Annotated in this window: 46 protein-coding genes and 1 riboswitch (2 of these 47 only partly in view); of the genes, 39 read left to right on the top strand and 7 right to left on the bottom strand. The window is 45.9% G+C overall.

The genetic code is table 11. The features are described from left to right. From MHI27_RS29080 to MHI27_RS29005, 16 genes are all read left to right on the top strand, one after another. Positions 1 to 935 carry the 3' portion of a Ger(x)C family spore germination protein gene (locus tag MHI27_RS29080; protein ID WP_076285622.1) on the top strand. 163 nt of this gene lie to the left of the window's left edge, so the window shows 935 of its 1,098 coding nt (coding positions 164–1,098); its start codon lies off the left edge, out of view; the stop codon is at positions 933 to 935. Positions 936 to 1,026: 91 nt separating this feature from the next. Beyond that, a complete protein-coding gene (locus MHI27_RS29075; RefSeq protein WP_042131422.1) occupies positions 1,027 to 1,422 on the top strand; it encodes a Fur family transcriptional regulator in 396 nt (131 codons plus the stop codon). A 227-nt stretch (positions 1,423 to 1,649) separates the two neighbouring features. Continuing rightward, positions 1,650 to 3,644, top strand: coding sequence for a methyl-accepting chemotaxis protein (locus MHI27_RS29070; protein ID WP_405175205.1), 1,995 nt, complete (start codon positions 1,650 to 1,652; stop codon positions 3,642 to 3,644). A gap of 121 nt (positions 3,645 to 3,765) precedes the next feature. Continuing rightward, positions 3,766 to 4,578 (top strand): uroporphyrinogen-III synthase, encoded by an 813-nt coding sequence (locus tag MHI27_RS29065; protein WP_405175204.1) that lies wholly within the window; start codon positions 3,766 to 3,768, stop codon positions 4,576 to 4,578. Positions 4,579 to 4,784: 206 nt separating this feature from the next. Continuing rightward, positions 4,785 to 5,423 carry a ThuA domain-containing protein gene (locus tag MHI27_RS29060; protein WP_042192549.1) on the top strand — a complete coding sequence of 213 codons (639 nt, stop codon included), beginning with the start codon at positions 4,785 to 4,787 and terminating at the stop codon, positions 5,421 to 5,423. Between the two features lie 95 nt (positions 5,424 to 5,518). After that, positions 5,519 to 5,866, top strand: coding sequence for a phasin family protein (locus MHI27_RS29055; RefSeq protein WP_042131416.1), 348 nt, complete (start codon positions 5,519 to 5,521; stop codon positions 5,864 to 5,866). Then, positions 5,867 to 7,534 carry an AarF/ABC1/UbiB kinase family protein gene (locus MHI27_RS29050; protein ID WP_339799226.1) on the top strand — a complete coding sequence of 556 codons (1,668 nt, stop codon included), beginning with the start codon at positions 5,867 to 5,869 and terminating at the stop codon, positions 7,532 to 7,534. It abuts the gene before it with no gap. A 394-nt stretch (positions 7,535 to 7,928) separates the two neighbouring features. Then, on the top strand, positions 7,929 to 9,734 hold the full coding sequence (locus MHI27_RS29045) for a DEAD/DEAH box helicase (RefSeq protein ID WP_405175203.1): 1,806 nt from the start codon (positions 7,929 to 7,931) through the stop codon (positions 9,732 to 9,734). A 201-nt stretch (positions 9,735 to 9,935) separates the two neighbouring features. After that, positions 9,936 to 10,799 (top strand): D-alanyl-D-alanine carboxypeptidase family protein, encoded by an 864-nt coding sequence (locus MHI27_RS29040; protein WP_405175202.1) that lies wholly within the window; start codon positions 9,936 to 9,938, stop codon positions 10,797 to 10,799. A gap of 245 nt (positions 10,800 to 11,044) precedes the next feature. Next, on the top strand, positions 11,045 to 11,521 hold the full coding sequence (locus MHI27_RS29035; protein WP_042192540.1) for a glutathione peroxidase: 477 nt from the start codon (positions 11,045 to 11,047) through the stop codon (positions 11,519 to 11,521). Between the two features lie 250 nt (positions 11,522 to 11,771). Then, a complete protein-coding gene (locus tag MHI27_RS29030; protein WP_405175201.1) occupies positions 11,772 to 13,406 on the top strand; it encodes a formate--tetrahydrofolate ligase in 1,635 nt (544 codons plus the stop codon). Positions 13,407 to 13,743: 337 nt separating this feature from the next. Beyond that, positions 13,744 to 15,108 (top strand): FAD-dependent oxidoreductase, encoded by a 1,365-nt coding sequence (locus tag MHI27_RS29025; RefSeq protein ID WP_405175200.1) that lies wholly within the window; start codon positions 13,744 to 13,746, stop codon positions 15,106 to 15,108. A gap of 275 nt (positions 15,109 to 15,383) precedes the next feature. Continuing rightward, the gene (locus tag MHI27_RS29020; RefSeq protein WP_042192534.1) at positions 15,384 to 16,211 is read left to right on the top strand and encodes a formate/nitrite transporter family protein; all 828 of its coding nucleotides are present in this window, start codon (positions 15,384 to 15,386) and stop codon (positions 16,209 to 16,211) included. 433 nt (positions 16,212 to 16,644) lie between these two features. Then, complete coding sequence (locus tag MHI27_RS29015) at positions 16,645 to 17,865, top strand: MFS transporter (RefSeq protein ID WP_076118992.1); 1,221 nt, start codon at positions 16,645 to 16,647, stop codon at positions 17,863 to 17,865. Between the two features lie 77 nt (positions 17,866 to 17,942). Further along, positions 17,943 to 18,473: a GNAT family N-acetyltransferase gene (locus MHI27_RS29010; RefSeq protein ID WP_405175199.1), complete on the top strand. Its 531-nt coding sequence runs from the start codon at positions 17,943 to 17,945 to the stop codon at positions 18,471 to 18,473. Then, positions 18,454 to 19,098, top strand: a complete 645-nt coding sequence (locus MHI27_RS29005; protein ID WP_405175198.1) for an MOSC domain-containing protein — start codon at positions 18,454 to 18,456, stop codon at positions 19,096 to 19,098. The genes MHI27_RS29010 and MHI27_RS29005 overlap by 20 nt, the downstream gene beginning before the upstream one ends. Before the next feature lie 93 nt (positions 19,099 to 19,191). On the opposite strand, the gene MHI27_RS29000 is transcribed toward MHI27_RS29005, so the two are convergent. Then, complete coding sequence (locus tag MHI27_RS29000; RefSeq protein WP_076285633.1) at positions 19,192 to 19,740, bottom strand: GNAT family N-acetyltransferase; 549 nt, start codon at positions 19,738 to 19,740, stop codon at positions 19,192 to 19,194. Between the two features lie 230 nt (positions 19,741 to 19,970). Between MHI27_RS29000 and MHI27_RS28995 the strand changes: the two genes are divergently transcribed. Next, positions 19,971 to 21,677, top strand: coding sequence for a glutamine--tRNA ligase/YqeY domain fusion protein (locus MHI27_RS28995; protein ID WP_076285634.1), 1,707 nt, complete (start codon positions 19,971 to 19,973; stop codon positions 21,675 to 21,677). Between the two features lie 81 nt (positions 21,678 to 21,758). Here MHI27_RS28995 and MHI27_RS28990 read toward each other — a convergent pair whose 3' ends face one another. Continuing rightward, positions 21,759 to 22,991 (bottom strand): MFS transporter, encoded by a 1,233-nt coding sequence (locus MHI27_RS28990; protein ID WP_405175197.1) that lies wholly within the window; start codon positions 22,989 to 22,991, stop codon positions 21,759 to 21,761. Between the two features lie 369 nt (positions 22,992 to 23,360). On the opposite strand from MHI27_RS28990, the gene MHI27_RS28985 reads away from it, so the two are divergent. The 4 genes from MHI27_RS28985 (at position 23,361) to MHI27_RS28970 (ending at position 30,426) form a co-directional block, all read left to right on the top strand. Beyond that, entirely contained in the window at positions 23,361 to 25,217 is a 1,857-nt protein-coding gene (locus MHI27_RS28985) for an ABC transporter ATP-binding protein (protein ID WP_405175196.1), read from the top strand. After that, positions 25,147 to 25,824 (top strand): response regulator transcription factor, encoded by a 678-nt coding sequence (locus MHI27_RS28980; RefSeq protein ID WP_405175195.1) that lies wholly within the window; start codon positions 25,147 to 25,149, stop codon positions 25,822 to 25,824. The genes MHI27_RS28985 and MHI27_RS28980 overlap by 71 nt, the downstream gene beginning before the upstream one ends. Continuing rightward, on the top strand, positions 25,821 to 26,873 hold the full coding sequence (locus tag MHI27_RS28975; RefSeq protein WP_405175194.1) for a sensor histidine kinase: 1,053 nt from the start codon (positions 25,821 to 25,823) through the stop codon (positions 26,871 to 26,873). Before MHI27_RS28980 ends, MHI27_RS28975 begins: the two co-directional genes overlap by 4 nt. 130 nt (positions 26,874 to 27,003) lie before the next feature. After that, complete coding sequence (locus tag MHI27_RS28970; protein WP_405175193.1) at positions 27,004 to 30,426, top strand: S-layer homology domain-containing protein; 3,423 nt, start codon at positions 27,004 to 27,006, stop codon at positions 30,424 to 30,426. Between the two features lie 91 nt (positions 30,427 to 30,517). On the opposite strand, the gene moaA is transcribed toward MHI27_RS28970, so the two are convergent. Then, positions 30,518 to 31,519: a GTP 3',8-cyclase MoaA gene (gene moaA, locus MHI27_RS28965; RefSeq protein ID WP_405175192.1), complete on the bottom strand. Its 1,002-nt coding sequence runs from the start codon at positions 31,517 to 31,519 to the stop codon at positions 30,518 to 30,520. A 415-nt stretch (positions 31,520 to 31,934) separates the two neighbouring features. Here moaA and MHI27_RS28960 point away from each other — a divergent pair, with 415 nt between their 5' ends. Further along, positions 31,935 to 32,627: a molecular chaperone gene (locus MHI27_RS28960; RefSeq protein ID WP_042192508.1), complete on the top strand. Its 693-nt coding sequence runs from the start codon at positions 31,935 to 31,937 to the stop codon at positions 32,625 to 32,627. Positions 32,628 to 33,010: 383 nt separating this feature from the next. Here the strand turns inward: MHI27_RS28960 and MHI27_RS28955 are convergent, their stop codons facing one another. The 3 genes from MHI27_RS28955 to MHI27_RS28945 form a co-directional block, all read right to left on the bottom strand. Then, entirely contained in the window at positions 33,011 to 33,208 is a 198-nt protein-coding gene (locus MHI27_RS28955) for a hypothetical protein (RefSeq protein WP_143759239.1), read from the bottom strand. Beyond that, positions 33,201 to 36,362, bottom strand: a complete 3,162-nt coding sequence (locus MHI27_RS28950) for an efflux RND transporter permease subunit (RefSeq protein WP_405175191.1) — start codon at positions 36,360 to 36,362, stop codon at positions 33,201 to 33,203. Before MHI27_RS28950 ends, MHI27_RS28955 begins: the two co-directional genes overlap by 8 nt. A gap of 114 nt (positions 36,363 to 36,476) precedes the next feature. Next, positions 36,477 to 37,394 carry a TetR/AcrR family transcriptional regulator gene (locus MHI27_RS28945; protein WP_341129360.1) on the bottom strand — a complete coding sequence of 306 codons (918 nt, stop codon included), beginning with the start codon at positions 37,392 to 37,394 and terminating at the stop codon, positions 36,477 to 36,479. Between the two features lie 227 nt (positions 37,395 to 37,621). Here MHI27_RS28945 and cls point away from each other — a divergent pair, with 227 nt between their 5' ends. Next, positions 37,622 to 39,130 carry a cardiolipin synthase gene (gene cls, locus MHI27_RS28940; protein WP_042192502.1) on the top strand — a complete coding sequence of 503 codons (1,509 nt, stop codon included), beginning with the start codon at positions 37,622 to 37,624 and terminating at the stop codon, positions 39,128 to 39,130. A 57-nt stretch (positions 39,131 to 39,187) separates the two neighbouring features. Here cls and MHI27_RS28935 read toward each other — a convergent pair whose 3' ends face one another. Continuing rightward, positions 39,188 to 40,717: a phospholipase D family protein gene (locus tag MHI27_RS28935; RefSeq protein ID WP_341129359.1), complete on the bottom strand. Its 1,530-nt coding sequence runs from the start codon at positions 40,715 to 40,717 to the stop codon at positions 39,188 to 39,190. 187 nt (positions 40,718 to 40,904) lie between these two features. Between MHI27_RS28935 and fni the strand changes: the two genes are divergently transcribed. The 16 genes from fni to wecB form a co-directional block, all read left to right on the top strand. Further along, positions 40,905 to 42,044 carry a type 2 isopentenyl-diphosphate Delta-isomerase gene (gene fni / locus MHI27_RS28930; RefSeq protein WP_341129358.1) on the top strand — a complete coding sequence of 380 codons (1,140 nt, stop codon included), beginning with the start codon at positions 40,905 to 40,907 and terminating at the stop codon, positions 42,042 to 42,044. A 39-nt stretch (positions 42,045 to 42,083) separates the two neighbouring features. Beyond that, on the top strand, positions 42,084 to 42,557 hold the full coding sequence (locus MHI27_RS28925; protein WP_231573354.1) for an N-acetyltransferase: 474 nt from the start codon (positions 42,084 to 42,086) through the stop codon (positions 42,555 to 42,557). A 168-nt stretch (positions 42,558 to 42,725) separates the two neighbouring features. Continuing rightward, positions 42,726 to 44,078, top strand: coding sequence for a S41 family peptidase (locus tag MHI27_RS28920; protein ID WP_341059279.1), 1,353 nt, complete (start codon positions 42,726 to 42,728; stop codon positions 44,076 to 44,078). A gap of 143 nt (positions 44,079 to 44,221) precedes the next feature. After that, positions 44,222 to 45,322, top strand: a complete 1,101-nt coding sequence (gene ychF, locus MHI27_RS28915; RefSeq protein WP_060625988.1) for a redox-regulated ATPase YchF — start codon at positions 44,222 to 44,224, stop codon at positions 45,320 to 45,322. 235 nt (positions 45,323 to 45,557) lie between these two features. Then, positions 45,558 to 46,631, top strand: a complete 1,074-nt coding sequence (gene prfA, locus MHI27_RS28910) for a peptide chain release factor 1 (protein ID WP_042192496.1) — start codon at positions 45,558 to 45,560, stop codon at positions 46,629 to 46,631. Next, positions 46,624 to 47,622 (top strand): peptide chain release factor N(5)-glutamine methyltransferase, encoded by a 999-nt coding sequence (gene prmC / locus MHI27_RS28905; RefSeq protein ID WP_405175190.1) that lies wholly within the window; start codon positions 46,624 to 46,626, stop codon positions 47,620 to 47,622. Before prfA ends, prmC begins: the two co-directional genes overlap by 8 nt. 140 nt (positions 47,623 to 47,762) lie before the next feature. Next, on the top strand, positions 47,763 to 48,947 hold the full coding sequence (locus tag MHI27_RS28900; protein ID WP_076285646.1) for an FtsW/RodA/SpoVE family cell cycle protein: 1,185 nt from the start codon (positions 47,763 to 47,765) through the stop codon (positions 48,945 to 48,947). A 199-nt stretch (positions 48,948 to 49,146) separates the two neighbouring features. Beyond that, on the top strand, positions 49,147 to 50,331 hold the full coding sequence (locus tag MHI27_RS28895) for an FtsW/RodA/SpoVE family cell cycle protein (protein WP_042192490.1): 1,185 nt from the start codon (positions 49,147 to 49,149) through the stop codon (positions 50,329 to 50,331). 83 nt (positions 50,332 to 50,414) lie between these two features. After that, positions 50,415 to 51,170, top strand: coding sequence for a stage II sporulation protein R (spoIIR, locus tag MHI27_RS28890; protein ID WP_081382658.1), 756 nt, complete (start codon positions 50,415 to 50,417; stop codon positions 51,168 to 51,170). Positions 51,171 to 51,377: 207 nt separating this feature from the next. After that, positions 51,378 to 52,619 carry an L-threonylcarbamoyladenylate synthase gene (locus tag MHI27_RS28885; RefSeq protein WP_405176814.1) on the top strand — a complete coding sequence of 414 codons (1,242 nt, stop codon included), beginning with the start codon at positions 51,378 to 51,380 and terminating at the stop codon, positions 52,617 to 52,619. Positions 52,620 to 52,746: 127 nt separating this feature from the next. Beyond that, the gene (locus MHI27_RS28880) at positions 52,747 to 53,319 is read left to right on the top strand and encodes a manganese efflux pump (protein WP_042192488.1); all 573 of its coding nucleotides are present in this window, start codon (positions 52,747 to 52,749) and stop codon (positions 53,317 to 53,319) included. A 47-nt stretch (positions 53,320 to 53,366) separates the two neighbouring features. Next, entirely contained in the window at positions 53,367 to 53,954 is a 588-nt protein-coding gene (locus MHI27_RS28875) for a low molecular weight protein arginine phosphatase (protein WP_042192486.1), read from the top strand. 48 nt (positions 53,955 to 54,002) lie between these two features. Continuing rightward, a riboswitch (ZMP/ZTP riboswitch) is annotated at positions 54,003 to 54,085 on the top strand. 74 nt (positions 54,086 to 54,159) lie between these two features. After that, positions 54,160 to 54,744, top strand: a complete 585-nt coding sequence (locus MHI27_RS28870) for a TIGR01440 family protein (protein WP_149645348.1) — start codon at positions 54,160 to 54,162, stop codon at positions 54,742 to 54,744. A 113-nt stretch (positions 54,745 to 54,857) separates the two neighbouring features. Then, on the top strand, positions 54,858 to 56,105 hold the full coding sequence (gene glyA / locus MHI27_RS28865) for a serine hydroxymethyltransferase (protein ID WP_042192482.1): 1,248 nt from the start codon (positions 54,858 to 54,860) through the stop codon (positions 56,103 to 56,105). A 421-nt stretch (positions 56,106 to 56,526) separates the two neighbouring features. After that, a complete protein-coding gene (gene upp, locus MHI27_RS28860) occupies positions 56,527 to 57,156 on the top strand; it encodes a uracil phosphoribosyltransferase (RefSeq protein ID WP_042131376.1) in 630 nt (209 codons plus the stop codon). Positions 57,157 to 57,216: 60 nt separating this feature from the next. After that, positions 57,217 to 57,671, top strand: the start of a protein-coding gene (gene wecB / locus MHI27_RS28855; protein WP_405175189.1) for a non-hydrolyzing UDP-N-acetylglucosamine 2-epimerase. 706 nt of this gene lie beyond the right edge of the window; the window shows 455 of its 1,161 coding nt (coding positions 1–455); its start codon is at positions 57,217 to 57,219; its stop codon lies off the right edge, out of view.

Genomic DNA, 57,671 nt, shown 5'->3' with positions numbered 1-57,671 from the left:
GGGAAGTTACTAAGATTGATGAGAAGATGCAGATATTAACCGAAGAGTCCCCTAGTATTTCGGAAGCTCTCCGCAGAATGAAGTCAAAAGTGGAGAAGGAGCTTGATTATTCCCATTGTAAATCGATTATTTTGGGAGAAGGGATCGCACGCAAAGATATTCAGCATGTTATGGATTGGGCCGTGCGGCGCAGAGATGTCCAGCTTATTGTAAATTTTGCAGTCGGGCGTCCGGAGGCACTTCAAGTGCTGCAGGTACGACCCGAATCGGAGCGAATTCCATCGAATTCTCTTATTCTGGCGATGAGTGGTCAGGGAACGGAGTCTCCTTTTATTGCTAGTGTGTATTCCTTTCAGTTGATGAGAAATATTTATGAGAAGGGTATTGATCCGATTTTGCCGATTATCGAGGCCAAAGGGAAGAGTGAGTTCTTAATTGATAAAATTGCTCTACTGGATAGCGAGAAAATCAAGATGGTGCTTACACCGAACGAAACCCGGCTATACAATCTGCTGTCGCGCTCCAACTTACGGACCAATTTGCCAGCCTATATCGAGGGGGTCATGTATCAGTATTACACAGAGAGATCATCCTCGGACTACAAGATATTAAATACGGAGAGCGGAAAAGCAACTATTCGATACCATATTAAGATTAAAGGGATCCTCGAAGAGAGTAGCAGCCAGGATTTGGTGACACATAGCTTGTTGAAAAAAATTCAGACGGCCGGCGAGAAAGAATTGGAAGATGATATCTTAGCATTACTGAAAAAAATTCATACGAGCGGTTTGGATCCTTTTGGGTGGGGGCTGCACTATGGAGCTAGACATTTTAATAATGATACCGAAATGGAAGTGTGGAAGGAGCTCTATGCTGGGCTCGATTTTCAGGTCAAAGCTGATGTTAACATCAAATATTCAGGATTGATTAAGTAACTGAGAAAGTAATGAGTGGATAAAAGTGGGATTGACGTTCTTACATTCACGATTTATACTTGATCTAAAAATAAGTTAGAGGATGATAGCAATGAAAAGTCTAAATTTGACTTCCCAACGTCAAGCCGTTTACGATATCGTCCTTAATTCACATGACCATCCCACTGCTGCGGAAGTAATGAACCGGCTAGTAGAACAAGGTCATAGCTTAGCATACGGTACTGTATATAACTCTCTTCGTTATCTTTCAGATAAACAAATGATTCGTGAGCTTAAGCTTGGTGAGGCTGCCAGCAGATATGATGCCCGCATGGATGATCACCAGCATATCATTTGCGAGGTTTGCGGTGCGGTTGATGAGGTAATGAACCAAGTTCCACGAGACTGGATGAACACAGTGGCCAAGGATACAGGTTATACCATTGGTCATGCTCATGTGGTATTCGGAGGCGTCTGCCCGAACTGCAAGAACAAGAACGTGAACTAGGATGAAAGAACCGGAGCCTTTTGCTACGGTAATAATAAGAAATAGGCTTATTTGAGTAGATCGCTCTCTTTGAGGCGGTCTTTTTGTTGCGTTTATATGACAATTTTTAAGAATGATGAGAAAAATGAAGAAAGATAGGAGGAAAATCGGTTCCAAAGGAGGATATATAATTATATAGTAAGTCTGGTAAATAAGTCCTTCTTTAAGATTAGAAGAGAGAGAGTGTGATGACATCTATGAACAAAAAAGCGGGTATGAGTATCCGAACCAAATTAATTCTTACATACCTATTAGTTCTACTGTTGCCCAGTATCATTATCGGTTGGCGAACCTATCAATCTGCTAGCCATGAAGTGGAAGATCAACTGGTGAACAATGCTACCGAAAGTGTTGAGGCAGTAGATGCAATCATCAACTCGAATATTCAATCAAAAATAGATACTATTTCTTATTTTGCTGCTGAGTTCACCGCTGAGGGGACCAACAGTGAGGCAAATGGAGAGACGGTAGCTTCTATGAAGGACAGATTAAAGGAATATGCTGTGCTACATCCTGATGTGCTAGATATATATGTTAGTACAAGCAGAGGGCAATCGATCCATGCTTCGGAAGCCAAGCTGCCCGAAGGCTATGATCCCAGACAGGAAAGTGCCTATATTAATTCTCTGAAGCACGGGAAAGGTGTTGTGATTTCTCCGGCCTTTCAAACTGTGAATCAGGAAACGGCGATCGCGATATCAACGGTCCTGAAGAGCGGTGACGGGGTGATAACCCTGAATCTCAATCTATCTGCATTAGGAGAATTGACCGCGACCAAGGTGGGCAAGGAAGGATATATTATTATCCTGGATAACAGCAAGAAATATCTTGTTCATCCAACAGAGGCTATTGGGCTGGAGTCATCCGATGACTTTATAAAGACAATGTTCGAGGAAGATCAAGGTACTTTTGATTATGTCTACAAGGGTACGCACAAAAAGATGACGTTTATGGTAAATGAGCTTACGGGCTGGAGAATCGGAGGCACGATAAGCATAGATGAAGTGACTTCAGTAACGAGTGGAATCCGCAATACAGCGCTGCTTGTAATTGTAGCTTCCGTTCTGCTTGCACTGATCGTAATCTATTTTAATATTCAATCTATCTTGAAGCCTCTGATCCGTTTGCGGAAAGCAACTGCCGTGATAGCCAAAGGGGATCTGTCCGAAGACATGGGGGCTTTCCGCAAAGATGAAATTGGCATGCTAGCCGAGAACTTTCAATTAATGGTGCTCAGCCTGCGCGAGATGATCATAGGTGTGCAGGAGATGACGAGTAATGTCTCCTCTTCAGCCGAAGAGCTGACTGCCAGTGCGGAGCAGAATGCCCAAACGATCGAACAAATGACGATAGCGATTCAGGAGGTAGCGGCAGGTACGGAACGGCAGGTGATCGGTGTACGCAAAGGAATGGAAAGTACAGCGGCGACGACAAGCGAAGTGGATCATATTTCCGTATATATGGAGCAGGTGTCTGCGATGATGGACAAGACTTCACTCTCTGCTTCGGAAGGAAATGATTCCGTCATCAGCGTGGTGGATAAGATCAATGGTATCGATAGAACGGTGGGAGAGCTTGGCAGTGTAATCGACAAGCTGAACGAAAGAACCGGTCAAATTGAGGGCAGTGTCGGCGTAATCACAGGGATTGCCCGTCAGACCAATCTGTTAGCTCTCAATGCTTCTATTGAGGCGGCCAGAGCTGGAGAACATGGCCGTGGATTTGCCGTTGTCGCTGCTGAAGTGCGTAAGCTGGCAGAGGAATCAGAGAGATCAGCGCATTTGATTGCAGAGCAGATTACCGCCATTAATAGTGAGATGACGCTGGTCACTCATACGATGGAGGACACAAAGCAGCGCGTAACCGAAGGGATAGAGGCCGTGGATACTTCCGGACGTTCTTTCTCCCGTATACGTAGAGCGGTCAAGAGTGCTGCAGAGAAGATCGAGGCAATGGGTGGGGCTGTACAGACCTTATTGGTGGAATCAGATCACATGGAGAAGGCTATAGGAGAGATTCGTGGCATCTCTGAAGAAGCGGCTGTGAATACAGAGACCATCGCGACTGCAGCGCAAGAGCAGCTTGCTTCTGTTGAAGAGATGGCGTCTTCGTCTACCGACCTTAGCCGTCTTGCGGAGGAACTGCAAAAGCTTGTGAGTAGCTTTAAAATACACTCTTCCTAGTAATAATATATATTTCATATAGGAAAACGATGCTTTTATCTTCCCTTTTGCAGCCCTTTGCAAGTATACTGATAAACAATAATGTTGGGTTAGGCAACGGAGAGAGGAGAGATAATAGTACATGGCAGAGCAACTGAAAGGGTTCACGGTCGCCTTGGCGGGCCCGCGAAAATCGGAAGAGATGGCCAAGCTGGTGCAAAATATGGGGGGGACGGCGTTATGTCGACCTGCTCAGGGTACTGTCTTTCTTGATGATGAGGCATTGGAGGAAGGATTGAATTCATGGATCAGCCATCCGCCTTATTTGGTGATCCTTACCACAGGAATGGGACTGGATGCTCTCTTCCAAACGGCTGAACGCCTTAATATCGCTGAGCGTTTCTTAGAGGTCCTTTCTGGTTCTATTATTGCTGCACGGGGTTATAAGACAGTGAATGCTTTGAAAAAAAGAGGACTTACGCCGGAGGTTCGTGACGACGACGGAAGTACGATCGGATTGATTCGTGGGCTTCAATCTCTGGATTTGAAGGGCAAGGAGGTCGTACTGCAGCTGCACGGCGATCCAGCTCCTCGTATGCTCGCATGGCTGCAGGAGGCTGGGGCGAATACCCGCCAAGTGCTGCCGTATCGTCATACTCTACCAGAATCGGGTGAGCTTGAAAGATTGCTTACAGAAATCATAGAAGGTAAGATTGATGCCGTGGCTTTTACAAGTGCGCCACAATTTCGTTTCCTCTCTCAATTTGCTCGGGAACAGGGCAAGCTGGAGGAGATGCTGAGGTCTTTCGAGGATAAAGTGCTTGCTGTATCTGTAGGGCGTATTACCTCTGAGGCTCTAAAAGAAGAGGGCCTACAACGTATCATCATGCCTGAGCATGAACGGATGGGAAGCATGATTGTAGAGTTGGGCAAATATGTGGCGGCGAATCGCTAGACCACAGTGTGCGGAAGCTTTACAAGATTTACGTTACTATTCAGAAGCATTCCCGCCGGATTCAATGGGTGGGGATGCTTTTTTACCCGGAAGAGGATGCCTTAAGAGTAGTAAACCCGCCATCTGCATGGACATTCGCAGCAGTTTTCCTTAGAATATAGGCAACATGTGATGAATAATAACAATGAATAAGGAGGAGGATCCCCATGGACAAAAGAAAATGTCTGTTACTTGGTGATTATACCCATCCCCGTTTCCATCCACTTCAAGGAGTGGACCAACAAATTAGCGAGATCTTAAATGATTTATTAACCGTTCAGTGTTCAGAAAACAAAAAAATGATGCGCATTGAGCATTTAGGAAGTTATGACTTATGCATTGCCTACAACGAATTATGGAATGAAACTGTATCTCCTCAGCAAACCGCTGGCCTACTCAGCTATGTGAGCGGTGGTGGAGGACTGATTGTTCTTCATACAGGTGCTTCTTTGACGAAGCGTAACGAACTAGCTCAGCTGATCGGTGGACGCTTTAATGGTCACACCGCTTACGAGCCAATGAATTTTAAGGTGCTAGAGCATGACATTACTGAGGGCGTTGAAGACTTCCAGCTGGATGAGGAGCCTTATCATTTCGAATTTGATCCGTTCACAGATCGGACTATTCTTCTTCAGTATGAATCGGAGGGTCAATGGCTTCCAGCTGCATGGTGCCACAGCTATGGTTTAGGACGAGTAGTGTTCCTTATGCCTGGGCATCATGAGCCATCCTTCCGCCATCCAGCACTACGTAAACTGATCTTGCAGGCAGCTACTTGGGCTGCACGTATTCCGGTAAGTAACTAAGGGATATTGCGTTTTTTTGAAATACGCACACAGTGAGGTATACTTTAATCATCAACTCCGTTTGTAACGAAACGGAATCTTTGGGAGGAAGTACTATGAGTGATTTGTTTAAAAAAGCGATCTCTTTAGGAGTGGGCCTCACCATTGTTAGTAAGGAAAAAGTAGAAAAGGTTGTTGAGGAACTAGTGAAGCGTGGGGAGCTTGCTCCTTCGGAGTCTAAGGCCCTTGTTGACCGTCTGATTGAACGCGGTGAGGAAGAGCGAGGTATGCTCAAGTCTGTTGTACAAGAACAAGTACAACGCGTGTTGAAGGAAATGAAGGTTCCTGTACAAAGTGATATTGACGAGCTGGAAGGCCGAATTGCTGTGTTGGAGCGTCGATTGGCCGAGCTGGAGGGCATTTCCCATCTAGAAGGAACATCGGCGGAAACGCGTACGGACTAAATGGCAGTACGTATCAGACATGCCGGACGATACCGGTCCATTGCCATGGCGCTTATGCACCATGGTTTTGGCTATATGGTGGAGGAGCTGGGGCTCTATCATTTATTATCCCTTCCACGCCGTCTTGTAACGCAAGAAGCTCATACAAGCCTTACGCTCGGGGAGCGGATTCGGCTCGTATTGGAGGATTTGGGCCCAACCTTTATAAAGCTTGGACAACTCGCCAGTACACGTTCGGATCTGCTGCCTGATTCTATTATTCAAGAATTGGTAAAACTACAGGATAATGTGCCCCCGTTCCCTGTGGAGCGCGTGCGCACGATTGTGGAGCATGAACTCGATCAACGGATGGATGAAATCTTTAATTCCTTTGAGGATACTCCTCTTGCGGCTGCGTCGATCGGTCAAGTGCATAGAGCTGTTCTTCACAGCGGGCAGGTCGTGGCTGTTAAAGTTCAGCGCCCTGGCATACTGCGAACGATGAGTAGGGATTTGGAAATTCTCAAAGATCTGAGCGCCCTTGCTGAGAAGCAGCTAGGCTGGGCGAGGCAATATCAGTTGTCCCGTATGGTAGAGGAATTCTCGAAATCTCTGCTTGGCGAGCTGGATTACGGCCAAGAAGGACGCAATGCAGAGAAAATTGCTCAACAGATGGATTATGACGGAGTATACATCCCGGATATTTATTGGGACTATACGTCAGCACGAGTGCTGACGATGGAATATGTGGTAGGGATTACGCTAAGTCGTCGCGATGAACTACTGAGTAGCGGCGTTAAGCTTAAGGTTATTGCTCAGCAGCTCGTGGAAATGATGCTAAGACAAATTTTCATTCATGGCTTTTTTCATGCAGATCCGCATCCAGGGAATGTTATGAGAATGGCTGATGGGAAGCTGGCTTTGATTGATTTTGGCATGATGGGGCGGCTGAACGAAGAGATGAAAGAGCAGCTGTCTGCGCTTGTCATCGCACTAATGCGCAAGAATACGGATGCGATGGTCCGGGCAATTTTGCGTCTCGGCGTCATCCCTGAGGATGCTGATCGAGCGGCATTGCATAATGATATGGATCGACTTCGCGAAGAGTATTATGATGTTCCGTTTAGTAAGATGAGCATAGGTAAAGCGCTAAATGATCTGTTTGGCATTGCTCGCAAGCATCGATTAGTCCTTCCCCCGGATCTAACGATGCTTGGTAAGACAATGCTGACGCTTGAGGGTGTCATTAGCAACTTGGATCCAACGATTAGCATTTTAGAGATGGCAGAGCCTTTTGGACGGGAACTTGTGAAGCAGCGATTTAGTGGTCCCCGATTGCAGCGCAAGTTCCTTGGAGGCGTAGCCGATTTAACGGAGAGTCTTCTAGAGCTTCCTGGGCAGGCAAGGCAGTTATCCGCGCTAATTAGTAAGGGAAAGCTAAAGGTAGAGATTGCGGCACCTGAGCTGGAGCATTTGGAGCGAAAGCTGGACCGGGTTGGGAACCGCTTAGCGTTTAGTATTGTGATGCTTGCGTTCAGTATTATCATGGTTGGACTCATTATTGGAACTGCGATGCGCGGTCAGCCTTCAGTGTTATGGAATTTCCCTACAGTGGAGATTGGCGGCGTAGTAGCGCTTCTGATGTTCTTATGGTTGATCTTTGCGATTTTTAAATCGGGAAGGTTCTAACCTACAACTATAGGATAGAATAATTATTATTCTGCAGTTTCACACAAATGCCGTTCTATCAAGTACAATATAAAAGATAACTTTCTAAGCTTAACTTTACTTCTATTGTATAAAGTGGAATGGAACGCAAATGGAGTGCCGTCTAAACGTCCGGTGGATCGCTGCTGCCCAGAAACCGAACTTTGACCGCACTCTTTTAACGGGTCAAGGGATACATGGGACGGAAGAATGCCGGTGACGGGGTTCTTCCGCTTTTGTTTGAATATAGCTGAATCGGAAGCATACGCCCCCAAAAGGACAGTCGGGTAGGGGCTGCCTGAATAGGGCTTTGGAAGACGGAAGTTAAGTAAGAGATGTAATCAAATTTAACTGAGAAAATAGTGAGGTGGAGAATTTGCCGGGATTTAAAGAATTAGGTGTTTCAGAATTACTGTGTACATTGCTTCAAGGTCAAGGCATCGTTAAGCCTACACCAGTGCAACAGGAAGCAATACCGCCATTGGTGCAGGGTCTGGATGTAATTGCAAGAGCGAAGACAGGTACAGGGAAGACATTAGCTTTCTTGCTGCCAATTATGGACAAGATCCACACGGAGCGAGCTTATCCGCAGGCGCTAATTATGGCCCCAACACGTGAGTTGGCTTTGCAGATTACAGAAGAGGCACGTAAGCTGGCGCGTCATACGGATATTAAAATCTTGGCCGTTTATGGTGGTCAGGATGTTGAGAAGCAGCTGCGTAAGCTCGAAGGTGGCAGACATCTTATTATCGGTACACCGGGCAGACTGCTAGATCATATGCGCCGGGAGACGCTCGATCTTAGTGGCGTTAAGATGCTCGTTCTGGACGAAGCGGATCAAATGCTGCATATGGGATTCTTGGAGGATGTAGAGACCATTATTACGGCTGTTCCTTATCGCCGTCAAACGATGTTGTTCTCTGCGACGATGCCAGATCCGATTAAACGTCTCGCAGCTAATTACATGAAAGAGCCTCTGGATATCATTATTAAGAGTGGTTCTCCGATTCCGCTGGATAATATCAAACAGCAAGTCGTGGAAGTCTCGGATCGTAATAAAGAAGAGGCGCTCAAAACATTGATTGAACGGGATCGTCCTTACTTGGCTATTATTTTCTGCCGGACCAAACGTCGGGTGTCCAAGCTGAACGAAGCACTCCAAGCAGCAGGTTATGATTGTGATGAGCTGCACGGTGATTTGTCCCAAGGTAAACGCGAAGGTGTAATGAAGAGATTCCGTGATGCGAAGCTGCAGCTTCTTGTAGCCACAGATGTAGCGGCTCGGGGGCTGGATGTCGAAGGTATCACTCATATCTTTAACTACGATATGCCACTTGATGTGGATAGCTATATTCACCGGATCGGCCGGACAGGCCGTGCCGGAGGTAAAGGGCTTGCAATTACGTTCACTTCTCCACGTGAGCAAGATGGACTAGACTTGATCGAGCACGGCATTTCGCAGCGCCTGGATCGCCGCCGTTACGACAAGGATGAATTCGGCGTTGGCGAATTCGTTGCAGTACAAGGCGGCGGACGCCACGGCGGTCGTCAAAGCGGCGGCGCTGAGGCAGCGCGCACGGGCCGCGGACCGAAGACCGGCGGCTCTGGCCGCGGCGGTGCTCCGCGCGGCGAAGGCGGAGCGCGGCAAGGTGGCCGCGGCCGCGGTAAGGAAGCAGGCGGCTGGGGCGCGCCTGCAGAAGGTCGCCGCGGCGGTCGTTCTGATGCGGCGGCTGGCAAGCGCGGCGGCAGCGGCTTTGACGCTGCTGCACCTAAGGGCGGCGGCAAGGCTGCCGGTGTAGTACGAGTAGGCGGCGGCTATGGCGCCTTCGCCTCCAGAGGCGATGCGCCAGCTAGCGGCAACGCAGCAGCGCCTAGCAGCACCGGTTCGCGCGGTGCGAACCGGAAGGGCGGCCCAAGCACTGGCTACAGCGAGAACGTAGCCAGAGGTGCAGACGGCGGCGCTTACGTTGGCGGCACACCACGAGGCGGCTTAGGCAGCGGCTACGGTACGGGCCCGTCCAGAGGCGGCGGCAAAGGTGGTAAAGGTAGCAAAGGCAGCTATAGCGGTGCCAAAGGTGGCGCTGGTAAAGGCGGCCGCAACAGCGGAAATACGGGTTCCTCACGGGGTGGACGCGGCAGCTCCGGCGGCTTTAAAAGCGGCGGCAGAGGCACATCCAGATAATGTGAGTGGAATTTCATAACTAAAACTTGTTACCATAGGGAAGTTAGCGGACAAGCTAACTCCCTATGGTAACTTTATTTTGTAGGCACAATTATCCGAGCGATATTTGTCTAAAAAAGGATCTTAGTGTAACATTTTTGAAGGAAAGCTTGTCTAATAGATAAATAGAGTGTTTCGACTTCGAGGAGGAAGATCTTGCAGATGTCTAAAAAATTGAAAATAATAATCTTGTTAATTGTCGTTATTGCTGTTGGGTGGGGGATTGGGAAATATACGACGCCTTCTCCTTCTGCTTCAGATAGTAGCGGTTCCAATATAAATGTGCAGGATGATCTTCAAGCTAAGCCTGGTGAGGATGGTGATAGCACCGAAGAGGGTATAACAGACCCGGTGGTAGCTAATCCAACTAATACAACGGATCCCTCTGATCCGTCCGAACCGGATAGTAACGGCAAGGGAAATAGCACTGATGATTCTTTTAAAGAGCCTGACAGCATAGCTGTGATGGTGAATAAGGAGTATGGACTGCCGGAGAACTATAAGCCAACGGATCTAGTCTACCCGGAAGTGCGTTTTACATTTAAAGAGAAAATCGAGAAGCGTATGATGCGTAAGGAAGCTGCCGAAGCATTAGAGAAACTGTTCGCAGGCGCAGAGGAAGACGGGATTTACTTGGCTGGCGTTTCGGCCTACCGTTCTAAGGAAACCCAAACAAGGCTGTTCAATCGTTATGTTGAGAAAGACGGAGAAGAACTGGCTCGTACTTACAGTGCCGTGCCTGGCTATAGCGAGCATCAGACAGGGCTTGCTATCGATGTCTCAGGAAGTGACGGGAAATGTGCTGCGGAGAGCTGTTTTGGTGGAACGAAGGAAGCGGAGTGGCTAGCGCAGCATGCAACGGAATATGGTTATATCATTCGCTTTCCAGAAGGAAAGCAGGATATTACAGGATATAAGTATGAGCCTTGGCATATCCGTTATGTGGGCAAGGATATAGCTACTTATATTGCGGATAAAGGGATTACGCTGGAAGAATATTATGATGTGGTACCAGTAACCAAATAACAAAGTGATAGAGAGCAGTCCTAAGAAATACAAAGGACTGCTTTTTTTAAATATAAGAAATTATAAGTTTCACACTATACTTTATCCTCATATTTCTCGCATAAACGCTTACCGTCCTTTAGGGACGCCGAAGGCGTTTTTACTTGTTCTTAGTGTTTACAGAAAGTGTCGATAAGTTGCATTCTGTTACAATTCGGGTAAGATACGTAGTGTAGTCTAAGTACATGGAAGGAAGGGGAATTAGGATGTCGATCTACAATTTTTCCGGCGTTACGCCTTCGGGTAAAGAAGTGTCATTTACAGAGTATGAAGGTAAGGTAGTGCTGATTGCCAATACGGCTAGTAAATGCGGACTTACACCGCAGTATGGGGATCTCCAGAAGCTATACGAGCAGTATAGGGATCAGGGACTTGTAGTATTAGGATTCCCCTGCAACCAATTTGCGGGTCAGGAGCCGGGTACAAGTGAAGAGGCAGAAGAATTCTGTCAGATTAATTATGGCGTTACATTTCCTGTGTTTGCCAAAGTGGATGTGAATGGACCGGATGCCAGCCCTCTTTTCAATTATTTAAAAGAGCAACAGCCGGGTACTGGCGACAGCAGTGATATCAGCTGGAATTTCACGAAGTTTCTTATTGATCGTGGCGGTAATGTAGTAGCTCGTGTGGAGCCAAAGGAATCGCCAGAAACGATGTCAGAACAGATTGAGTCCTTACTGTAGATCATTTAGGGACTGATGAATTGTTATTTTACAAGTATCCTTTCGACCTCGGTCTTTGGCCGAGCCTCGACGGGATTTTCTTTTTTTACATAGGAATATAGAATAGGTGCCTTAAATTTTGTTGTGATAAATTATACTTGACGCTTTACAGAGACCATGTATTCTTTGAAGAGAATGTAATGCCCATGCAAAATATGCATAAAGTGTGGAATACAGCAGGATAATAACGGCAGGAGGGTTCAATACAAGCATGAAGTTAATTACAGAGGTAGCAGCACAAGCGGGAATTGGCGAAGAGCATCTGGAACTATACGGCAAATATAAAAGTAAACTTTCACCGTCCTTATGGGAAGACATGAAGAACAAACCAGATGGCAAGCTGGTATTGGTCACTGCGGTGAATCCAACCCCTGCTGGCGAAGGGAAGACCTTAACAACTATTGGGCTGGCACAGGCATTGAACGCAGCAGGAGTAAAGACCGTGGCTGCCTTGCGCGAACCGTCCCTCGGACCATGCTTGGGCATGAAAGGCGGTGCCACCGGCGGCGGCAAGTCACAGATCATTCCGGCAGATGAGATTAATTTGCACTTTACGGGTGATATTCATGCGGTGACTTCTGCACATAATTTATTGTCTGCGATGATTGACAATCATATCTTCCAAGGTAATGAGCTGGGTCTTGATCCGCAGCGTATCGTTTGGAAACGCGTGATGGATATGAATGATCGCAGTCTGCGGAATATAGTGACAGGGCTCGGAGATGGAAATGGAGCCGTGCGGGAAAGTGGATTTCAGATTACAACAGCTTCTGAGATTATGGCTGTATTATGCCTATGCGATAATCTGAGTGATCTCAAAAAGCGTCTGAACCGTATTTTGATTGGATATGACCAAGAGGGACAGCCTGTAACGGCCGAGCAAATAGGGGCAGTTGAAGCGATGACAGCCCTGCTGAAGGAAGCAGTTAAGCCTAATCTGGTGCAGACCTTGGAGGGCACTCCTGTTATTGTACACGGTGGTCCATTTGCGAATATCGCCCATGGCTGCAGTAGTGTTATCGGTACTCGTTATGCACTCAAGCTGGGAGATGTTGTGGTTACGGAAGCAGGCTTCGGAGCGGATCTTGGTGCAGAGAAATTCATGGATATCAAATGCCGGCAAGCGGGTCTAATCCCTTCAGCGGCAGTGCTTGTAGTGACGGTGAAATCCTTGAAATATAACGGTGGTGTACCTAAGAATGAGCTCCAAACGGAGAACCGGACGGCGCTGCGCTCTGGATTGTCTAATTTGGAGCGTCATGTAGAGAATCTCGGCAAATTTGGGGTACCTGTTCTTGTTGCCATTAATCATTTTGAAGGCGATAGCCCAGAAGAGATTAATGACGTTGTGGAGGCTTGTCGCCGATTGAACGTTCCTGCTGCAATATCCAAGGTATGGGCAGAAGGTAGTGCGGGCGGACAAGAGTTGGCTTCGGAATTAAAGAAACTTCTGGACCATAGCGACACTGAACGTTTTGCTCCTTTGTATGAGAATGAACTCGACATCTCTTCCAAAATCACCAAGATTGTTCGCGAAATTTACCGTGGTGCGGAGGTTAACTTTTCCCCTGCGGCCAAACGCAGCCTAGCGGTGATTGAGCGTCTTGGGTTAAATGATCTTCAAGTATGTATGGCGAAGACCCCTTATTCCTTCTCAGATCAGCCTAGATTGCTTGGCGCTCCAGAAGGTTTCACGGTAGGTATCCGTGATATTACCCTTTCGCTCGGTGCAGGGTTTGCTGTAGTGATTACGGGCAATATCGTTACGATGCCAGGCCTACCGGCTAAGCCAGCTGCTGAGGCACTATGGATGGATGAGGATGGCGTGATTCACGGTTTGGTGTAGATACAGTTTATGATCAGGCTTTTCCCTGTTGGTTTAGGGGAAAGCCTTTTTTTGCGCGTTATAAGAAAGTATATCCTGAGTGGGCAGAACATAATGTCCTACGCCCATGGCAAAGCTAACGAGGTCGCAATCGGCAGCAGTGACGGAAAATGCTTAAAATTGTGAACAATCTGAGAATATAGGCGAAAAGACTTGTAATGTGATAAATATCACAATATAATCAATTTATAAAGTGAAATAAATCACAATTAACTCATCGGTGATCAGATATCTAATTTGGTCAGTCAAGCAATTCGAATATATAACCAGGTTGTCCATTTGAAGGAGGAAGAAAATAATGAAAGTAGCTGTCATTGGATGTACCCATGCCGGAACTGCCGCAATTGTAAATACTGCCAAGCTTCACCCGGAAGCCGAGATTACGGTGTATGAGCGTAATGATAATATTTCTTTCTTATCTTGTGGAATTGCTTTATACGTAGGTGGAGTGGTCAAGGACCCACACGGGCTGTTCTATTCTTCCCCTGAGAAGCTTGCTGAACTTGGTGTAAAAACCAACATGCGTCATGAAGTGACCGTTGTGGATACGAAGTCCAAAACATTGCGTGTTCGCAATTTGGTAACCGGACAGGAGTTTGACGATACCTACGATAAGCTGATTATGACTACGGGATCATGGCCGATTGTACCGAAGCTCGAAGGGATTGAGCTTGAAGGCGTCTTGCTTTGCAAGAACTATGATCATTCCAATACCATTATAGAAAAAGCTAAACAAGCGAATAAAATCACAGTCGTAGGCGCTGGATATATCGGCGTTGAGTTGGTGGAAGCCTTCCAAATGAACGGAAAGCAAGTTACGCTGATTGATGGTGAAGATCGTATTTTGAATAAATATTTGGACCCAGAGTTTACTGCGCCGATCGAACAATCCTTTAAGGATCATGGTATTAAATTAGCGCTGAATGAGAAGGTAAGTTCTTTTGCTGGTGAAGGTGGTAAAGTTACCAAGGTTATCACAAGCGAAGGGGAGCATGAGGCGGATCTTGTAATTCTCTGCATCGGCTTCCGTCCGAATACTGAGCTGTTAAAAGGTCAAGTGGATATGCTGCCAAATGGCGCAATTCTGGTCAATGATTATATGCAGACTAGTTGCCCGGATGTGTATGCCGCTGGTGACAGCTGCGCGATTCATTACAACCCTACAGGTAAGCACGCTTATATTCCACTGGCAACCAATGCCGTACGGATGGGCACTTTGGTCGCACGTAACTTAGTGAAAGAGACGATTCCTTATATGGGTACTCAAGGGACTTCGGGCATTAAGATTTATGAAGATAATATCGCTGCTACCGGTCTTACTGAAGAAGGGGCTAAGGCTGAAGGAATGGACGTAGAAACTACCATGATTATTGACAACTACCGTCCAGAATTTATGCCAACCTTCGAGCAGGTGCAATTAAAAGTGGTATTTGATCGCGCCACACGCCGCATTCTCGGAGCGCAAATCTTGTCCAAGACGGATTTGACGCAATCGATCAACACAGTATCTGTATGTATTCAAAATAAAATGACAATCGATCAGCTTGCCTTTATCGATTTCTTCTTCCAACCTCATTACAACAAGCCTTGGAACTTCCTGAATACAGTAGGACTCGAATCGCTACCGGCATCAGTATCAAGCAAAGAGGCAGTAACCGTATAATTTAATTGCATGTGAACAATAAAGTTGGGTAAACCGGAGCCATATATGGCTCCGGTTTTTTGTGATTGATGCTGGTACTATTTACCTTTAAAATAATATGGAGCCTATTCTTACAATTGTAATTATGGATGCGCTTCGTTAAATTTGACATGTCAGTGAAAAGTTTCACTTAGTTTTTCATTAAGTGATAATTATCACGTTAATGTGTTTTATGACACGCTACAATGGTCGTAAAGGAACAAATTTTAAGTAAATAGATGAAGGGGATAGGAATCATGGCTTATAATAAACCGCAGCAGATTGCCGCAGTCACGGTCGAGAACGGCATAAAAAAGGCGCATAATCCTTTAAGCACCGTACTAATTCTGGGCTTTTTGGGAGGAGCGTTTATCGCGCTCGGATTTTTACTGGATATTCGCGTCATTGCTGGCGCACCACATGAATGGGGATCCATCGCTAACTTTATTGGGGCAGCTGTCTTCCCTGTTGGATTGATTCTAGTACTGCTTGCAGGGGGAGAACTGCTGACAGGCAATATGATGGCTGTGCCACTTGCTTTTATGGCGAAGAAGATATCCTTCTGGGAAGTGGTTAAGAATCTCGTATTGATTACCCTGAGCAATCTAGCGGGAGCTTTGTTTGTAGCTTACTTTTTCGGTCACGTGGTTGGTTTAACCTCTGACGGTGTGTATTTGGAAAAATTAGTGGAGATGGCAGGACATAAGCTTGAGGCAGACTTCTTGCCGGCATTTGTTTCCGGTATCGGTTGTAACTGGCTTGTAGCTTTGGCGGTATGGCTCTCCTATGGAGCAGATAACTTCAGTGGCAAAATCCTCGGTATCTGGTTCCCAACGATGGCTTTTGTAGCTATCGGCTTCCAGCACGTTGTAGCCAACATGTTCTTAATTCCGGCAGCTATTTTTGAAGGTTATTTTTCATGGGGAGAGTACTTCAACAATTTTGTTCCGGTATGGCTAGGAAACTTGACGGGCGGTGCGATCTTTGTTGCGGCAGCTTATTGGATGGCTTACCTGCGCAAAGAGCCTGCATCTATTCAGTCCGTGGACAGCATGTCCGGCAGCGGTGTAAAAAAACACGCCTAAACCTATCTTATAGAGCACTCCTTAGAATAGTTGAGGGGTGCTTTTTGCTGTATAGACAAATAAAATCCGCCGTGATGTATCCGAGCTCGGGGGAACGAATTCGGATGCACAGCGAATTTTAAAAGGGGGAGTGTTTCTAGGCTCTATTACCCCGACTTTGTAATAACGAAACACTTCATTATTGTTTAGTCTACTTTACGGACGACAGCGGCAACTATAAAATATAAATAGATAATAGAAATAGGGAGGAATGCGGACGTGAAAGGTGCTACTTTTTTCTCAGCTACGGCAGAAGTTAGTCCTAAATAAGAGGTAAAGTATACTGAGACTTTATCACGATAGCACGTCAATGCGTCCGCTTGCCCTGAACCCTGTTTTGGGATAATACTGGATGGAATAATGACACATATATTACAGGGGATGCACACTACTTATGAAGTTTTTACAGAATTATCCTAAAGAAGTTAAGATATTTTTAATTGCTAGTCTTATTAATGCAACGGGTAGTGCACTGATGTGGCCATTGGTTACAATGTATGTTTTTGATGAGCTTGGACGCAGCATGTCGGATGCCGGATTAGTGATTCTTATTCAATCAGTTGGAGGAATTGTGGGTCAACTACTCGGGGGCTCACTCTATCATAAGGTAGGCGTTAACCGGCTGATTGTTGGAGCGCTGGGCATGAATGCACTTGCTCTGTTCACTTTGCCGGCAGCAAGTAACAACTGGACGTTATTTATGGTCGCGATGGGACTGGTAGGGCTCTTTAATTCACTGTCCTTACCTGCGATTCAGGCATTTATCGGCTTTCGTTTTACGAAGCAGCGCGGAGAGCTGTTTAATGTTATTTATGTCGCTAATAATATTGGTGTAGCACTGGGTACGGCGTTAAGTGGTTTTTTGGCCGATATTTCTTATATGCTCAGCTTTGTGATGAACGGCGTAACTTCAGCGGTATTTGCGGTATTCTTTTTTGTATATCTCAAGAAAGTCGGAGGAGATTCTTCACAGGAGGTCGCAGAACACCAGAAGGCTGGTCCTGACAAACAATCTACCTGGAAGCTAATGGGGCATACACGAATTTATCTTTATATGGGTATTGCCTCGATGTTCCTACTATTAGGGAACTCTATCTGGAATACAGGGGTATCTCCGTTCATTATTTCTGAGGGCTGGCCTAAGAAGACTTATGGTTTTCTCTGGACGCTTAACGGAATTCTCATTTTTGCAGCTCAGCCACTCGTAACAGTAATTAAACGTTGGTTCGCATCTACCTCAACGGCGCAAATGACAGTAAGTGCTCTATTTTATTTGGGTGGGTATGCTGTTCTTTTATGGATGCCGACTTATTCAGGTCTAGTGCTTGGGATGGTACTCGCTACGCTTGGGGAAATGCTGATATCTCCGGCCATGCCTTCCTTTATTTCGGATCATGCAGGTCGCAGTGCTCCTTTCTATTTAGGGCTAAGTGGAGGCATGGGGGCAGTCGGTAGGGTGATTGGACCATACTTAATGGGTAGGTTATACGATAGTGGAGGCTTAGCGCCTACCGCATGGTTGGCATGTGCGATGGCACTGCTGTCCGTAGGGTTCTTTATCGTTCATGCGTATATCAACCGCCGAGGAAATTCATTGGAGCGGTCAATAGGATAGTTGAGAGTTGAGCATAGGGGATTCAAATGATCTACTGTGAATTCTATAGAGGTGCAAGGCAAGGGGTGTACATCTTTATGAAACTTAGCAACAGAGATAGGCTTATAATAAGGTTCTCAGAGATTAAAGACGTGCGGGAACTGATTCATCTGGATCATATGATCTGGACGGAGAACACTAGCCCGGGGCCATTACTGTGGCGTTCCCAAGAGGATTATCTACTGAATGCTCCCCCGGGTTCGCAGCTAGTAGCACTAAAGGATGACAAGCTATGCGGATATGTTGGGTTTGGCTGCCCTAGTCGAATGGAGAGTAACAGGCATGTGTGCGAGGTCAATATTGCTGTTCATCCGGATTATCAACGTTTAGGTATTGGCCGGCAGCTCATAGAGGCTATTAAGGAACATGCCGCAGATAACGCCATTCGTAAGCTGCGTCTACGCGTATTATCCTGTAATGAATCAGCGCTTTCTTTTTATCGTAAATGCGGGTTTGTGGAAGAGGGACGTCTGCGGGAGGAGTTTTATCTTGGCGGTCGATATGTGGATGAAATCTTTATGTGCTGCATGCTGACAGGAGGAGAAGGATATGGAGATCATCTCGCTTAATGTGGGGCGGCCGGTAACAGTGGATTATCGGGGGAAACCTTTGGAGACTGGGATTTATAAAATGCCTGTCGAAGGATCAGTTCAGTTAAATACTAATGGTTTTATCGGAGATGGTCAGGCGGATCTGAAACATCACGGGGGCCCTGACAAGGCAGTTTGTGCCTACCCCATCGAGCATTATCCCTACTGGGAGCAGCAGCTTGGGAAGAAACTGGAATACTCTGCCTTCGGGGAAAATATAACAACTACCGGCTTATTAGAGACAGATGTGTGCATTGGCGATGTGTACGAAATAGGTACCACTGTGCTGCAGGTCAGCCAGCCACGTTATCCTTGCTTCAAAATCTCACAAAAGCATGGCCCGGCAGATCTCCCGGCTCAAGTGCTGGACACTAGATATAGCGGATTTTACTTGCGTGTGCTTCGTGAAGGAAAGATCTCAACCGGAGATGCGATTGTCAAAAAAGAAAGTGGAGCTGGCGATGCGTCCGTGGCGCATGTACTACATTTAATGCAAGTGGGGCTGCAAGAGGAAGCTGCACTGGCAGCTCTTGCGGAGCTAGGAACTCTCTCCGCCGTAGTGCGGAACAAGTTTCGAAAACAGCTGGGTCTGCCGGAGAGTTAAACACTATCTACAAACCAAAATAAGCCTGGAGGCGTGTGCCTTCCAGGCTTATTTCTATTTATGAGCTTATATGTGTTGCTTGCTTAGCCTAACTTAGCCGAGCAGCTGCCATTCACTACGCAATAAACCGTATACGGCATGGTTGACGTAGCCGTCAGGCAGTTTCTCTGACTGTCTAATTACACCCTCAAGGACAAAACCAAGCCGTTCCGGGATCGCCCGGCTGGAAACATTTCCGGTCGCGCAGCGAATTTCTACACGCTGCAGCTCCATTTCCAGTAGTGCATAGTCTACTAGCACCCGACAGGCACTGGTCATATACCCTTTACCTTCATATCCTTCACCCAGCCAGTAGCCGATCCCAACAGATCGGTTATGCCAGTCAATCTGGTGATACCCAATAACACCGGCGAGCTCACCGCGAACCCATAGTCCAGCGGTAAAAGCACCATTGTCAGTGCTTTGTTTAACCGCATTTTTGATGAAGTTTAGAGTGTGGGCCTGTTCCGTAACGGCATCCACCCAAGGGAGCCATTGTCGTAGTCGTTCCCGTGAGTGCTCTACTAACGCGAACATGTGCCGAGCGTGCTCTGGCATTAGCGGCTTTAACATCAGCTCTTCATCGATGACATAATTAAACAAGCGGTTGCCTCCTTTTTGGCACAAGGCCTTATGTATGATTATGGATTATTTCTTATGATTATCATGCTACTCTATCGCCCTGACAGAAGTCAAAAGGTCTAAAGACACTAAAAAATGATCCGTGCCTTGTGCCCCCTTTTATTGAACAATCTACGGTTAACGGGTATATTAGTAGGAAACATGTTTATACAAGAAGTAGTGTAACACTACAGAATGAAAGGTTGATAGCTGTGGAGAACCGTAGCACCCCCTCCAATTTTATTAAGAATGTTATTACCGAAGACCTCCGTACCGGTAAAGTAAAGGAAGTTATCACACGCTTTCCGCCGGAGCCGAACGGTTATTTACATATCGGACATGCCAAGGCGATCTGGATTAACTTTACACTGGCGGACGAGTTCGGTGGCAAGACTAACCTAAGATTTGACGACACGAATCCGGCTAAAGAGGATACGGAATATGTAAACTCGATTCAGGAAGATGTAAAGTGGCTCGGTTATGAATGGGAAGAGCTGCGTTTTGCATCTGATTATTTTGAGGAAATGTACAAACGTGCCGAATTATTAATTACAAAGGGCAAAGCCTATGTCGATGACCTCAGTGCGGATGAAATTCGTCAATTGCGTGGAACGCTGACGGAACCAGGAAAGAACAGTCCGCATCGTGATCGTAGTATCGAAGAGAATTTGGATCTGTTCCGGCGTATGCGTGCAGGCGAATTCAAGGACGGTGAGAAGGTTCTTCGCGCCAAAATCGACATGGCGTCACCGAACATTAACCTGCGTGATCCTGTAATTTATCGGATTACACATGCACATCACCATAACACAGGCGATAAATGGTGTATCTACCCAATGTATACCTTCGCTCATCCGTTAGAAGATGCTATTGAGGGGATTACTCACTCCCTTTGCTCGCTCGAATTTGAAGATCAACGTCCATTCTACGATTGGGTTGTAGCTGAATGTGAGATGCCAGCTGTCCCTCATCAATATGAATTTGGTCGTCTGAATCTGGCTCAAACGATGACTAGTAAGCGTAAGCTGAAGCTGCTTGTAGACGAAGGACATGTGGATGGTTGGGATGATCCACGGATGCCTACGATTTCTGGTCTACGCCGTAGAGGATATACGCCGGAAGCGATTCGTAAATTCGTGTATGAAGCAGGGATCTCCAAGAGTCAGGGTCTGGTGGACCTGCAAATGCTGGAGCACTTTATCCGTGAGGATCTTAAGCTAACTGTACCGCGTACTATGGCTGTGTTACGACCGCTTAAGGTTGTTATCACCAATTACCCAGAAGGTCAAACAGAATGGCTTGAAGCGGAGAATAATACAGAGAATGAGGAAATGGGCGTACGTCAAATTCCGTTCTCGCGTGAAATTTATGTTGAGCGTGATGACTTTATGGAGAATCCGCCGAACAAATATTTCCGGTTGTTCCCTGGTAATGAAGTACGTCTGAAGCATGCTTATTTCATCAAATGTAATGAGGTTATTAAGGATGAGAATGGCGAGGTAGTGGAGCTGCATTGTACGTATGATCCAGAAACGAAGAGCGGAAGTGGATTTACAGGCCGCAAGGTAAAAGGTACGTTGCACTGGGTTGAAGCTAGCCAAGCGGTTCCTGCGGAATTCCGTCTATACGAGCCTCTGATTTCTGCTGAAGAAGCGGATGAGGCTGTGGAGGTTGAAGGTTTGGATTCCTCGGTAGAGAAATCGGAGCCTAGCTTCTTAGATCAGCTTAATCCTAAGTCCATAGAAATCCTGCAAGGGTTTGTTGAACCTGCGCTTAAGGATAGCGTGGCTCAGGATAAATTCCAGTTCTTCCGTCATGGCTATTTTAATGTGGATAGCAAATATTCGGCGCCTGGACATCTCGTATTCAATCTTATCGTTTCACTGAAGAGTTCATTTCAGCCTCCTAAACAAGGCTAAACAGATAAATTAATCAAGGTAACAGCAAAAAGCAGGCTCAAACGTCCCGAATAGGTACGTTTGAGCCTGCTTTTTGTTGAATTATAATGCTTCGATGTCGAAGATTTCTTCATCTTCCTCTGAAGGGGGGCGATACCCTCCACGGCTAACAAAGAGCCACATGAAACCAAAGCCAAGCGTTCCAATAAGCGTCAAGAATACACCCGTCTGATACATGCTTTGTGCACCCAGATACTGATACATCCAACCTCCGAGAATACCTCCAATGAAACCGGATATCCCACTCCAGCTTAGGGTGTAGAGCGCTTGTCCGGAAGAGCGATAAGGCCGTGGAATCAGGAGCATCGTCAATTGGGTACCTACATAGAAAAAGCCGCCGAACGTTATGCAGTGTAAAATTTGAATGAACACCACTTGAAGGGCAGTAGTCGCATCAGCCATAAACCACCAACGCAAAACGAACAAACCACTGACCAATGCAAGCCAGCCGAGCAGAACAGAAATTTTACGTTTCAGGAACCGGTCACAGAGAACGAATACGCCTACCTCCAAAATGGAGGAGAGGAATACGGCAAGACCAATCATTTTTTTAGAGCCGCCCAGATCCGTAATATACAAGGATATAAATGTGGTGTTCATAGTGTTTGGAATGGATACCAGAATACCAAACAATAAAAAGCACAAGAAAAAAGGATTGAAAATCAACTTACTTAAGCCCTTATATGGCATCGGAGCTCTCATAATGGTATGGTTAATTTTAGGCAATACAAGAACGGATAGGATTGATGCACCTAGTAACGCTGTAAGCAGATAGGTCAAGATGGATACATCAGCCCAATCCAGGATAAAGCCGGCGACAATCGCAATCACTGCCCACCCTATTGAACCCCAAAGCCGGAAAGAACGGAAGCGCTGATTAGTTCCGTCAATATAGCTGAGAATCATCGTGTTGCTTTGAGCAAATAGTGGTCCTTGGAAGAAATAGAACAAAATAATGGCGTTGTAGATCGTTTCATATGTATTTGCTCGAAACATAAACTGTGAGAACACTAGCGTTCCGAATAACATTAGCAAAACGATACGCCGTATATTCTGAGAACGGTCTGTTAAGAACGCCCAAAATGGATTTGCAAATATGGATACTAGCGCTCCCATAGAGAATAAGACACCAATCTCTAATTTGTTCATCCCTACATCCAGCAGGTATAGTTGAAAGAAGCTGGTGAAGAGGACCATGGTTCCATATACAAAAAAATTGAACCATTTTAAAGACGTGATAGAAGATGGAATAACGCCTTTTCGCAAATGGTTCACTCCTTTCTCACTAAATATCTTGCATGGAGTAGAGTGGCCAATAGTAGGCCCTTCTATCACTGTAACACGTGTTGAAAAGGGATACAAACACCCTTTTTTACTTTTTTACATTATTTTGGGTTTTATTTATGTTTGAGACGATAAGCGACAAAAAATGCGTGAACGCGTGCGTAGAAGGTACAAACGCTAAGTGTAACGGGCGTTATTTTGGCCTATGACTATTCCCGCAGGATGGGAAATGACAAGGCAGTATTGTCTGATCGGCGCGTTTAACTTCAGTTTACAATCTGCAGATAGGATGGGTGTAAGGCGAGAAAGATATTACTATGCTTTTCTCGTAGAGCTATTTAGAAAAGGGGAGTCATTGTCATGAAGAAATCCGAATCCAAGCGAAAGATGGCGCTGAAGCCGTTTTTAACGCTACTAAGAGAAACCAAGCCTTCATACGGCTTATTGGCTATAGCCATTGCGTTAAGCATGATATCGACATTGGTCAGTCTGGTCATCCCGATGTTCACTAAGAACTTGGTGGATGGCTTCTCTTTGGCCTCCGTGAGCAAGCTGCAGATTGCGGGTATAGCAGCTGCATTTATTGCGCAGACCATTGCGGGAGGGATCTCTATCTATCTGCTCAATTATGCAGGTCAGAAGATGGTTGCAGGTCTGCGGGACCGACTGTGGCGTAAATTTCTAGTTCTGCCTGTGGCTTATTATAATGACAACCGAACGGGAGAAAGTGTCAGCCGCATGACGAATGATACAGGGATCATCAAAACGCTGATTTCTGAACATCTAGCCAGCTTATTTACCGGAGTGATCTCCATTGTAGGTTCGATCTCAGTTCTGCTATTTTTAAATTGGAAAATGACACTTGTTCTATTCACTGTTCTTCCACTTTCTGCGTTGATACTAGTACCACTTGGGCGGCAGATGTACAAAATTTCCAAAGGAATGCAAGATGAGACAGCTTCTTTTACTGCTACACTTAGTGGTGTTTTATCTGAGATCCGTCTGGTCAAATCCTCAGGCGCAGAGAAAAAAGAGTACGAGGCAGGCAAGACTGGAATTATGAACCTGCTTTCCTTTGGTATTCGTGAAGGCAAGATTAGCGCGATGATCAGTCCACTCGTCTCCTTTGTTTTTATGATGCTGCTTGTGGTCATTATCGGTTATGGTGGGATGCAGGTATCTTCCGGTGTCTTGACGGCTGGAGAACTGGTCGCCTTTATTCTTTATCTTATTCAGATTATTATGCCACTTACTCAACTGACTACGTTCTTCACACAGATTCAGAAAGCTAAGGGTGCCTCAGAGCGTATTATTGAGACCTTGGCAGCAGAAGAGGAAGTATATGAGGGACAGGAAGAGGCAAATGGCACAGAAGGTCCGATTTCAGTAGAGGGATTAAGCTTTGGATATAAAAATGGTGAGAAGGTATTGAATGATGTAAGCTTCCAGATGCTTCCTGGTCAGGTGACGGCTATTGTCGGACCGAGCGGGGGCGGCAAGACCACTTTGTTCTCGTTGCTAGAACGTTTTTACGAGCCTCAGTCAGGTCTGATAAAGCTGGGTGACAAGCCAGTGTCTACATTCTCATTGCGTTCGTGGCGGAAGCTTATAGGGTATGTCTCGCAGGAAAGTCCACTGTTGGCTGGTACGATTGCTGAGAATTTAACCTATGGATTGGATCGTGACGTTAGCAGGGAGGAGATGCACGCAGCTGCAGCAATGGCTTATGCAGATGGCTTTATTGATGCACTTCCTGAAGGATATAATACGGATGTCGGCGAAAGAGGCGTGAAGCTGTCTGGTGGACAGCGGCAACGGATTGCTATTGCTAGAGCACTGCTGCGGAACCCGAAGATTCTTATGCTTGATGAAGCCACTTCCAGTCTGGATAGGCAATCAGAAGCCGTGGTGCAGAAGGCACTGTCCAATCTGATGAAGGGTCGGACTACGATTGTAATTGCGCACCGTTTGGCTACTGTTGTAAATGCAGAGCAGATTATTTTTATGGAAAAAGGTCAAATTACCGGAAAGGGAAATCATGAGGAACTACTGGAAAACCATGAGCTGTATCGTGAGTTTGCCACCCAGCAGCTACAGATGAATAACCCCGAGGTTCAGGACATTGAAGAGGAGGCTCCAGTGCTACATGACAAAAATACTAATAGTGGACGACGATCCGCACATCCGCGAATTGGTAGAAGTATTTCTGAGAGCTGAAGGAATGGATGAGATCTATGGAGCTTCCGATGGACTGGAGGCTCTTCGGATTCTGGAAGGTAATAACATAGATTTAGCTATTATTGATGTGATGATGCCCAACATGGACGGCTGGGAGCTATGCCGGCGGATGCGCCAGAACTATGATTTCCCGATTTTAATGCTGACAGCCAAAGGGGAAACCTCACAAATTGTAAAAGGCTTTGAGCTGGGTAGTGATGATTATTTGGTCAAGCCATTTGAGCCGGTTGTACTTATTGCGAGAGTAAAGGCGCTGCTTAAACGATATCAGATTTCTGCCGCGCAAAGTGTGACCGTAGGCCGATTGCGTATGAATCGCAAAACCTACGAGGTCTCTTCAGAGTATGGGGAAATTACCTTGCCGCTTAAGGAATTTGAGCTGTTGTTTAAGCTGGGCAGCTATCCGGGGCAAACATTGACAAGAGACAGGCTGATCGAAGAAATTTGGGGTTATGATTTTGAAGGGAATGAGCGGACACTCGATGTCCATATCAACCGTTTGCGTGAACGGTTCAATCAGGATAACTATGGATTCGTTATTCGTACGATCCGTGGTCTAGGGTATCGGTTGGAGGGGCATGCATGAACTTGTTTAAAGATATTGTGAAGCATGTTTTGATGTTTATTCTCTTTCTTGCTGCAGCTGCGCTTTGCTGGACTGCGGCTTATTTTCTAATGAACCAAGTGAATGCTGCATATGGCTGGCCTTCCTCGAAGTATGTTTTGCAATTGGTCACCTTTCTAGTTGGCTTTGTAATTTTACTGCTGGTCTTTTTCTTATTTTCTATTTTCTTTCGTGGCTGGGAACGTGTCTTTTATAAATCGGTTATTGAAGGAATTCGCCGTATTTCCAAGGGAGACTTTGATGTTGTACTTGAACAAAATAGGGAATACCGTGAGTTCGGCGAAATTGTAGAGAGCATTAACGAAATGGCTAGTGAACTGAGCCAGATGGAGACCATGCGCCAGGATTTTATCTCCAATGTATCGCATGAAATTCAATCTCCACTAACCTCGATTCGGGGGTTTGCGCTTGCGCTGCAGGACGAAACCTTAAGTATGGAAAGTAGGAGGCACTACCTTAATATTATCGTAGCTGAGAGTACCCGCGTATCTGGACTCAGTGATAATTTATTGAAGCTGTCCGCGCTTGAATCAGGCAATTTTCCGTTTGAAAATCAGGTTTATCGTCTGGATAAGCAGCTTAGAGATACGATTTTGGCTTCTGAGCCACAGTGGCTGGAGAAAAATATAGAGGTAGAGGCCGAGCTGGAAGAAGTGAATGTAACTGCGGTAAAAGATTTAATGACCCAGGTCTGGACCAATCTTCTTCATAACAGCATTAAATTCACTCCCGGGAATGGATGTATTCATATCAAGCTTCGAACGATAGATGAGAGGGTAGAGGTGGAGATTCAAGATAGTGGGATTGGTATCTCTGAAGAAGACTTACCTCGCATCTTTGATCGCTTCTATAAGGCAGACAAAGCTAGAACAGCGAGCGGGGGCGGTAGTGGCCTGGGCCTATCACTGGTTAAGAAGATCGTTGAGCTGCATAACGGTAAAGTAACTGTGGCCAGCCGACCGGGTGAAGGAACGGCTTTTGTAGTGAGCTTGCCAATGCCAAAGAAATAAATCGGCAGTGTTTATGTAAATATGAATATTTACATAAACATGCAACAAAATCCGACATGTCTTTACAATTTTCTACTATTCTAAATATAGAATCTACGAAAATCCAAAAGACATCGGAGGATTAATCATTTTGAAGAAGAGCAAAATTCGCGTTTTTCTAACTAGTTCGCTTGCCGTATTATTGTTAGCACCCAACTTTTCATTACAGACAGTTTATGGTGCTTCAGGTGAATCGGCGCCTGATTTCAGGGATACAGCCTCTGAGCATTCAGGGAAATGGATGACAGGTGAATACCATGCACATACGTTTGAATCGAACGATGCTCAGGAGTCATTGAAAAGTGTGCTCGATGCTGCATTTGAACAAAATGGTTTTGACTGGATGGCACTGGCTGATCACCTTCGGGTATCTGACCGGGATGACGAAGGGGTGAATCTCCCTGGCGGCTCCATTCCGATGTCTCAAGGTATTGTAGATTATCAGAATGAGAAAATTAAGAAGTTACAGGCAGAAGGCAAATATGCTGGGAAAATCATTTTTTCAGGCTTTGAGTGGGATATGCCCCAATACGATCATGCTGCAGTTGGGATTGTTACAGATCATCCAGGGTCCGCAGAAGCTTTGAAGGCTATTAATCAATTTGAATATTTATTTACTAATCGTGATGTAAGTATGTTCGATCCGGCAGATGTGGCTAAGTGGAGTGCGGCGGATACCAGAGCTTTTTCTACAAAAGAAGATACTCGCACAGCTATGAAATGGCTCAGTAGTCATTATCCAGATAGCTATGTACTGATCAATCACCCCTCCAGAAAAAATGGTACAAGCTCGGAGCTTAAAATAGAGGATATCCGTGACTTTAACAATATCGATCCGAATCTTGTCTTCGGCTTTGAAGGTATGCTGGGCAATCAGATGGCGAGTGATCGGGGAGAGACACCTGAGACTTACGGAGGTACAGACGTCAAGGTTGCACAGCTTGGAGGAATGTGGGACGCACTGCTGGGTGAGGGCCGCAGATTTTGGAATTTTGCTAACTCAGATTTTCATTTCAAAACAAAAAATGATCAATTTTCCAGCGGTTACTGGCCTGGTGAATATTCCAAGAACTATACCTGGGTGGATGGCTCCGATATTAACGCTGTCGTAGATGGCATGCGGTCAGGGAAATCCTTCTCTGTTTTTGGGGATCTCATCAACGCATTAGAGTTTAACGTGTCTGGAGATGGACAAGAGGAAGAAATGGGTGGCGAACTGGACGTAAAACAAGGCGACGACCTAGAGCTTACGATCCGTTTCAAAAGTCCACAGCAAAATAATAATGGCGACGCCGTTAAGGTAGACCATGTAGATTTGATCTCCGGTGAAGTCCATGGCAAGGTTGATCCAGGTACACCTGATTACACCAAAGCGACTAACGATACAACAAAAGTGTTGAAACGCTTCACAAGCGAGGACTGGACTACAGATTCCGAAGGCTACAATGTTATTAAGTATAAGGTAGAGGCAGCGGACAAGGATCGTTATTTCCGGTTAAGAGGGACTAACCTTGGAACTGATGTTGCGGGAGAAACGGTTAATGGTGAACCGCAGATTGATCCAAAAAATAATACCGTCGATAACCTGACTCGTTTCGAAGAAATCAACGCCCGTAATTATAGTGATATGTGGTTTTATTCCAATCCGATTTTTGTGGATGTGGAGTCGTATAGCGATCAGCAGGCAGTTAACGATACTATGACCGCATTAGATCTAGGAGACACAAGCGCAGTAACTTCTGATCTAACGTTGCCTACCGAAGGCAAACACGGGACAAGTATTGTGTGGAAAAGCTCCAATCCGGTTCTAATGACGAACGAAGGTAAAATCATCTACCAATCTAAGAAGGATACGAAGCTGACCTTAACAGCTACAATTCAGCGGGGATTGGCTACGGAAACGAAGGCTTTTGAAGTAACGCTAAGCGGAGATGATAGTATCACCCCATTGGCGCTTCATAGCACATTAAAGACTGAGAACGGACAAGCTTATTTAAGTGGTGACTGGACGAATCAGAGTGTTTCGGTAAGCGTGTATGCTAGCGTATATATTCCTGGTGCGGATGTATCCATTCAATTAGCGACTGATGTAAACGGAAATTTCCTGCCCTATGAAAGTGGGAAAGTGGTTGAGATTTCGGAAGAAGGCCAACATCAACTGCAATTCAAGGCAACGGATTCTTTAGAAAATAAGACAACATTGCCGCTTGCTGTGAATATCGATCGTACAGCACCTGTGATTACCCTGAAGGGGGATAGCCGTCTTAGTCTGACCCAAGGGGATGACTTCAAGGACCCGGGCGCAGACGTTACTGACAAGGTTGGGATTGCAGGCTCTATCCTGGTGACAGGAACAGTGGATGTTCAGACTTCAGGAACCTATACACTGAAGTACAATGCGACAGATTTGGCTGGCAATGCAGCTACTGAGATTGTACGCACAGTAGTTGTAACTGCGGGCACTAGCAGTGGAGGGGGGAATAATAACGGAGGAGGCAACGGACCAGTTGCAACTCCATCTCCAACCGCGACGCCATCTCCTACAGAGCAGCCTTCTACAACTCCGCGTGTGGAATTGGAGGTAAAAGCACAGCAGGGAGGAACGGGCAGACTTAAAGACGTGGGCAGCTTTACGATTCCGGCTGGAGCGTTGTCTGGTAACAGCGAAATTGCCTTTTCGGTTATTGCTGCTGATGAGACACCAGCAATGGGCGCTCTTCAGGCTGTGAGTGCAGCAGTAGAGCTTACTAGTGACAAGGCAGGCATGCTCAATAAGCCTGTGGAACTGTCCCTCAATTACGATGCGGCCAAGATTACATCGGGGCATAAAGCAGCTATCTACTATTACAACGAGCAGCTTAAAAAGTGGATTTATGTTGGTGGTCAGAGTCAAACGGGTGGAACTATAACTGCAAGCTTAAATCAGCTTGCCAAATATGCTGTGTTTAATTATCAGGCCCCATCGATTACCGATTTGAATACACATTGGTCCACGGCGTTTACAGACCGTCTAATCGGTATGGGCGTCATGAAAGGGTACGAGGATCATACCTTCCGTCCGAATGAGGATGTTACTCGGACACAGTTCGCTTCTATGATTGTACGGGCGCTTGGTTTGCAATCAACAGGTAGCACAGTGAAATTCGCTGATCAAAGTGCGATTCCAGCTTGGGCTGCAGATGATGTAGCAGCGGCGGTAAATGCCGGAATCCTTCGTGGATATGATGTGAACGGCAAAATGTTCTTCGAGCCTTCAGAAAAGATTACCCGTGCCGAAATGTCAGTTATGCTCGCGAATGCTTTGAAGGCTAATGCCCATAAGCAAATGGATAAAGAGGGGGACTTCGCGGATCTTACCTCCATTCCACAATGGGCACAGGCATCTGTAAAAGCGGGTGTTGAAGCGGGTATTTTGGGTGGATTCGAGGATAACACATTCAGACCTGAGAACAATGCTACAAGAGCGGAGGCAGCAACGACGCTTTACAAGCTGCTCGAGGCTCTATATCTATAATAGTAGATGGTGAAGGCTATCCTTTAATCTCTAAATGAAACGCCGCTTTTCCCAGATGGCTTCGGGAAAGCGGCGTTTTTAATGAGACGGACTAGCCTCCAATTTGAGACATACGCCGAGCCGTCGGCGTGTGGCTTTGTGCTTTTTTCTCCAAGGCTAATGCCATTTCGTGGTTATGTGGCTTGTTACCCAGAGCTTTGCGGAATAAGGCCTGCACTGCTGCGGGATCGCTTATTAGGGGGCGGACATTGTACTCATCTTCCCAATACAGACAAGCTTTGATATGGCCATCTGCTGTTAGCCTTAGTCGATTGCAGTTATCGCAAAAGTGATCGCTTACGGGATGGATTAATCCGAACGTTCCTTGCGCTCCAATAACCCGCCGATTCTGGGAAGGGCCATTACCAGATGGCATCTCAGCTTCCTCGGTTTCCCAGCCGGCCGCAGTACAAGCTTCTATTACAGTTTCCAGCGGCAGATAGGATTGGCGCCAAGAATCAGTAGCACTTCCGATGGGCATATATTCAATAAAACGTACATTTAGTGGACTGTTCAACGTAAGGGAGATGAAGTCTTTGATCTCGTCATCATTAATCCCTTTCATCAATACAACGTTAAGCTTGATCGGCTCCAGCCCGGCAGCTTGTGCTGCCTCGATCCCCTTTAGTACCTTGGAGACCTCACCGCCGCGTGTAATCATAGAGAAGCGATCTTGCCGTAAAGAGTCCAGACTGATATTCACCCGTGACAACCCGGCTTCTTTTAGCAGCGCTGCTTTAGCTGGAAGCATTAATCCGTTCGTAGTCAGTGAAATATCATCGATCCCCGGAATGGCGGATATCATAGTTACTAGCTTCTCCAGGTCTTTGCGTACAAGAGGTTCTCCACCTGTTAGCCGTACCTTGCGTAATCCAAGTGGTGCTAGCGATTCCACAACTGCGGTGATTTCCTCATAGCTCAGAATCTCGTCCTGCGGCTGGAATTCCATCCCTTCCGCTGGCATACAATAAATGCAACGCAGGTTGCAGCGGTCGGTAACCGAAATGCGGATGTAGTCATGTAAACGTCCAAAAGGGTCCATCAGCGGCTCCATAGCGTTGCTCCCTTCATTTGTTGGTGTTTTGAATGCTTCCCGTCTTAAGAGGAGGCGAAGGTGTTTATACTTGTTTAGAATTTTAAAGATCACTCGCGGGTACGTCAATGAGCAAACTATTGAACGGGTTAAACTCCCCCTATTTGAATAAGGAGGGTTGTGATTTAATTGCATAATAATGGACAAACTAAATAGAATGACAAAGCCGAAATAGACTTGCGAAAATGTGACAAAAGTACGACAAATGAAGTGATTAGTCATAGAATGCTCACGGAAAGCGTTTTTAATATCCGATATAATCTAGGTGCGGATTACTTTTACGTTCACTTTTGCGAAAACAGAAAGGATACCGGAAATTGCACGTCGATCATGTGACGGTGTGTGACCGGGAAACCCAATGAGGAGGATTTGCAAAATGACTATGCAAACTGTTCCATCGCTCGCCGTGCCGGAGGCATTTAGCCATTGGTTGGAAAGTCGGGGATTAATATATCAGCTTTTAGTGGATTTTTTGGGTAGAAAACCATCACTCTCACTTGTGGCTCAGTGGAGCCGCAATCGCAAGATGAGTGTTGCTGCAGAGATGACGGAAGGTGGACGGGAACTGAAGCGCTATCTGAGTCAGGAACCGAATAAGCTACCCCATATATGTGAGAAAGAGACCCAAGAGTATAAACGGCTTATGCACGAACAGACAGTAAGCTCTTTTAAATTACGTGAAGCTGCTATTCTGGGTCGTTCTGAGGATTTCTGCAACGTGCTTGCTGATGTGTATACTTCCGCAGGAATTGTATTTAACAAATGTAATGGTGAAGCTGATGATCATATTGCTATTGAGCTGGAATTTATGGCAGTAATGCATGAGCGGATGTTGTACAATAGCTTCTCAATTAGAAGTGCTATGGATCTACTTGATATTCAGGTAGCCTTTTTGGAAGATCATTTACTGCAATGGACTCCACAGTTCTGTGAGAAGTTAAATGCAGCAACGAATAGTACGTTGTATTTGGGGCTTTCCCATATGCTCGCTGAGTTTCTACCCCTTGATCTGCAGATGCTGCGTTCCTGGAGAGCTTCGCTGGAGAGCAGTGCAACAGCAATGGTATAACAACACTATAATGCAGAGCCCGGCCTATAAATTAGGTCGGGTTTTTCTTGCTATGGAAGTGTAAATAGCGATTTAATTGAAGCTCCAAGTGGAGCGAGTAAATGAAGACCTGAGTGAAGTCCCAAATGACGATCCAAGTGAAGCTCTAGATGAAAAATTAGGGAATTTCTCCCTGAAATTCTGAAATTATTGGTCATAAGACATGTAATTAGGGAAAACCTCCCTATAATTCACCTGATTTGGCGCTAAATCAGGTGAATTAGCTATTTTTTAGGGAGGAATTCCCTAATTTCGTACATTTTGAGCGATTATCGGAAATTTTGAGGGAGTTTTTCCCTAATTAGTTTAGACCTACTGTCCACCGCACAACTACCCATCGCAAATCATGCACCGCCTACCGCACAACCGCCTATCGTCAATCCCCCGCCCGTCCAACCACTCATCTCCCACCTACAAAAGTCTACTGGGTTACTTTGCCCATTCCATAAAAAAGAAGCTGCCCCATAAGTAGTATTCACTACTTTGGAGACAGCTTCTTCATTTAGCATGTTTACTTGATTCGCATTTAGTGTTCTAGTCAATTACCTTTTTACTGCGGAATTTCATCAGGAATTCATACACGACTGGCACTACTACAAGTGTCAGCAGCGTGGAGCTGATCAAGCCGCCGATAACGGTAACGCCTAGCCCCTTGGAGATGATCCCTGCACTGTTTTCAAGTCCTGTAACCAGTGGCAGCAATGCACCAATCGTTGCAAGTGCAGTCATCAGGATTGGACGTAAACGTGTGCCGCCTGCTTCAAGCAAGGCTTGACGTGTGGTCATTCCTTCTTTTTCCTTATGAATAACGCGGTCGATGAGGACAATGGCATTCGTGACTACGATACCAATCAACATCAGCGCACCCATGAGGGAGGAGACGTTTAAGGTTTCCCCAGCGATCAGAAGGGCTACGAGTACCCCAATAATGGTGAAAGGAAGTGAGAACAGGATAGCAAATGGAGCTAATCCACCGCCAAACGTAACCACAAGCACGAAGTATACGATGGCAATAGCCGCCGCCATAGCAATACCTAATTGACCAAATGTGTCATTGATCTGCTCGGTTACACCACCGAAGCTAACCGTCACGCCATCTGGTAATTCCATAGCATCTATTTTTTCTTTCACGAGGTTTGAAGCACTATTGACGTCACTTGAAATAATCTCGGCAGTGACATCCACCTTCATTTTACCGTCCATACGAGTAATCGAGTCAGGGGAAGAGCCGTTTTCAATTTTAGCGACTTGCCCGATTGGCACGGAAATGCCTAGTGGCGAAGTCAATGTAGCCTCTTCCATTTCTTTAATACTCTTATACGTTTCTTTATCAGTTTCGATATAGACTTTGTAGTTCTTGCCGTCCATTTCTACTTCTGTGAGTACTGGGCGTGTACCTGCAGGAGCAAGCTTCATCGCAATTTGTCCCGCTGTAAGTCCAAGGGAGCTAAGCTTTTCTTGATCCGCTACAATCGTATATTGATCGTAAGCTTCTTTGAGACTTGTTTCGCCATCCTTGAAATTAGTGGTGTCAGCCTGTACGATCTTGGCGATCTCATCCGCTACCGGCTTAATTTGATCTAGTTCGTCTCCGAATACATTCACGGTTAACGTGCTTCCACCCATACCTCCGCTCATCATCGCGGACATATCACCCCACACACCATCTGGGACTTCTGCGGTTAAGCCTTCGATCAACTTCTCTTTTACATTTTCGAAATCAGGAGTATTACTATCGTAAACGATGAAAAAGAGTCCTGAGTTGCTGGATCCTCCCATACCCATCGGGCCGCCGCCACCAATGGAATATTGCATTTTATCTACATGCTGCTGTGCTAAAATATATTTCTCAGCTTTCAGGCCTTGTTCTTGAACTTCTTCAGTTCTTTGTCCAGCCTTCGGTGAGTAGGTTAGCATAACCGTTTTATCCTCTTGGGAAGGCATAAAGCTAACGCCGATAGGCTTGATCAGGAACAAGCTGCCCGCAAGGAGCAGAACCGCTACTCCGAACGTAACGAGTTTATGGGAAAGACACCAGTTCAGAATCTTTTGGTAACCGGCAGACATTCTGTCTGGTTTCTCACTATGGGTCTTCTTACCTTTTAATCCGTTGCGGAACAGGGAGTGTGCCATTGCAGGAACCAGGGTAATCGCAACTACCAATGAAGCGAGTAGGGCGAAGACCATGGTTAAAGCGAAAGGCAAGAACAGCTCTCCAACCATACCACTTACTAGAGCAAGCGGTAAGAATACCGCGATGGTTACAATCGTAGAGGACATGATTGGTACGAACATTTCACGAGTGGCTGCACTGATTAATTCCCGGCCTTTTAGCTTCTCGCCAGATAACGAGAGTCGCCGGTATATGTTCTCTATGACTACAATCGAGTCATCGACTACCCGTCCAATGGCAACGGTCATCGCACCAAGGGTCATCATATTAAGCGTAATGTCCATTTGACGCAGACATAACACTGCGATCAGCAATGATAAAGGAATAGAGATGATAGAAATGATCGTCGAACGAATATTCCGCAGGAAGACCAAAATGATAATTACTGCGAAAAGGGCGCCAAATACAGCTTTGGACAACATTGTATTTACGGAGTCCTCAATCGGCTTACCTTGGTCAAGCAGAACTGTAAGGTCAATGCCTTTATATTGTGCTTTTAATTCTTCAGTTTTGTCCTTAACACCATTTACGACATCAACAGTGTTGGCATCGTTGGCTTTGACAATCTGGATACCGATCGATTCTTTACCATTCGTACGGGAGATCGATTCAGAATTACCAACAACCTCAATTGTAGCAAGCTCTCCCAGCTTCACGGTTGGCAATCCCATATTTGCAGCTCCGCCAGCAGCGCCTGCACCAGCAGCACTTCCAGCACCTGCATCGGCAGTGCCAGCTCCAGGAGCCCCAGCGCCAGCAGCGCTCGCTGCACCAGTTGGCATAACTGGAATGGTCACATTTTTAAGATCTTCAACGGTGGTGATGTTGCCATCCACGACAACTGCCTTTTGAGCTTTGTCCATCTCGAACAGTCCTAGTGGAACACGGAGGGAAGAGCCTTGAATGATCCCTTTAACCGTATCTTCGGTCAGTCCGTATTGCTTGAGCTTCTCTTGATTGAACTTAAGCGAAACTTCTTTGACGTATTGTCCAGAGATTTGAATAGAAGCAACACCCTCAACATCTTCAAGGGCAGGGCGAATATCGTTCTCGGCAATACGGGTTAGTTCCTCGAGATCTTCTGAATCTCCATTCGATAAACTAAGGGAGACGACAGGCATTGAGCTAAGGCTAAAACGGGAAATGGAAGGCTTTTGCACATTGTCTGGCAATGAGACCTCATTCAGCGCTTCGCGAACAGCTGCTGTAGCATTATCCAGATTCGTTCCATAATCAAACTCGATTTGGATACTGGAGGCATTCTCCAGAGAAGTGGAGGTGATTGTCTTTACACCATCCACATTGCGCAGCTTTTGCTCCAACGGTTTACTGACATCATTAACGACGCCTTCTGGTGCAGCACCCGGATAAATGGTTGTTACACTAAGATAGGGTATACTAATATTAGGTAAGGTTTCTTGCTTCATTGTCAGTCCGCTATACAAACCGGCAAATACAATAATTATCGTCAGAAGCCAAATGGCAAATTTGTTCCTGAGCGAGAAATTAATTAAGCTTTTCATAAGTTTTGTTTCTGCTCCTCTCGGGCCTTTTCTTTACGAAATAGGGCGCCATTTTGAAAATTTATAATACTCGCTATCCATGTTCTTCTCTCTCACGAACTCTTTATAGAGCAATTAACGAAATAAGCATGAATGATTTGAAAAAGAGGTAACCAGCTTCCTCAATTCTTCCAATGGTGTAGTGAGCTCTGAGCAGGATTGGAGGTTGGACAACATCCCCTGTATGATTGCTTTGCGTGGGTGTGGTAAGAGAACTTCACCTTCTAGAATGTTGAGTGATTCCAGCAAATCGGCTGACTCTTCGGGTTCTATACTATCTAATTTACTGACCACAGTCTTCATGTCCTTAATGATCTGCAGTGGATTCTTGCGCTTACTCTCCTCATTCTCCTCCATCCAGCTTGCTAGAATAGTAGAGTTGATGAGAGGAGCCTGCTTACTTGTAAGAAGACCAGCTACAATAATATCTAGTAGATTCATTAGATGATCAGCCATAACGGCAAGGGACAAGTGGGTATCCTGACGAAAAATAACGGCAATATATGATTTGATTAGTCCATGACCTACAATACATAAATCTCCGGTATAGGGAATGATGTCTTTTCCATAAAGGGTCTCCATCTTCACCTGAAACCAGCGCAAGAAGGAAGCATTGTTTCTACGCAGCCATTCCGGTACTTCTGTATCAAATCCTTTTCCGGCAACTTCCTGAATCTGACGCTGTAAGAACTCACGTAATTCGTACACATGACTCAGTAGAATTTCTATTTGATTCCTAAGCTTTTCACGCGGTGTTCTTTGGGTTTCTTGTTCTTCACGTAATAAGGGATCACGAATCATTCGGTAACAATAGAGAAAAATACTGCGTTCCAGTTCTTCTTTGGATTTGAATACTAGATACAAGCTTCCCTTCGAAATTCCGCATAATTCGGCGATCTCTTGCATGGACGTGGAAGAAGAGCCTTTCACAGCGAATAACTGCATGGCGATCTTAATAATCTGTTCCTGCTTGTCCACAGTTTTATCGCTCATTGGGGGGATAACCTCCTTTCTGACTACCCAGTTCTATAATTGACTAATCGGTCAAAATAATTATATTCGATCCATCTTGTCATTACAAATTTCAGAACAGAAGGGTTACAGTTTTGTTGTAAATAGATTTTTACACAGTAATTGTCTAGGAAGATATAGGTTCTTCATGTAATATATAAAATGTGTCATTTTGGTGTTGCTTTTATGAATAAGAAGGTAGGTACAATATGAGAAGAGGACTTCAATCTATAATTATTATTGGGGCTTTCATAGCATTTTATTATTTTGGTTTTGGTATTTTTGGGAGTACTGCTGGAACAATTATTAGTATTTTCTCCACACTGACAGTCGTTTCAATTAGCTTAGCTATTTTTATGGAGAACCGTAATCCTTCTACTACGATGTCATGGATTCTTTTGCTTGCGTTGATCCCGGTGCTCGGTTTGGTCTTTTATTTTCTATTTGGACAGAATGTATTTAAACGTCGTAAATATGATAAAAAAGCACAAAGAGATCTTATGGCCTATGAGCGGATTGAGAATGACGCTTTGCGTACGCATCAAGATTGGTCGGTCTTTGACCCCTCGCGTCAAAAACTACTATTATTATCCAAGACTCTAGCGCGTACTCCTATTTCCTTTGCTTCAGAGACGCGCATCCTTACCAATGGTGAAGAGACGTTTGGTACATTACTGCTAGAGCTGCGACAAGCGAAGCACCATATACATATGGAGTATTACATCTTCCGTGCAGATCACATTGGAACGCGTATTCAACAGATTTTGATCGCAAAGGCGCGTGCGGGTGTATCTGTCCGATTTATGTATGATGCTGTGGGTAGTTTTCAGCTTTCTAAAGCTTTTTTGAAAGAGTTGGTTGATGCTGGAGTACAAGTGGCATCGTACGGTAATTCCACCTCCTTTTTCTCTAGCCGGGTTAATTACCGGAATCACCGAAAAATCGTCGTCATCGACGGTGATGTCGGCTTCATGGGTGGACTCAATGTGGGCGATGAATATCTAAGCCGTAGCAAAACTTATGGATTCTGGCGTGACACCCATATGTTAGTTAGAGGTGAAGCGGTACGGACGATGCAAATCATCTTCTTGCAAGATTGGATGCATACTACAGGTGAAAAAATACTGGAGCAGGATTATCTCACACCACAGCTACACTTTATGACAGGGGACGGAGCAGTACAGATCATTGCGAGTGGGCCGGACAATGAACGCCGTGCACTCAAAAATATATTTTTCTCCATGATCACCTCAGCTGAAAAATCAGTTTGGATTGCCAGCCCTTATTTCATTCCGGACGAGGATATCCTGACTGCGATACGTGTAGCGGCTATATCTGGTCTAGATGTTCGCTTGTTATTCCCTGCTAAGCCGGATAAATGGATTCCGTTTCTGGCTTCGCATTCTTATTTCCCGGCATTGCTGGAGGCTGGAGTGAAGATTTATGAATACGAGAAGGGCTTTATACACTCTAAGCTGTTAATCGTGGATGGTGAAATAGCGACTATTGGTACAGCAAACATGGACATGCGGAGCTTCCATCTTAACTTTGAGGTAAACGCATTGCTTCTTCAGACAGAGAGTGTTACACGAATCGTTGCTGATTTTGAACGGGATTTATTGTCCACCACTCAGATTGTGCATGAGACCTTTATGAATAAACGCATGGTGGTACGTATACTGGAATCTGCCGCCAGATTAATGTCTCCATTACTATAACTTCATTACAGATTAAACCACCGCGGAGGGTGCTGCCTTCTCTGCGGTGGTTTTTGTTTAAAAAGTAGTAAAGCCCAGGTTAGTCTGCAGCCGGAACAGGATGTACTTGAACCAGGTCACATCGCTCTGATAGGCCTCAAAAGGTAAAGTGAACGTATGACCCTCGTTATTCCATAGCCGATTAAAGTAGGCTTCCATGTCTGTGAACAGCGGCTGATCTCGCTTCATAGAAATCCACAGATCATTCTCTAGATTGTAGTCATCTAGATTGCGAGTGGTGAAATTGGTGGAACCGCCAAGAACGATGGAGCTGCCGGTTTGTTTGGCGATAAAGAGCAGCTTTGGATGATATTGCTCTTTGGTTGTATTGTACCAACGAATAGAGATTTCACCGTTCGTGCGTTTGTTCAGATCCATGGCAACTGGACGGTTGGGGATCCCGATTTTATCACGCCCGAAGGCGTTCTGATTTGGATCCAGGATTAGGTTTACCTTAGCCCCGCGTGATGTAGCCTCTACCAACGCATCCAGAATGGCATCATCAGCAAGATAAAACATCCCCATCCATACGGTATCCCCCTTCCGGGCGGACCTAATGCCTTGCAGCGCATATTTGTATACCTTTCCTTCTGTTAAATAGCGAACTTCTAGAGCTTCCGCTGATGGTAGGTTCTTTTCTTGGGTGAAATTGGGCTTATGAAGTAGCAATGGACCTGCATCTGAAAGATTGGCTGCCGCCTGCTCGGTCTGGAGAATATCGGCAATAATTGGACCTTGTACCTCCAAAGCAATATTGGAGTGGTAGGCGCTGGCATCGTGAACATTTCCAGAGGAAATTAGTGCAGTGTTCTCACTGACAATTACTTTGCGATGGTTCGCCTTCACATTCAGCAGCTTCAGATAAGATCGAGCGGTAATATCCGGTCCACCACTGGCCATAAGATTGGGGATAAAGCCCTTACCGGATTGTCCGAACCATTGAATGAAGGTGCGCCAGACGGCTGAATAGGCAGGTGTAGAATCCCGCAGCGAATTAACATCGGTCATGATGACTCGGATCCCCACGGCCTTCATTTCTTCCAGAAGATGATTGGGCGCCGAGTTGTAATTGGTATTGACCTCATCGGTGATGAAGACAATCTCCATTTCGGGATAGGTTTGCTTTTGTGAGATTAATTTATCTGTCAGCATTCGACTGACTGGAGGGAATGACTGATCTTCATGGGTATAATCATTGAACAGGAACAGGTCGATGACTAAGAACTCCCTTGACTCCTCGATGATATGTAGCATTCTCGGAAGAATTTCACTCTCCTGCTTACCTGTGTCCGTACCGTCTGGATAGGTTAGGTCATGCCAGAAGGATACATTGTTCACTTTGTATATGGGACTTTCATAGGAAATCCCAACGGGTAGAGGTTTATGTGTCTGGTATATCATGACGCCGATTAACCAGAGAATTAGAATGACGCAAGCCCATATCACTCGTTTGCGGCGTCGTGAAGAGGTGCGTTTCTTTGGAGCAAAAGCATGGGTTCTATCTTGTATCACTTGGGGCTGAACGGGTTGTTCACGATCTGATCTCATCGGAAGTTCCTCCTGAAAGTATTGCAGAGCACTTCCTTTATAATTATTATGCTCCGGCGTGTACCAACCTATTAACACCTAGTGGGTAGAAATGAAGCATCCCTCGTATTTCACTCACTTCATATTGTAAATTCATCTGAAGGGATATGTTATAATAAGTGCAGTTTAGGAATAGGAGGAACGGAGCATGAATCATACGCCAGAAGAGGCCGGACCATATGATGCGAATAGGCAGTCTGGCGCGGATCATGGCAATGACCTACCGACTGTAGAGGTTTCAGATAAGAAGTCTTTATTGCCTGCATCAAGGACAGGTGAACGCAAAATAGAGCATGTACGCCTTTGTCTAAATGAAGAAGTTGGTGGCGTTGGTGTGACTACGGGGTTTGAACATTACCGATTTCGGCATAATGCTCTTCCAGAGCTGAATTTCGATGATATATCATTGCAGACTACGTTCCTGGAACGTGAACTTCGTACACCACTGCTGATCAGCTCGATGACAGGCGGCAGTGCAGCTACAGGAGCCATCAATGCCCGACTAGCAGAGGCAGCACAGCATCGTGGATGGGCGCTGGGGGTTGGTTCTGTGCGAGCGGCGGTGGAGCGCTCTGAGCTAACCGAAACATTTTATGTACGGGACAAAGCACCTGATATACCGGTTATCGCTAATATTGGCGCCGTACAGCTGTCCTATGGTTTCGGGATTGAGGAGTGTCGCCGGGCTGTGGATATTGCTGGTGCGGATTTTCTTGTGCTGCATCTCAATGGTCTTCAAGAGGTCTTCCAACCGGAAGGGAATACTGGCTTTGCTTCCTTACTATCGCAGATAGCAAAAGTATGCCGTGCACTTGAGGTTCCTGTAGGTGTAAAAGAAGTCGGCTGGGGCATTGACGGTGATACAGCAGCACATCTTTATAATGCAGGGGTAGCTTTTGTTGATGTAGCGGGTGCAGGTGGAACATCCTGGAGTCAGGTCGAGAAGTTTCGGAGTAGAGACCCTATACGGCGCGCAGCGGCTGAAGCTTTCGCAGACTGGGGTACTCCAACCGCAGATTGCATTGCGGAGGTACGTGCTGTCTCCCCGAAGGGGGCATTGATTGGCAGCGGCGGCTTGAAGCATGGTGTGGATGCGGCGAAGGCATTGGCCCTCGGTGCTGATTTAGCAGGCTTTGGACGCAATCTTTTAGGACCGGCAGTAGATTCTGAAGAGGCGCTAGATGCTGCACTGGCTCAGGTAGAGCTGGAGCTTAAGATAGCAATGTTCGGCATCGGAGCTCCCGATTTAGCAACTTTACGTGGGACTTCCCGTTTAATACGTAAATAAAAGTATATGGTAAATATAGAAGTGAGGAAGTGAAAAAAGATGATGATTAAATTGGTTCATATGGATGAGTCTGCTTTTCAATTTTTCTTAGGTCAAGCTACTCGTGATTACGCTGAAGATAAGATTAAAGCCGGCGCTTGGGACCCTGAAATCGCGATGAAGCTGTCTGAGGAAGCTATAACACAGTCTTTACCTAAAGGGCTGAGCACAGATGGCGCTTATCTATATTCTATAGTAGAAATAAGTAGTGATATCCAGGTAGGATACATCTGGTTTAATGTAAGTGAAGGCCGCAGCGGCCGAGAAGCTTTCATTTATGATTTCTATGTTTTTGAACCGTATCAGAGTAAAGGCTATGGCAAGCAGGCTATGGTCGCACTCGATGAAGAAGCTCGTGAGATGAACGTCACCAAAATCGGGTTACATGTCTTCGGTCAGAACAATCGTGCATTTGAGCTCTACAAAAAAATGGGATATACCGTAACTGACATTACGATGTCTAAAGATTTGTAATACTTAACGTGGAGACCTCGAAGGAGGTCTTTTTTGTGTTGTTCTAAGAAAACTAATGTAAATAATTGTGATAAATATATTTGAATTAGGAGGAATAGAAAAATATGATTATTAAATAAATTCCTGAAAATGGATTCAGCTATATGGAATATTGGAAGGGGGATTAAGGTGAGACCAAGGTTTGTATTACCAGCGGCTTTATCTGTAGCTGCAATACTGTTACTGGTTAGTTGCAACCGTGGGGATTCGCCAGGGAAAAAGCAATCTGCGTCGGGGCAAGTTCAGGCAAGTCCGGTTGCGCCGGTAGCCTCTTCAAAGGTAGCGGGAAAACAGCTAGAAGCGGCGTTGTCTCCATTGACAGTGGAACAAAGATTAGAGGATTTTGATTATATGTGGAAGATTATTGAGGAGAACTACCCTTTCCTAGAGGTAAATAAGCGTCTAAATGGAGAGGATTGGCTTGCGAACAAAGAGGAGTACCGTAATGAAATTGCAGCAGTGAAGACAGATGATGAGTTTTTTAGACGAATGAAATTCGTACTTAGCAGGTTAAATAATGGGCATACCAATTTTTTATCTAAGGAAGAATATCCATGGTTTCTAAACGCCTATGTTCAGGCAGGTTTTGGTTATGAGCCTTGGATCAACGTGTTTCAACAGCCAAATGTGTTGGCTCGTTACAACCAGAAACCTTTAGCGGAGCAGCAAAGCTCTAATGGCATCGTTAACGATATGAATAGTGGTGAGGCAGGGAGTCAGACAGGAAAGACTTCCGGGAATGTAAAAAAGGTTATTATAGAGCCAGAGCAAATAGCGTATCTAGGCATGCGAAGCTTTGCTGGAAGTCTCATGGAGATGGATAGTTCGGAGATTCGTGATTTTTTAATAGAAGTTAAAGATTATAAGACATTAATTCTAGATATCCGCGGAAATGGCGGAGGAAACAGTAATTACTGGAGAGCTCATATTGCTCCTCTGCTGATCAATAAACCTATCGAATACAATACATACTTACTTTATACAAGAGGCAACTATGCTGAGACCTTTATGCAGGCACGTCAGATCACAAGGGGGCAGCAGCCTATTACCAACATCAAAGACGAACAGTTGCCTAATTTACCATCGGAAGCATTAAAAATGTTCAAGACATATAGTAAAAATACAGATGTAGTAATCCCTCAAGAATCCGTTGGTTTTAAAGGAAAGATCTATTTGCTGGTAGATAGCTCTGTGTATTCAGCGTCGGAAGGTTTTGCAGCATTTGCAAAAGGCACCGGGTTTGCGACGGTTGTTGGTGGCAGAACAGGTGGGGACGGACTAGGGATGGATCCACTTGTCGTTGCATTGCCTAATAGCGGTTATGTATTCAGATTTTCCTTTGAGATGGGACTTAACTCTGATGGAAGCTGCAACGAGGAAGTGAAGACAGTCCCTGATGTGGAGGTTGATCCAGATACTTCTAAGCCCCTATTGGATCAGCCGGCGGTGCAAAAAGTATTGGAACTTGCCAAATCCTATTGAAATGGGTTCGCTTGGATAAGGCTGGATTGACACAACTGTAAGACATCCGGTGTTGCTGGAGAATATGTTCTAATATATAATGGTTTAGATCGTATTACTTATTCGGATGATCAATTTAGCTGAAAATAGGAGTTGTCATATAAATGGCTTTGAAAGCGGGAATCGTCGGTCTTCCTAACGTAGGAAAATCCACATTGTTTAATGCAATAACGCAAGCGGGAGCAGAATCCGCAAACTACCCTTTTTGCACGATTGACCCTAACGTTGGTGTCGTTGAAGTTCCGGACGAACGTCTTGATAAACTGACTGAGCTGGTACAACCTAACAAGACTGTACCTACTGCTTTTGAATTTGTTGATATCGCTGGTCTTGTGCGCGGTGCGAGTAAAGGTGAGGGACTAGGCAACAAGTTCCTAGCTCATATTCGCGAAGTAGACGCTATCGTTCATGTCGTTCGTTGTTTTGAAGATGAGAACGTTACCCACGTGGATGGAAAAGTAAATCCGATCAGCGACATTCAGACCATTAATTTGGAACTGATTCTTGCTGACATTGAGAGCATTGAGAAGCGGATTGAGCGTTCCCGTAAGAACATCAAAGGCGGCGACAAGAAATACGCTCAAGAAGTTGAACTGCTTGAACGCGTCAAAGAAGTGCTCTACGAAGATAAACCTGCACGTAGTATAGAATTGTCCGATGACGAGAAGGTTATTATCCGTGATCTTCATTTGTTAACATTGAAGCCTGTGCTGTATGCAGCGAATGTAAGTGAAGAAGAAGTAGCAAGTGCTGAGAATAATCCTTATGTGCAGCAAGTACGTGAATTTGCAGCAACTGAAGGTGCTGAAGTTGTTCCGATCAGTGCTAAAGTAGAAGCTGAAATTGCCGAGCTTGAGGGCGAAGATAAAGCGATGTTCCTAGAAGAACTTGGGCTAGAAGAATCTGGTCTGAACCGCTTGATCAAAGCGGCTTACAAACTTCTAGGCTTGTATACGTATTTCACGGCAGGCGTTCAGGAAGTTCGTGCGTGGACCATTCGTAAGGGAACTAAAGCACCCGGAGCTGCTGGTGTAATTCACACAGATTTTGAACGTGGATTTATCCGTGCTGAGGTAGTGGCTTACGCAGATCTTTTGGCAGCAGGCTCAATGAATGGTGCCAAAGAACGTGGTCAACTGCGTCTAGAAGGTAAAGAGTATTTGGTGCAGGACGGCGACGTTATGCATTTCCGTTTCAACGTTTAAGAGGACTGAAGCATACTAATGATAAGAGGGTCATCTCAGTCGGTAGAGGGTATCTACTGCTGGGATGATCCTTTTTTTAAAATATAAGACATTTATTAAGGGATTTACGCGTACAGAACTGTAGCCATTTCACAATATCTTTGGTATAATATAAAGTCGTATATCTAATTTTATGACATATGTTTTAATCGCTTTATTTGCGAATTTGAAATTGAACTAGGAGAGGTGAATTCCCTTGTTGGACCGATTGCAATCCCTGGCGGACCGCTATGAGAAGCTCAGTGAACTGCTTTGTGATCCGGATGTTGCAAACGACAGTAAGAAACTGAGGGATTATTCCAAAGAACAATCAGACCTACAGCCTGCATTTGAGGCGTATACTGAATATAAGAGTGTAATGGAAGAGCTTGAAGCTGCTAAGCAGATGCAAGGCGAAAAGCTTGATGATGAGATGAAGGAAATGGTCAAGATGGAAATTGACGACCTTTCCAAACGTCAGGTAGAGCTGGAAGAGCAAATCCGCGTATTGCTACTGCCTAAAGACCCGAATGATGATAAGAACGTAATCGTCGAAATTCGTGGTGCAGCGGGTGGAGATGAAGCTGCATTGTTTGCTTCCGACCTTTATCGGATGTACACCCGGTTTGCAGATTCACAAGGCTGGCGCGTGGAGCTAATGGATGTCAACGCGAGCGATCTTGGTGGATTTAAAGAGGTAATCTTCCTTATTAACGGCCGCGGTGCATACAGTAAGTTGAAATACGAAAGTGGTGCGCATCGCGTACAACGTATCCCAGCGACTGAATCCGGTGGACGTATTCATACCTCTACTTCTACAGTATCGGTGATGCCGGAAGCTGAAGCATTTGAGATTGAAATCCATGATAAAGATATTCGTGTGGATACCTTCTGTTCAAGTGGTGCAGGCGGACAGTCTGTAAATACAACCAAGTCTGCAGTACGTGTAACCCATGTACCTACGGGCATCGTTGCTACCTGTCAGGACGGTAAGTCACAGAACTCCAATAAGGAAAAGGCGCTTCAAGTGCTTCGTGCCCGTATCTCCGATATGAAGCGGCAGGAAGAAGAAGCAAAGTATGCTGGTGAACGGAAGAGCAAAGTAGGTACGGGTGATCGTAGTGAGCGTATCCGGACGTATAACTTCCCGCAGAGCCGGGTTACAGATCATCGCATTGGCTTGACACTGCACCGTCTGGAGCAGGTTATGAACGGAGAAATCACTGAAATTATTTCGGCTCTTTCAATTGCTGAACAAGCTGATTTGATGGATAGTATGGACAATGGATAATAATGCTTTGAACGATGGCGTATTTGTCATGTCGGAAGTGAAAAGCATCCGGGAAGCCTTTGCGGAGGCTTCTTCTTTTTTGAGCCAGAGCGGTTGTAATGAACCGCAACGCAGTGCGCAATTACTGCTTGAGCATGTGCTTGGCTTGTCCGGGGCAGCGTATTATATGGCGCTGGCGGATTCTTTTCCAGCTACGGTCAAGGAAAAGTGGGAGGCGGGAGTTACCCGCCGGAGTAAGGGTGAGCCGGTGCAATATATCATCGGCGAGCAAGAGTTCTACGGGCGTCCTTTTGAAGTGACGCCTGATGTGCTTATTCCACGGCCGGAGACGGAGCTGCTCGTCGAGGCGATTTTGCGGTACGGCGCGGAGCTTTGGCCGGACGGCACGGTTGCGCCGAGTGAACCGGCGCAGGAAGAAGGCGCTGCTTCGTTAGCAGCAGCGCAAGATCGTGCGGGCGGCGCGGAAAGTGGACGCGCCGTACGGCCGCTGACCGCCGTCGATATCGGCGCCGGCAGCGGAGCGATTTCCGTCACGCTGGCGGCGGAAGCGCCGGCGTGGCGGGTCTGCGCCGGCGATATTTCGCCGGCGGCCCTAGCTGTGGCGAAGCGCAATGCGATGCGCTCCGGCACAGCCGTGGACTTTCGGCTCGGCGATCTGCTCGAGCCGTTCGCGGGGATGGAGACGGATATTCTCGTCTCCAACCCGCCGTACATTCCCGGCGAGGATATCGCCGGGCTGCAGCGTGAGGTGCGCGACCATGAGCCGCGCACTGCGCTGGATGGCGGAGCGGACGGGCTGGACCCGTACCGCCGCATGATGGGGCAGCTGGCGCTGCTCCCGGCACCGCCGCGCCTGATCGGCTTCGAACTCGGCTTCGGACAAGCCGAGCAAGTAGCCTCGCTACTTGAAGCGGCGGGCCATTGGAAAGAGATCATCACCATTAATGATCTGGCTGGAATTCCACGTCATGTGCTAGGTATAGCACGATAATACTGCATGCTGTGCAGGGGACTCCTGTTGATCGGGGAGTAAAATTGTATTTTCAACCCGACTTCCTTTACAATAGAATTTAACCGGACTTCTTGGTGAACCATACAAGAAAGCCCAGATTTAGAGTAGGGAGGCAGAACGTGCTTCAGAAGATTAAAAAAATTGATGGTGCTATCGTAGTCGTTCTGTTATTGCTCATGACTGTCAGCATCTTCGCCATATATAGTGTGACTCATGGAAGAGAAAAGCTGGACGGACATCATATCCGTATGATGATGTATTATGCAATTGGCTTTATTGCTTTTATTGGAATGACCTTTTTAGATTACAGAATTTTAGTGAAATACGCGCTATATATTTATTTGTTTGGAATAGGTATCCTGGTACTCGTCAGCTTTTTGGGCGAGACCAAGAATAATGCCCAAGGCTGGTTGTCCCTCCCTGGAGGACTGAGCCTTCAGCCTGCCGAGCTATTCAAGCTAATATTGATTCTATTTCTGGCAGCGATGCTTGTTCGTAAGAATAAGAGTAAACTCTTGTTTTGGCGGGATGTTGTGCCGCTCGGCCTATTAACCTTATTTCCGTTTCTTATTGTCCTTACACAGAATGACCTTGGGAATGCCTTGTCTTACATCGTGATTCTTGCAGGTCTGTTGTGGATTGGAAATATTAAGTACACTCACGCATTAATCGCTTTGGTGATTGTAGCAAGCTCTGCGATTGCCGGAATTATGAGTTATATCCATTATCATGACGAAATTAAAACGTTTCTTAACGATATTGGCCGTTCGCACTGGATTGAACGTTTCGACCCATGGCTTGTTCCGGATAAAGCGACAGCGAAAGCTCTTTATCATACCAAAAACGCCAAGCTTGCGATTGCCTCAGGTGGGATGAGTGGAGAAGGCTATATGAACGGTAGCTCTGTTCAGACGGATCGGGTGCCTTATACGTATTCAGACTCTATCTTTGTGCAGATTGCCGAGGAATTTGGCTTTGTAGGTTCTGCATTTGTGCTGCTACTGTATTTTATCCTGATTCACCGAATGATTCTGATTGCGCTGGAAGCCAGAGATCGAGCAGGTCCATTTCTGATCGTCGGCATTGTCGCGATGATGCTGTATCAGATTTTTGAGAATATCGGCGCGTTTATTGGTCTGATGCCTTTGACAGGTATCACATTGCCATTCATCAGCTTCGGAGGTACCTCCCTGCTTATTAACATGGCCAGCATTGGGCTGGTAATGAGCGTGCGTCTGCATGGTCGAGATGTAGAGGAAGATTTGCCTAAGCCTACTCCTTATGCAGCCGCCAAACAGGTTTAATCACTAAATCAAAAGATAACCGTCAGAAACTCATCTTTTAAGGATGGGAACTGGCGGTTTTTTATTATGGGAAGTGAATCTCTGATATCGGGTGTATTACATAAATTTGGAATTGTGGCCTTGAATGCTCTACAATAGAAAGGAGAGACTTTCCTCAGGTGAGGGTGGTTGGAACCTTAATAGAGTAAGGGGTTTGTGTATGCTTAAAAAGCTCAAGAAGATCGATAGCGTGATTCTTATTGTTCTGGTTATGCTGATGGTTATTAGTATTCTTTCGATATACAGCGTGACTAATGGTAGATTAGTTCAGAAACTAGATGGGTTCCATCTACAAATGCTTAAATACTACATTGTAGGGTTTGTAGCGTTTTTTGTGCTTACCTTCGTGGACTATAGGATATTTGTTAAATATGCTCTTTATATTTACATCTTGGGTATTGGTCTGCTAGTGTCGGTTAGTTTTTTTGGTAAGGTAAAGAACGGTGCGCAATTAGGGCTAGAGATAGGTGGACTTAGCTTTCAACCTGCGGAGCTTTTTAAGTTGATATTGATTCTTTTACTCGCGTCCATACTGGTCCGTAAACAAGGAGCCACGCTAACTTTCTGGAAGGGAGTCGTTCCGCTGGCGCTTCTTACATTGCTCCCTTTTGCCATAGTTATTGTACAGAATGATCTCGGAAATGCGCTAAGCTACATCGTAATATTAATCGGTCTTCTATGGATCGGGAATATCAAAATTTCACATGCACTCATCGGATTACTAATCGTTGGCGGATTGGGTCTTGCAGGAATTCTGAGCTATATTCACTATCATGATGAAGCGGTATATTTTTTTGAGGAGACCCTTGGCAGGAAGCATTTAGTGGATCGTTTTGATCCTTGGCTCGTACCTGATTTGGCGTCAGATGATGCAAGCTATCACACGAAAAATGCTAAAGTGGCTATTGCCTCCGGAGGGATGAGCGGCGAGGGGTACATGCAAGGAAGCTCTGTGCAGAGTAACCGTGTTCCATATACCTATTCGGATGCCATATTCGTACAGGTTGCGGAGGAGTTTGGGTTTGTGGGTTCAGCGCTGCTGTTGTTGCTCTTTTTTATTCTTCTTCACCGGATGATACTGATTGCTCTAGAGAGTAGGGAGCGTAGTGGTCCGTTTTTGATTATTGGAATTACGGCAATGCTGCTATATCAAATCTTAGAGAATATTGGAGCTTTTATCGGCCTAATGCCGCTTACGGGAATTACACTTCCGTTCATCAGTTATGGAGGCACATCTCTTTTAATTAATATGGCCTGCATGGGGATTGTAATGAGTGTGCATCTTTATGGTCGGGATGTTGAGGATGATTTGCAGTTGCCTAAGGCGCTTGCTGTAAAATTATAGATTTAATAGATTCATAGGTTTGCAGTCTCTCATCTCTGGACATACTACTAGCATGAGAGTTAAGAGGAGAGGGGCTGCGACAAATGAACGATAATCATATGGATAAAAGAGATTCCTTACGTGTAACTTTTAAGTATACTGCCATTTTAATTTGTTTTTTTATGATCGTTATCATGGCCTGGGAAGGTCAAAAAACCGATGCAGCAGTAGCCGAAGTATCGATTCCACAGGATTCTATCCGGCTGCGTATTCTGGCAAATTCGGACGGAACACAAGATCAACTAGTGAAGCGGCAAATCCGCGATACAATCGTAGAGCAAATGAACCAGTGGGTAACTGCACTTGAGGACCCACAGAGTTTAGAGCAGGCACGCGCTTTAATTAGAACTCATCTACCAGAGCTTAATGCACTGGTTGGATCGGAGCTAGAGAAACGCGGCATTCAATATTCTTATAAAGTTGAGCTGGGTGTAGTTCCTTTTCCGACCAAATTATACGGTGGAACAGTCTATCCGGCCGGAGAATACGAGGCTGTGCGGGTTACGTTGGGCGAAGGAAAGGGTCAGAACTGGTGGTGTGTACTGTTTCCGCCGCTGTGCTTTATCGATGCGGGCTCCGGAGATGCAGCAGCGCCTGCTGCTAATAAAGGGGCGAAGACCGTCTCGGCTGCCGGGGCAGATAGCGGAGTTAAGGCGCAACCAGCAGTAGGAACAGCTGTACAAGCAGATTCTTCGGCGAAGGATGTTGCGGCAGCGGATTCCGCAGAGCCAGAGGTACGGTTCTTCGTTTGGGAACTGCTGCAAAACCTTTGGAACTGGATTAGCGGATTATGGTCGTAATGCTGATGTTAGCCCTTTGGTTTTGTGGAAATGGTCTATAGTTTTGAATCTAGATATGTTACTATTTCATAAGCAGATCGACTGCGGCGCCTTCATTGGGGCCGCTTTTTGGTAAGATTAGAGTTAATGAACCTCCAGAGTATTTATCCTAAGATTGCAAGAAAAGCTATTGTTCAATATATATCCTGTAGAAAGCCTGTGATGAGAATGAATGAACCACACGACCCTTTATTCGCCGTTCAGCGGCGGAGTGGAAATAGAAATGAGACTGTATATTGGGTACTGGATTTGCTGGAAGATGCAGAATCGGGTTCCGATGTGCTTCAGCCAAGTGAGGAGAATAAGTTAGCCATCGTGGAGGCGGCAACCATGCTTCGTGAAGGTGGAACGGTCGCTTTTCCAACCGAAACGGTCTATGGACTTGGTGCGGATGCACGGAATACTGCGGCAGTTGAGGCTGTTTTTGCGGCAAAAGGGCGACCGTCTGATAATCCCCTTATCGTGCATATTGCCGATCCAGGTGCTCTGGACGAGCTGGTTACAGAAGTGCATCCTACGGCTGCGGTATTGATGGATGCTTATTGGCCAGGACCGCTGACAGTTGTTCTTCCTGTTCGTGAGGGTGTTTTGTCATCCTGTGTAACGGCAGGACTGGACACGGTAGGTGTTCGTATGCCTGATCATCCGGTAGCTTTGGCGCTGATCAGTGCAGCGGGCTGTCCCGTTGCGGCACCTAGTGCTAACCGTTCCGGTCGTCCGAGTCCGACCTTAGCTTCACATGTGATGGAAGACTTGGCCGGATACATTGGCGGTGTACTTGATGGCGGCGCCGCCGGAGTTGGACTGGAGTCAACTGTGGTGCAGGTGCAGCCTGATGGAAAGGTTGCCGTGCTTCGCCCTGGTGGGATTACTTTGGAGCAGTTAGCTGCTGTAGTGGGAGCAGAAACCATTGCTGCTGAGCCAGCTGTTGTTGAAGAATTTGGAACTTCTGCAGCAGCGGAAGCTCCAGTAGTCACTGCACCGAAGGAGCGCCACGGTGCAGAAGCTGTTTCCGACAGCTTGGCGCCACGCGCGCCGGGCATGAAGTACACGCACTACGCGCCGCGCGGCTGGCTCGGTGTGGTGAGCGGATCTTCTCCGCAACGTGTTGCGGATGAAGCCGCGAGTCTACTTCAGGCGGCACAGCTGAACGGCGAAGTGACGGGCTTACTCCTCTTCGAGGAGCATAAGCCCCTCTATCCCGCCGATCCTGCCGCCTGCGTTCTTTCCCTCGGCTCGTTATCCTCGCCGGAGGAAGGGGCGCGCTCCCTATATGCCGCGCTGCGGCGCTTCGATGAAGCGGGAGCGACTTACATCTTGGCCGAGGCTTGTCCGTATACGGGCCTCGGCGTAGCTATTATGAACCGGCTTATGAAGGCAGCCGGTGGTTCCATCATCGACGCCGGATAGCCACGGCGACCTTTCTATCCAGCTATAGTGCAGGTTCTTCGAATCTGAAATCTCCTATGAAGTCATGATTACCCCCTTGTCCGCATATCGTTGTTGTACAAGATATTTCGGACTTGGGGGGTTAAGCATGGGCATAGGAGATGTATATGCCGGTTGGGGGCAGACAGTTACTATTGCTATAATGGCGATTGCATTAGGGATGGATGCATTTTCGCTCGGAGTAGGGATCGGGATGAAGGGGATTCGTCTGCTGCATATTCTGCAAATGAGTGTGCTCATTGCTTTTTTTCATATGCTGATGCCTCTTCTAGGTTTATTAACTGGAAGTTATGTCGGACATTTGCTAGGTCAAGTAACAACTTATGCCGCAGGAGGGCTACTTGTGCTGTTAGGCGGACACATGGTGTATAACTCCTTTCGTCCGGAAGTGGTAGGTACGCGAGCTATGAATCACCGAACCTTATGGGGAATGCTGCTTCTATCACTCAGTGTAAGTGTGGATTCTTTTTCCGTTGGGGTATCCTTAGGGATGTTTGTAAATGGTGTGCTTCTGACTATACTAGCTTTTGGTGCCTGTGGAGGTCTGATGTCAATTATCGGCCTGCTTCTTGGGCGGCATGTCAGTCGTGGACTCGGGGAATATGGGGAAGCACTGGGCGGGGCTATTTTATTGGGGTTTGGCTTGCTATTCATCTTTTGATACAATAACGGCATTACAATATTTTAATTTCATGGGGGTGCAAAAGCATGCTGCATATTTTATTCGTCTGCACCGGTAATACATGCCGTAGTCCTATGGCTGAGGGGCTTTTACGAAAGCTTGCGAAGGAACGTGGAATCGACCTGGAAGTGCGGTCTGCAGGTGTATCTGCCATTTCTGGTACTTCTATATCGAGACATGCTGCAGCTATTTTGCAAGAAGAAGGCATTCATGATCATTTAGAGTCGTCGCAATTAACGGGGCAATCCGTCGCTTGGGCCGATCTTGTACTTACCTTAACCAGTGGACATAAGCAGCATTTGCTACAGTATTTTCCGGATGCCGTAACAAAAACATATACATTGAAGGAATACGTGCATAACGAAGAAGCTGTGACTGAGGATATTAAAGAATTGGACAGCCTTTATGCAGATGCTGAGTTAAGCATAGCTCTAGGTGGTGAACCCAACGCAACGGATCTACAACGAATGATTGAAATCCGCCAGCGTATCCCAAGCTTTGATATTTCTGATCCATTCGGGGGTACGCGTGAAGATTATGAGCTTACTGCTGCTGAGATTCGCACTTCGTTGTTTAGTTTATTAGATAAACTGGAATCCTTACGCCATTTGTAAATGGTTGATTTTCAGTCGGCTTTGCTTTAAGATGAAAGTACAACTAATCGGTTCCGATGTAACTGGCGACAAATGTGGATCAAACCACGATGGAGCATCGGAATAAACGGCCGGTCGCCTGGGCAAAAGAGCAAATCCGCAGCTACCTGCGGACTGCTCTTTTTTGTTTAAATGAAGCTTGTTTGAAGCTTGAGGAGGTAGGGTGATGGACAAAGTTGTGGAGTTATCTTTAACTGAAGCTACTGTCACTGTGTTAAGGGAGTTGGCGGAAGCTGGTAACCTTGGATCTGGTAAAATTGTTGTCCTAGGAGTTAGCACAAGTGAGGTCGCTGGTGTCCGTATTGGAACCGGTGGTGCGCTTGAAGTCGCACAGCAACTGCTTGAAGGGGCTCGTTTGGTCGCAGCGGAAAAAGGATTTCATCTCGTTTATCAGTGCTGCGAGCATCTGAATCGTGCGCTTGTAATGGAACGCTCTTTGCTAGAGTCGCTTGGGCTAAATGAAGTTTCAGCTGTACCTATACCTGGTGCTGGCGGTTCGATGGCTGCGGCTGCCTATCGCTCTATGAAAGATCCTGTTCTGGCGGAAACGATAGAAGCGCATGCTGGCTTAGACATTGGTGAGACTCTTATAGGTATGCATTTGCGCCGCGTGGCAGTTCCTTTTCGACCGACCTTACGGTACATTGGAGCAGCTAGAGTGAACGCAGCATGGGCCAGACCTCCGCTTATTGGCGGCGAACGTGCGGTTTACCGCACTCTTGAACAGAGTGGTTCACAGGTTTGTGATTGATGAACTTAGATTTATGTTTTTGCAGAAACGTAGACCTAAAGCTTTTTCGTGGCGGGCAAATCGTTTCTATTTAAATACAACATATCTACACACACTAGGGAGGAAATAAGAACATGGAACAATTACGTAAGAGTGACCCGGCAGTACTGGAAGCAATGGAACTGGAACTGAAACGTCAGCGTGCCAACATTGAGCTTATTGCCTCAGAGAATATCGTTAGCGAAGCCGTAATGGAAGCCATGGGCTCAGTGCTTACGAACAAATATGCAGAAGGCTATCCAGGCAAACGGTATTATGGTGGCTGTGAAGATGTGGATATCGTTGAGAATCTGGCTCGTGATCGTGCAAAAGAATTGTTCGGTGCGGAACATGTCAACGTACAGCCTCACTCTGGAGCACAAGCGAATATGGCTGTATATCTCGCTGCACTTAACCCGGGCGACACGGTTCTTGGCATGAACTTGGCGCATGGCGGACATTTAACGCATGGTAGTCCAGTAAATGCTTCTGGATTACTCTATAACTTCGTAGCTTATGGTGTACAAGAAGATACTTTCCTAATTGATTATGACGAAGTACGCAAAGCAGCCTTCAAGCACCGTCCTAAGTTGATTGTTGCTGGTGCAAGTGCGTATCCGCGTATTATTGATTTCGAAAAGCTTGGTGCTATCGCCAATGATGTCGGTGCGTTGTTTATGGTAGATATGGCCCATATCGCAGGTCTTGTTGCTGCTGGTCTTCATCCGAGCCCGGTTCCTCATGCTCATTTCGTTACAACTACAACACATAAGACTTTACGCGGTCCCCGCGGAGGTATGATTATGTGCAGACAGCCATGGGCGGCTGCTATCGATAAAGCCGTATTCCCTGGTTCCCAAGGTGGACCGCTGATGCATGTCATTGCGTCAAAAGCAGTCGCATTCGGCGAAGCTTTGCTGCCATCCTTTAAAACTTATGCTGAGAATGTAGTGAAGAATGCAAATGTTCTCGCAGAAACACTGATTAGCGAAGGGGTTAACATTGTATCCGGTGGTACAGATAACCACTTGATGTTGCTTGATACACGTAACCTGAACATTACCGGAAAAGATGCGGAAAAAGTACTAGATTCCATCGGAATCACTGTGAATAAAAACGCAATTCCATTTGATCCTACAAGTCCTTTCGTAACAAGCGGTATTCGTATTGGTACACCTGCGGTTACTTCCCGTGGTATGGACGAGCAAGCTATGGTGGTTATTGGCCGCATTATAGCTAATGTTCTGAAGAATCCGAAGGATGAAGTGAAATTAGCTGAGGCAGCTCGTCAAGTTGCTGATTTGACGGATCAGTACCCACTTTATCCAGAACTGAAATACTAGTTCCTATTCGTATTCATTAATAAATTCACCTCCACCGAGTCCTGGTTTTAGGGTTTGGTGGAGGTTTTTTGTTGTTTATTGTTCACAATATTATATGGGTGAATTGATGGAAAATTATGAAATCAATCATGAAAGTTCATGGAACTTTCATAAACAATAGTGAAAAAAATGTGAATAGTATGAAAAATGCAAATTTGCACAACCTAATCAAGGTTTTATTCCTGAAAAGGCAATGGAATTTCCAATCCTTACCTTTATAAGCGAAGGAAAATACAGGGGTAGGGGTTCAATATGGATACATGTGCCTTTCTAGGTGAAATGCGGCGATGGGAATGCTATAATAGACAGGATTTAGCCATAGAGAAGCAAAAGCGCTTTCTAGGGTTATAGACACGACTTACAATTACCGGAGGGACAGGAAATGGGAAAATTGGTGATTTGCGATCATCCTTTAATTCAACACAAACTAACATTTATTCGCGACGTAAGAACAAACACGAAGGATTTCAGAGAGCATGTTGACGAAGTTGCCACATTGATGGCTTATGAGATAACACGTGATATTCCTCTAGAAACCATTACAGTACAAACACCGGTCACTGAAACGGAAAGTAAAGTGATTTCTGGAAGAATGCTTGGGCTTATCCCAATTCTTCGTGCTGGTCTGGGTATGCTTGAGGGCGTTCTGAAGCTTCTTCCTGCTGCTAAAGTAGGACATGTTGGCTTATTCCGTGATCCGGACACGCTTCAACCGGTTGAGTATTACATCAAGCTTCCTACAGATGTACAGGAACGTGAGCTGATCGTAATTGATCCAATGCTAGCTACGGGGGGATCTGCGATTGCTGCTATTACCTCGCTGAAGAAGCGTGGCTGTACACAAATTAAAATGATGAACCTGATTGCAGCTCCAGAAGGTGTTGCTGCCGTTCAAGAGGCTCACCCAGATGTTGATATTTATGTAGCTGCGCTTGATGATCATTTGAATGAGCATGGATATATCGTTCCGGGACTTGGCGATGCTGGAGATCGTTTGTACGGAACTAAGTAAATAGTAATTCGTAATAGGATATAAGAAATTTGTTTATTTTTTGATGAGAGGGTAGGGGTTATGTCCAAAATTAAAGTGATGACTATTTTCGGAGTGCGCCCCGAGGCGATCAAGATGGCTCCTCTAGTTATTGAACTGAAGAAGCATCCTGAGCACATCGAGTCAATTGTATGTGTAACAGCACAGCACAGGGAGTTGCTCGATCAAGTGTTGGAAGTGTTCAATATCACTCCTGATTACGATCTGGATGTGATGAAGGACCGTCAGACGCTTAATGAGATTACTATTCGAGTACTTGAAGGCCTGGAACCTGTACTCAGAGAGGTTAAACCTGATCTCGTATTGGTGCACGGGGACACATTAACGACGTTCCTTGCAAGCTATGCCTCTTTCCTGCAGCAAATTCAGGTTGGGCACGTAGAAGCAGGACTTCGGACATGGAACAAATTGTCTCCGTATCCTGAAGAAATGAACCGTCAGCTTACAGGTGTATTGGCAGACCTGCATTTCGCTCC

Origin of the sequence: Paenibacillus sp. FSL H8-0261, assembly GCF_045040645.1 — a bacterium.
Taxonomy (GTDB): Bacteria; Bacillota; Bacilli; order Paenibacillales; family Paenibacillaceae; genus Paenibacillus_AQ.
This window is presented reverse-complemented; position numbering and strand designations above follow the sequence as displayed.

Excerpts from the sequence above, each read along its gene's own strand:
- MHI27_RS29065 (WP_405175204.1), top strand. The coding sequence starts at position 3,766 with ATGGCAGAGCAACTGAAAGGGTTCACGGTCGCCTTGGCGGGCCCGCGA.
- MHI27_RS29060 (WP_042192549.1), top strand. The coding sequence starts at position 4,785 with ATGGACAAAAGAAAATGTCTGTTACTTGGTGATTATACCCATCCCCGT.
- MHI27_RS29035 (WP_042192540.1), top strand. The coding sequence starts at position 11,045 with ATGTCGATCTACAATTTTTCCGGCGTTACGCCTTCGGGTAAAGAAGTG.
- MHI27_RS29055 (WP_042131416.1), top strand. The coding sequence starts at position 5,519 with ATGAGTGATTTGTTTAAAAAAGCGATCTCTTTAGGAGTGGGCCTCACC.
- glyA (WP_042192482.1), top strand. The coding sequence starts at position 54,858 with ATGGAACAATTACGTAAGAGTGACCCGGCAGTACTGGAAGCAATGGAA.
- MHI27_RS28950 (WP_405175191.1), bottom strand. The coding sequence starts at position 36,362 with ATGAAAAGCTTAATTAATTTCTCGCTCAGGAACAAATTTGCCATTTGG.
- MHI27_RS28980 (WP_405175195.1), top strand. The coding sequence starts at position 25,147 with ATGACAAAAATACTAATAGTGGACGACGATCCGCACATCCGCGAATTG.
- upp (WP_042131376.1), top strand. The coding sequence starts at position 56,527 with ATGGGAAAATTGGTGATTTGCGATCATCCTTTAATTCAACACAAACTA.
- MHI27_RS29050 (WP_339799226.1), top strand. The coding sequence starts at position 5,867 with ATGGCAGTACGTATCAGACATGCCGGACGATACCGGTCCATTGCCATG.
- MHI27_RS29040 (WP_405175202.1), top strand. The coding sequence starts at position 9,936 with ATGTCTAAAAAATTGAAAATAATAATCTTGTTAATTGTCGTTATTGCT.
- MHI27_RS29075 (WP_042131422.1), top strand. The coding sequence starts at position 1,027 with ATGAAAAGTCTAAATTTGACTTCCCAACGTCAAGCCGTTTACGATATC.
- MHI27_RS28880 (WP_042192488.1), top strand. The coding sequence starts at position 52,747 with ATGGGCATAGGAGATGTATATGCCGGTTGGGGGCAGACAGTTACTATT.
- MHI27_RS28960 (WP_042192508.1), top strand. The coding sequence starts at position 31,935 with ATGACTATGCAAACTGTTCCATCGCTCGCCGTGCCGGAGGCATTTAGC.
- MHI27_RS29015 (WP_076118992.1), top strand. The coding sequence starts at position 16,645 with ATGAAGTTTTTACAGAATTATCCTAAAGAAGTTAAGATATTTTTAATT.
- MHI27_RS29070 (WP_405175205.1), top strand. The coding sequence starts at position 1,650 with ATGACATCTATGAACAAAAAAGCGGGTATGAGTATCCGAACCAAATTA.
- MHI27_RS29010 (WP_405175199.1), top strand. The coding sequence starts at position 17,943 with ATGAAACTTAGCAACAGAGATAGGCTTATAATAAGGTTCTCAGAGATT.
- MHI27_RS28895 (WP_042192490.1), top strand. The coding sequence starts at position 49,147 with ATGCTTAAAAAGCTCAAGAAGATCGATAGCGTGATTCTTATTGTTCTG.
- MHI27_RS28935 (WP_341129359.1), bottom strand. The coding sequence starts at position 40,717 with ATGAGATCAGATCGTGAACAACCCGTTCAGCCCCAAGTGATACAAGAT.
- MHI27_RS28925 (WP_231573354.1), top strand. The coding sequence starts at position 42,084 with ATGATGATTAAATTGGTTCATATGGATGAGTCTGCTTTTCAATTTTTC.
- MHI27_RS29020 (WP_042192534.1), top strand. The coding sequence starts at position 15,384 with ATGGCTTATAATAAACCGCAGCAGATTGCCGCAGTCACGGTCGAGAAC.
- MHI27_RS28945 (WP_341129360.1), bottom strand. The coding sequence starts at position 37,394 with ATGAGCGATAAAACTGTGGACAAGCAGGAACAGATTATTAAGATCGCC.
- MHI27_RS29005 (WP_405175198.1), top strand. The coding sequence starts at position 18,454 with ATGGAGATCATCTCGCTTAATGTGGGGCGGCCGGTAACAGTGGATTAT.
- MHI27_RS28875 (WP_042192486.1), top strand. The coding sequence starts at position 53,367 with ATGCTGCATATTTTATTCGTCTGCACCGGTAATACATGCCGTAGTCCT.
- moaA (WP_405175192.1), bottom strand. The coding sequence starts at position 31,519 with ATGGAGCCGCTGATGGACCCTTTTGGACGTTTACATGACTACATCCGC.
- MHI27_RS29030 (WP_405175201.1), top strand. The coding sequence starts at position 11,772 with ATGAAGTTAATTACAGAGGTAGCAGCACAAGCGGGAATTGGCGAAGAG.
- MHI27_RS28870 (WP_149645348.1), top strand. The coding sequence starts at position 54,160 with ATGGACAAAGTTGTGGAGTTATCTTTAACTGAAGCTACTGTCACTGTG.
- MHI27_RS28985 (WP_405175196.1), top strand. The coding sequence starts at position 23,361 with ATGAAGAAATCCGAATCCAAGCGAAAGATGGCGCTGAAGCCGTTTTTA.
- ychF (WP_060625988.1), top strand. The coding sequence starts at position 44,222 with ATGGCTTTGAAAGCGGGAATCGTCGGTCTTCCTAACGTAGGAAAATCC.
- spoIIR (WP_081382658.1), top strand. The coding sequence starts at position 50,415 with ATGAACGATAATCATATGGATAAAAGAGATTCCTTACGTGTAACTTTT.
- MHI27_RS29025 (WP_405175200.1), top strand. The coding sequence starts at position 13,744 with ATGAAAGTAGCTGTCATTGGATGTACCCATGCCGGAACTGCCGCAATT.
- prmC (WP_405175190.1), top strand. The coding sequence starts at position 46,624 with ATGGATAATAATGCTTTGAACGATGGCGTATTTGTCATGTCGGAAGTG.
- fni (WP_341129358.1), top strand. The coding sequence starts at position 40,905 with ATGAATCATACGCCAGAAGAGGCCGGACCATATGATGCGAATAGGCAG.
- MHI27_RS28885 (WP_405176814.1), top strand. The coding sequence starts at position 51,378 with ATGAATGAACCACACGACCCTTTATTCGCCGTTCAGCGGCGGAGTGGA.
- cls (WP_042192502.1), top strand. The coding sequence starts at position 37,622 with ATGAGAAGAGGACTTCAATCTATAATTATTATTGGGGCTTTCATAGCA.
- MHI27_RS28975 (WP_405175194.1), top strand. The coding sequence starts at position 25,821 with ATGAACTTGTTTAAAGATATTGTGAAGCATGTTTTGATGTTTATTCTC.